This is a genomic window from bacterium (genome assembly GCA_016703265.1).
Taxonomy (GTDB): Bacteria; Krumholzibacteriota; Krumholzibacteriia; order LZORAL124-64-63; family LZORAL124-64-63; genus CAINDZ01.
In genome coordinates this window covers 403,700-461,370 of sequence record JADJCK010000007.1, presented here as the reverse complement: position 1 = coordinate 461,370, position 57,671 = coordinate 403,700, and the positions used below count along the sequence as shown (strand labels likewise).

The 57,671-nt window shown below is 69.7% G+C and carries 43 protein-coding genes and 4 pseudogenes (2 of these 47 running past the window's edge); 22 read left to right on the top strand and 25 right to left on the bottom strand.

Annotation, left to right across the window (positions count from 1 at the left end; translation table 11 throughout):
* Positions 1-839: the 3' portion of a polysaccharide deacetylase family protein gene (locus IPG61_15795; protein MBK6735508.1), read on the top strand. It extends 166 nt beyond the left edge of the window; only the last 839 of its 1,005 coding nucleotides appear in the window; the start codon falls outside the window, past its left edge; it ends in the stop codon at positions 837-839.
* Between the two features lie 149 nt (positions 840-988).
* Here IPG61_15795 and IPG61_15790 read toward each other — a convergent pair.
* A pseudogene (locus IPG61_15790) lies at positions 989-2,360 on the bottom strand (glutamine synthetase beta-grasp domain-containing protein).
* 10 nt (positions 2,361-2,370) lie between these two features.
* Positions 2,371-3,420, bottom strand: a complete 1,050-nt coding sequence (locus IPG61_15785; protein MBK6735507.1) for a TIGR01777 family protein — start codon at positions 3,418-3,420, stop codon at positions 2,371-2,373.
* A gap of 145 nt (positions 3,421-3,565) precedes the next feature.
* Here IPG61_15785 and IPG61_15780 point away from each other — a divergent pair, with 145 nt between their 5' ends.
* Positions 3,566-4,378 (top strand): enoyl-CoA hydratase/isomerase family protein, encoded by an 813-nt coding sequence (locus IPG61_15780; protein MBK6735506.1) that lies wholly within the window; start codon positions 3,566-3,568, stop codon positions 4,376-4,378.
* Between the two features lie 143 nt (positions 4,379-4,521).
* Here the strand turns inward: IPG61_15780 and IPG61_15775 are convergent, their stop codons facing one another.
* A complete protein-coding gene (locus tag IPG61_15775; GenBank protein MBK6735505.1) occupies positions 4,522-5,097 on the bottom strand; it encodes a hypothetical protein in 576 nt (191 codons plus the stop codon).
* 336 nt (positions 5,098-5,433) lie between these two features.
* Between IPG61_15775 and IPG61_15770 the strand changes: the two genes are divergently transcribed.
* Positions 5,434-7,479 carry a S9 family peptidase gene (locus IPG61_15770; GenBank protein MBK6735504.1) on the top strand — a complete coding sequence of 682 codons (2,046 nt, stop codon included), beginning with the start codon at positions 5,434-5,436 and terminating at the stop codon, positions 7,477-7,479.
* A gap of 26 nt (positions 7,480-7,505) precedes the next feature.
* Here IPG61_15770 and IPG61_15765 read toward each other — a convergent pair whose 3' ends face one another.
* From IPG61_15765 to dinB, 5 genes are all read right to left on the bottom strand, one after another.
* Positions 7,506-8,663: a putative C-S lyase gene (locus IPG61_15765; protein MBK6735503.1), complete on the bottom strand. Its 1,158-nt coding sequence runs from the start codon at positions 8,661-8,663 to the stop codon at positions 7,506-7,508.
* On the bottom strand, positions 8,660-9,160 hold the full coding sequence (locus tag IPG61_15760; GenBank protein MBK6735502.1) for a hypothetical protein: 501 nt from the start codon (positions 9,158-9,160) through the stop codon (positions 8,660-8,662). Before IPG61_15760 ends, IPG61_15765 begins: the two co-directional genes overlap by 4 nt.
* 114 nt (positions 9,161-9,274) lie before the next feature.
* Positions 9,275-10,417 (bottom strand): HDOD domain-containing protein, encoded by a 1,143-nt coding sequence (locus IPG61_15755; protein MBK6735501.1) that lies wholly within the window; start codon positions 10,415-10,417, stop codon positions 9,275-9,277.
* Positions 10,418-10,626: 209 nt separating this feature from the next.
* Complete coding sequence (locus IPG61_15750; GenBank protein ID MBK6735500.1) at positions 10,627-10,806, bottom strand: hypothetical protein; 180 nt, start codon at positions 10,804-10,806, stop codon at positions 10,627-10,629.
* Complete coding sequence (gene dinB, locus IPG61_15745) at positions 10,803-11,840, bottom strand: DNA polymerase IV (GenBank protein ID MBK6735499.1); 1,038 nt, start codon at positions 11,838-11,840, stop codon at positions 10,803-10,805. The genes IPG61_15750 and dinB overlap by 4 nt, the downstream gene beginning before the upstream one ends.
* Before the next feature lie 252 nt (positions 11,841-12,092).
* Here dinB and IPG61_15740 point away from each other — a divergent pair, with 252 nt between their 5' ends.
* From IPG61_15740 to IPG61_15730, 3 genes are all read left to right on the top strand, one after another.
* On the top strand, positions 12,093-12,791 hold the full coding sequence (locus IPG61_15740) for a pirin family protein (protein ID MBK6735498.1): 699 nt from the start codon (positions 12,093-12,095) through the stop codon (positions 12,789-12,791).
* A gap of 64 nt (positions 12,792-12,855) precedes the next feature.
* On the top strand, positions 12,856-13,560 hold the full coding sequence (locus IPG61_15735; protein ID MBK6735497.1) for an SOS response-associated peptidase: 705 nt from the start codon (positions 12,856-12,858) through the stop codon (positions 13,558-13,560).
* Between the two features lie 53 nt (positions 13,561-13,613).
* Positions 13,614-14,282, top strand: a complete 669-nt coding sequence (locus IPG61_15730; protein ID MBK6735496.1) for a transaldolase — start codon at positions 13,614-13,616, stop codon at positions 14,280-14,282.
* A gap of 5 nt (positions 14,283-14,287) precedes the next feature.
* On the opposite strand, the gene IPG61_15725 is transcribed toward IPG61_15730, so the two are convergent.
* From IPG61_15725 to IPG61_15715, 3 genes are all read right to left on the bottom strand, one after another.
* Entirely contained in the window at positions 14,288-15,592 is a 1,305-nt protein-coding gene (locus IPG61_15725) for an aminotransferase class I/II-fold pyridoxal phosphate-dependent enzyme (protein ID MBK6735495.1), read from the bottom strand.
* A 205-nt stretch (positions 15,593-15,797) separates the two neighbouring features.
* Positions 15,798-17,834 carry a sodium-translocating pyrophosphatase gene (locus tag IPG61_15720; GenBank protein MBK6735494.1) on the bottom strand — a complete coding sequence of 679 codons (2,037 nt, stop codon included), beginning with the start codon at positions 17,832-17,834 and terminating at the stop codon, positions 15,798-15,800.
* Positions 17,835-18,014: 180 nt separating this feature from the next.
* Positions 18,015-18,806, bottom strand: coding sequence for an FKBP-type peptidyl-prolyl cis-trans isomerase (locus tag IPG61_15715; GenBank protein MBK6735493.1), 792 nt, complete (start codon positions 18,804-18,806; stop codon positions 18,015-18,017).
* A 160-nt stretch (positions 18,807-18,966) separates the two neighbouring features.
* Here IPG61_15715 and IPG61_15710 point away from each other — a divergent pair, with 160 nt between their 5' ends.
* Positions 18,967-20,067: a hypothetical protein gene (locus IPG61_15710; protein MBK6735492.1), complete on the top strand. Its 1,101-nt coding sequence runs from the start codon at positions 18,967-18,969 to the stop codon at positions 20,065-20,067.
* Here IPG61_15710 and IPG61_15705 read toward each other — a convergent pair.
* Both IPG61_15705 and IPG61_15700 read right to left on the bottom strand, forming a co-directional pair.
* Positions 20,064-21,464 (bottom strand): hypothetical protein, encoded by a 1,401-nt coding sequence (locus IPG61_15705; GenBank protein ID MBK6735491.1) that lies wholly within the window; start codon positions 21,462-21,464, stop codon positions 20,064-20,066. The two genes, IPG61_15710 and IPG61_15705, sit on opposite strands and share 4 nt — an antisense overlap.
* Before the next feature lie 13 nt (positions 21,465-21,477).
* Positions 21,478-22,947: pseudogene (locus tag IPG61_15700) on the bottom strand (fumarate hydratase).
* Positions 22,948-23,162: 215 nt separating this feature from the next.
* On the opposite strand from IPG61_15700, the gene IPG61_15695 reads away from it, so the two are divergent.
* From IPG61_15695 to IPG61_15680, 4 genes are all read left to right on the top strand, one after another.
* A complete protein-coding gene (locus IPG61_15695; protein MBK6735490.1) occupies positions 23,163-24,341 on the top strand; it encodes a saccharopine dehydrogenase NADP-binding domain-containing protein in 1,179 nt (392 codons plus the stop codon).
* 132 nt (positions 24,342-24,473) lie between these two features.
* On the top strand, positions 24,474-26,561 hold the full coding sequence (locus tag IPG61_15690) for a S9 family peptidase (protein ID MBK6735489.1): 2,088 nt from the start codon (positions 24,474-24,476) through the stop codon (positions 26,559-26,561).
* An 84-nt stretch (positions 26,562-26,645) separates the two neighbouring features.
* A complete protein-coding gene (locus tag IPG61_15685; GenBank protein ID MBK6735488.1) occupies positions 26,646-27,566 on the top strand; it encodes an ATP-binding cassette domain-containing protein in 921 nt (306 codons plus the stop codon).
* Positions 27,560-28,963, top strand: a complete 1,404-nt coding sequence (locus IPG61_15680; GenBank protein MBK6735487.1) for an ABC transporter permease — start codon at positions 27,560-27,562, stop codon at positions 28,961-28,963. The genes IPG61_15685 and IPG61_15680 overlap by 7 nt, the downstream gene beginning before the upstream one ends.
* A gap of 3 nt (positions 28,964-28,966) precedes the next feature.
* Here the strand turns inward: IPG61_15680 and lepB are convergent, their stop codons facing one another.
* Positions 28,967-29,683 carry a signal peptidase I gene (gene lepB, locus IPG61_15675; protein ID MBK6735486.1) on the bottom strand — a complete coding sequence of 239 codons (717 nt, stop codon included), beginning with the start codon at positions 29,681-29,683 and terminating at the stop codon, positions 28,967-28,969.
* Positions 29,684-29,782: 99 nt separating this feature from the next.
* Entirely contained in the window at positions 29,783-30,670 is an 888-nt protein-coding gene (locus tag IPG61_15670) for a DMT family transporter (protein MBK6735485.1), read from the bottom strand.
* A gap of 165 nt (positions 30,671-30,835) precedes the next feature.
* On the opposite strand from IPG61_15670, the gene IPG61_15665 reads away from it, so the two are divergent.
* The 7 genes from IPG61_15665 (at position 30,836) to IPG61_15635 (ending at position 41,500) form a co-directional block, all read left to right on the top strand.
* Entirely contained in the window at positions 30,836-32,455 is a 1,620-nt protein-coding gene (locus tag IPG61_15665; protein MBK6735484.1) for a TolC family protein, read from the top strand.
* Positions 32,455-33,600 (top strand): efflux RND transporter periplasmic adaptor subunit, encoded by a 1,146-nt coding sequence (locus IPG61_15660; GenBank protein ID MBK6735483.1) that lies wholly within the window; start codon positions 32,455-32,457, stop codon positions 33,598-33,600. The genes IPG61_15665 and IPG61_15660 overlap by 1 nt, the downstream gene beginning before the upstream one ends.
* Positions 33,597-36,725: an efflux RND transporter permease subunit gene (locus tag IPG61_15655; GenBank protein ID MBK6735482.1), complete on the top strand. Its 3,129-nt coding sequence runs from the start codon at positions 33,597-33,599 to the stop codon at positions 36,723-36,725. Before IPG61_15660 ends, IPG61_15655 begins: the two co-directional genes overlap by 4 nt.
* A gap of 99 nt (positions 36,726-36,824) precedes the next feature.
* A complete protein-coding gene (locus IPG61_15650; protein ID MBK6735481.1) occupies positions 36,825-38,870 on the top strand; it encodes a urocanate hydratase in 2,046 nt (681 codons plus the stop codon).
* Positions 38,871-38,875: 5 nt separating this feature from the next.
* Complete coding sequence (gene thyX, locus IPG61_15645; protein MBK6735480.1) at positions 38,876-39,799, top strand: FAD-dependent thymidylate synthase; 924 nt, start codon at positions 38,876-38,878, stop codon at positions 39,797-39,799.
* A gap of 182 nt (positions 39,800-39,981) precedes the next feature.
* Positions 39,982-40,182: a hypothetical protein gene (locus IPG61_15640; GenBank protein MBK6735479.1), complete on the top strand. Its 201-nt coding sequence runs from the start codon at positions 39,982-39,984 to the stop codon at positions 40,180-40,182.
* A 139-nt stretch (positions 40,183-40,321) separates the two neighbouring features.
* Positions 40,322-41,500 (top strand): twin-arginine translocation signal domain-containing protein, encoded by a 1,179-nt coding sequence (locus IPG61_15635; GenBank protein ID MBK6735478.1) that lies wholly within the window; start codon positions 40,322-40,324, stop codon positions 41,498-41,500.
* Between the two features lie 74 nt (positions 41,501-41,574).
* Here IPG61_15635 and IPG61_15630 read toward each other — a convergent pair.
* From IPG61_15630 to IPG61_15590, 9 genes and pseudogenes are all read right to left on the bottom strand, one after another.
* Positions 41,575-42,773 (bottom strand): annotated as a pseudogene (locus IPG61_15630) (class I SAM-dependent methyltransferase).
* On the bottom strand, positions 42,770-43,675 hold the full coding sequence (locus IPG61_15625; GenBank protein MBK6735477.1) for an endonuclease/exonuclease/phosphatase family protein: 906 nt from the start codon (positions 43,673-43,675) through the stop codon (positions 42,770-42,772). Before IPG61_15625 ends, IPG61_15630 begins: the two are co-directional and overlap by 4 nt.
* A gap of 77 nt (positions 43,676-43,752) precedes the next feature.
* Entirely contained in the window at positions 43,753-44,979 is a 1,227-nt protein-coding gene (locus IPG61_15620) for an MFS transporter (GenBank protein ID MBK6735476.1), read from the bottom strand.
* Positions 44,976-46,527, bottom strand: a pseudogene (gene malQ, locus IPG61_15615) (4-alpha-glucanotransferase). Before malQ ends, IPG61_15620 begins: the two are co-directional and overlap by 4 nt.
* A gap of 67 nt (positions 46,528-46,594) precedes the next feature.
* Positions 46,595-48,382 (bottom strand): phosphotransferase, encoded by a 1,788-nt coding sequence (locus tag IPG61_15610; GenBank protein ID MBK6735475.1) that lies wholly within the window; start codon positions 48,380-48,382, stop codon positions 46,595-46,597.
* Entirely contained in the window at positions 48,375-49,541 is a 1,167-nt protein-coding gene (locus IPG61_15605; protein ID MBK6735474.1) for a DUF1343 domain-containing protein, read from the bottom strand. Before IPG61_15605 ends, IPG61_15610 begins: the two co-directional genes overlap by 8 nt.
* A 55-nt stretch (positions 49,542-49,596) precedes the next feature.
* A complete protein-coding gene (locus IPG61_15600; GenBank protein MBK6735473.1) occupies positions 49,597-50,748 on the bottom strand; it encodes a glycosyltransferase in 1,152 nt (383 codons plus the stop codon).
* Positions 50,745-51,839, bottom strand: coding sequence for a glycosyltransferase family 9 protein (locus IPG61_15595; protein ID MBK6735472.1), 1,095 nt, complete (start codon positions 51,837-51,839; stop codon positions 50,745-50,747). Before IPG61_15595 ends, IPG61_15600 begins: the two co-directional genes overlap by 4 nt.
* Before the next feature lie 21 nt (positions 51,840-51,860).
* Positions 51,861-52,931, bottom strand: a complete 1,071-nt coding sequence (locus IPG61_15590) for a hypothetical protein (GenBank protein MBK6735471.1) — start codon at positions 52,929-52,931, stop codon at positions 51,861-51,863.
* Between the two features lie 219 nt (positions 52,932-53,150).
* On the opposite strand from IPG61_15590, the gene IPG61_15585 reads away from it, so the two are divergent.
* Entirely contained in the window at positions 53,151-54,197 is a 1,047-nt protein-coding gene (locus tag IPG61_15585; protein MBK6735470.1) for a hypothetical protein, read from the top strand.
* A 56-nt stretch (positions 54,198-54,253) separates the two neighbouring features.
* The gene (locus tag IPG61_15580) at positions 54,254-55,102 is read left to right on the top strand and encodes an ABC transporter substrate-binding protein (GenBank protein MBK6735469.1); all 849 of its coding nucleotides are present in this window, start codon (positions 54,254-54,256) and stop codon (positions 55,100-55,102) included.
* Between the two features lie 12 nt (positions 55,103-55,114).
* Here the strand turns inward: IPG61_15580 and IPG61_15575 are convergent, their stop codons facing one another.
* Positions 55,115-55,477 (bottom strand): SET domain-containing protein-lysine N-methyltransferase, encoded by a 363-nt coding sequence (locus IPG61_15575; protein ID MBK6735468.1) that lies wholly within the window; start codon positions 55,475-55,477, stop codon positions 55,115-55,117.
* Positions 55,478-55,915: 438 nt separating this feature from the next.
* Between IPG61_15575 and IPG61_15570 the strand changes: the two genes are divergently transcribed.
* Positions 55,916-56,230, top strand: a complete 315-nt coding sequence (locus tag IPG61_15570; protein MBK6735467.1) for a hypothetical protein — start codon at positions 55,916-55,918, stop codon at positions 56,228-56,230.
* A 527-nt stretch (positions 56,231-56,757) separates the two neighbouring features.
* Positions 56,758-57,671, top strand: the 5' portion of a protein-coding gene (locus IPG61_15565; GenBank protein ID MBK6735466.1) for a deoxyhypusine synthase. 523 nt of this gene lie beyond the right edge of the window; the window shows 914 of its 1,437 coding nt (coding positions 1-914); it begins with the start codon at positions 56,758-56,760; the stop codon falls past the right edge of the window.

The window sequence follows — 57,671 nt, the reverse complement described above, 5'->3', positions numbered from 1 at the left end:
CGACCGCGATGGCGCGCAACAGCCACCTCGACCCGCCGGCGTTGGCCGACCTGCCGATCGTCGGCCACGCCGACGGCGTCCCGGTGCTTTGCTACCACTACTTCCGCGGTTCCTTTGCACCGGGCTACACGCTGCGAGTGCTCGGCTCGGTGCTCTTCGGCCTGCCGGCACTGGGCCCCCGCGAGTTCTGGACCACTCCTGCCGGCGAGTTCGAGCGGCACCTCCGCCTGTTTCGCGACGACGGGATTGCCGTAGTGACCCTGGATGACGTGGCTGACCTGATTGCCGCCGGCAAACCGCTGCCGCGCCGGGCCGTCGTCCTGACGATCGACGACGCCGACCACAGCGTCTACCGTCACGCCTTTCCCCTGCTGCGGAAGTACAACGCGCGCGCGCACCTCTTCGTGCCGACGGCGCAGGTCGGTCGTGACTGGAGCGGCCTGCGCATCAGCGACGCCGCCGAACTGAAGGAGATGGCCGACTCCGGCCTCGTCCTCCTCGATTCGCACACCCACGACCTGCACTACAAACTGGCGGCCGATGGAGGGATGCAGCCGGCTATCCTGGTCCCGGAGCTGATCCCGGTTATGCGGCGGCCGGCGATCTCGGTGGCCCATCCCGGTCGCCTGGCGACGGTCGCCCGCGACCTCGAGGCCAGCCGTGACGGCCTCGCGCGCCTGGTCGGCCGCCGCGAACCCTGGCTGGCCTGGCCTTATGGGTTCGCCTCCCCGCTCTCGACAGCCTGGCGAACCGCGTCGGGTTCCGCGGCACGGTCAGCCTTTCGCCGCGCCCGTTCGGGGCCACCGACCGGGATCTGCGCGTCGGGCGCTACACATTGACGGCGCATACGACTCTGGAGCAGGTGGCGGCGATCGTGCGGTGACTCGGGCGGGCGGGCAGCCGGCGTTCGCCGGTGCCTACCGGGTGGACAGAAGAAAGCGGCCGCGCCTTCTCCGTGCGCGGCCGCTCGCATTTCCGCCCTCTGCTCCTAGAAATCGAAGTACATGGTGTACTCGTAGGGATGCGGACGCCGGTTCATGTCCGCGATCTCGTCCCGGCTTGATGGCTAGCCAGCGCTCGATCCGCTCCTCGTCGAAGACCCCGCCGCGCAGCAGGAACTCGTGGTCGTGCTCGAGCGCGTCGAGGGCGTCGGCCAGCGAACGGGGCAGGTAGTCGATGGGCTTGCGCTCATGTACAGGCACAGCTTCCGGCGCGAAGCCGAGTGCCACCGGGTCGATGCCCTTCTCGATACCGTCCAGCCCGGCCATGAGGATCGCCGCGCAGCAGAGGTACGGATTGGCGGTCAGGTCGGGGGGCCGGTACTCGACGCGGCGAAGGCTGGCATCACGCACATAGCTCGGGATGCGGATGGCCGCGCCGCGGTTGCTCTTGCCCATCGTGCGCACGGTCGGCGCCTCGAACCCGGGCACCAGGCGCTTGTAGCTGTTGGTGCTCGGATTGGTCAGCGCGCACAGTGCGGCGGAGTGGGTCAGGATGCCGCCCACGTAACTCAGCGCCAGCTTCGAGAGGCTGGCGAAGCCACTTGGGTCGTCGAAGATGTTGCGGCCGTTCTTGGTCAGGAACTGGTGCAGGTGCCAGCCGCTGCCGGCATTGTCGAGCAGCGGCTTGGGCATGAACGTGACCTTCAGCCCGTGACGTTCGGCCTGGTTGAACAGGATGTACTTCGACAGCACGGCGTGGTCGCCGGTCGTCGCCAGGTCGGCGAACCAGCCCTCGATCTCCTGCTGGCCCTGCGCCCCCACTTCGTGGTGGTGGTAGCGCACGGGAATGCCGAAGTCGGCCATGCAGGCGCAGACCTCGTCGCGGAAGTCGTCGTAGCGGTCATGCGGATTGCACGCATGGTAGGCGTTCTGGTAGAACGCCTCGCCGCTGTGCAGGCGCACGCCCGTGTCGTTGGCGCCGGAGGCGTGATTCGCGTCGGCGAAGATGTGGAACTCGTACTCCGGCCCCCACTGCGAGAGGTCGGCGATGCCCGAGTCGCGCAGCGCCTTCTCGGCGCGCCGCGCCAGGTGCCGGCTGTCCTGGTTGAACGGCGTGCGCGCGTCGTCGGCCAGGTGCGCCTGCGCGAACATCGTCAGGGTCGGCCGCTTGCGGAACGGGTCGAGGCAAGCCGTGTCCAGGTCGGGGATCATCACCATGTCGCTGGCTTCCACCTTCAGGAAGCCGTAGCTGGATCCGTCGAAGCCGATCCCCTCGCTGCAGACATCCTCGGTGAAGCGCGAAAGCGGGAACGACAGGTGGTGCAGACGACTCGCCAGGTCGAGCATCTTCAGGTCGATGAACTCGATGCAGCGGGATTCGGCGTCGCGCCGCACCTCGGAGAACGTCTTCGGAGTCATGTCACGCCCCTCAGGCCTGGTGCCTCGGATCGGTGCCAGCGCCCAACGAGCTGGCCGCCATGGCCATGCCTGCATTTGCGCCGGCCATCAGAATATAGGCGCCAGGCGTCATCGCGCCAATTTCCGCCGTGAAGGGCGCGGCCGCGGCCCCAGAGCGGACCAGGTCGGCCAGGGCTGCATCCAGTTCCCCGTATTCGAAGCGGAAGCCCGCCGCCCGCAACGCATTGGGCACGGCGCGCTGGCTGGCCAGGACGATCTCCGCCTTGCGCCCTAGCAGTAGACGCAACGCGAACGCAGGCACCGGCAGTCGGGCCGGCTTGCCCAGCACGCGGGACAGGGCGGCAATGAACTGGGACTGGGTCGGGGGATCAGGGGCCACGGCGTTGACCGGGCCCTCGATGGCAGGCTGGTCCAGCACGAAGAGGATAGCGCGCGCCAGATCGGCGCCGTGGATCCAGGGCACGTACTGCCGGCCGCTGCCGAGGCGGCCGCCGAATCCGGCCCGCACCGGCGAGACCAGTCGCGGCAACATGCCGCCGGCCGAGTCCAGGACCGCGCCGATGCGCAGCAGCACGACGCGCACGCGCTCATTGCCGGCCTCGCGGGCGGCGTTCTCCCATTCCACGGCCAGGCGTGCCAGGAAGCCGTCGCCGGGCGGTGCGCTTTCGCCAAGGGCGCGATCGCCCTGGTCGCCGTAGAAGCCGGCCGCCGATGCGCTCACCAGCGTCACCGGATGATCGGCCGCCGAAATGGCCGCCACGAGGTTACGTGTGCCGGCCAGTCGTGAACGCCGGATGCGCCGCAGCTTGCCGCGCGTCCACAGGCCGTTGCCGACCGACTCGCCGGCCAGGTTGATGACGGCATCGGCGGCGCCCACCGCCTCCTGCCAGTCGCCGCCCACGGCCGGATCGCCTTCGCGGATCTCGACGCCGGCCGGAAGGCGCGCGGCTGCCGTCGCCGCATTGCGCGTCAGGCAGGTGACCTGGTCACCGCGCGCCGCGAGCAGGGCAACGACCCTGCTGCCCACCATTCCGGTTGCACCCGTCACGAAAATCCGCATCTGCGCCCACCTCCCGGGGCCTCGGCCACCACCGGCGACCGGCACGCACGATAAGTCAGCCCCCCCCCGGTGTCCACCCGGCGGTTGCCGGGCCCGGGCCCGGGCGCGATAATGGTCCGAACCGCCAACGTCCAGGGAGTAGACGATGCAGTACGACAATTTTGACTGTGAGGTCGCCGACGGCTGCGCGACCGTCCGCCTGGTCGGACCCGGCGCGCCGGACCTGGGCGCAATGTGCGACGAGTTCGTCGACCTGATGCTTCGCCTGCAGGAGGACCGCGCGGCGCGCGTGATCCTGCTGACCGATGGCGATCACGCATTCGACCTGCACCGCGATCTCGAAGGCCTGGCCGGCTCGCGTGGCCGCGGCCGCGGGTTCGAGTTGCTGGCCGCCGAAGACGAGATCGCCCGCCGCATCGTCACGCTGACCTCTGAGTGCCCCAAGCCGGTGCTGGCGGCAACGCGCGGCGAGATCCGCAGCGTGGGCCTGGGCCTGTTCCTGGCCGCGGACATCCGTGTCGCGAGCGAGTCGGCCACGTTCACGGCGCCCGACATGTCGGGCGGACTCGTGGCCGGCTGGGGCCTGAACCTGACCCTGCCGCGCCTGCTCGGGCCCGGCCGCGCCCTCGAGTTCCTGTGGTCGAGCCGCACGGTAGCCGCACCCGAGGCGCTGCAGATGGGACTGATCGACCGCCTGCTCCCGGACGACCAATGGGAACAGGAACTTTTCGCACTCACGCGGAGGCTCAGCCAGATCCCCCAGCCGGCCGTGCACCTGACCAAGCTCGCGGAGCAGCAGTCTACCGTGCTCGACCTCACCTCGATGCTGGCCCTGGAATGGGAGTCGCAGCAGCAGTGCTGGGATTCGGACGAAACGAGCGAGGGCCTGCGCGCCTGGCGGGAGGGCCGCGTGCCGCACCTGGAAGCGGCGACGGGCAGCGACGAGGACGACGACTAGTCGGCTGCATCCACGGGCATCATGGTCATGGACATTCCGTGGGCATCACCATCATGGCTGGGCATCAAGAACAGGGGCCCGGGCAGTCTGCCCGGGCCCCTGTTCATTCGTTCCAACTTGATCCGACCAGCGGATTCAAGCGACTAGCGGAACAGGCTCTTCACGTTGCCGAAGCTGCTGGTCTCGGTGGCGACGACGCAGTCGCCGTTGATCGTCAGGATCGGGCTGCCGGTCGGCGAGATCGGACGCAGCTCGCGGATGACCTCATCGGTGCCCTGGAAGGCGGGAACCTTGGCGTCCAGCGAGTGGAAGAACACGCCGTTGCAGCTGATCGAGGCCGGGTTCGTGTTCTGGACCATCAGGGTCATGTCGGCGATGACGACGGTCCCGTTCACGGGCACCAGCGCCGTGGCCAGGCCAACCAGGTGCTCGCCCGGGTTGATGCCCAGGTCGATGAAGTTGCCGCCGCGCGGCACGAAGTTGAGCGACAGCACATTCGAATACGTGAGGGCGATTTCCCAGGCATTGATGTTCGGCGTCGACAGGCGGGTCAGCACCATGTAGGCCGGAATCGGCGTGAACGGCGCAGCCGAGCTGCAGTTCGAGGTGGCCGCTTCGTCGAAGTAGATACCGACGTTGTCAGCGGACCAATCCGTGGCGAAAGCACTGCCGGCAAGGGCAGTCAGGGTCAGCGCGAGGACGAGAGCCAGCTTCTTCATGTTGTCGCTCCTTGGAGATGGAAACGGTGAACAGGGGCTTCACGCTGCAAGGGAGGTTCAGATCTGGGGTCGGGCCCGCTGAACGTGTCACCTTTGTCATGATTATAGCACGGCGGGATATCCAATGCACAAGAAATATATCGCGAATGCTGACGTATTCGCCTTGCAAGTGGTTAATGTTGATAAATCGGCATCGGTTTTTCACGACAGTCCCGCGGGAAGCGGTCCGGGGCCAGGTTACTGCTGCATCGGGGTCGCCGAAGCCGCTCGCGAAGTGCTATTCTCCAGTGGTCCCATCCCCCCAGACAAGGGTTAACCCAGGAGGAACATGCTGCCATGAAACGACTTGTGATCATTTTGACCGCCACCCTGGCGTTCCTGGCAGCTGTGGCGGCCGCAGCGGCCACCCGCACCTACGACCCGCAGCCGGAAGACAGCTTTTCCCTGACCGTGCTCGAGAACCTGGCCGTGGCTCCGGACGGCTCGGCGGCCGCCTATACCGAGAATCGCTGGGGCGAGGGCAAGAAGGGGCGCAGCAGCGACCTGTGGGTCGTGGCGACCGCGGGCGGCGCCGCGCAGCGACTGACCTTCGATGGCTTCGGCGGGGGCGGCGTCACCTGGTCGACCGACGCGAAGTGGCTGTACTTCCTCGGCCGCGACAAGGCCGGCCGTGAGGCACCGCCGCGCGACGGGACGACGCAGGTCTGGCGGCTGCCGGCAGCCGGAGGCGCGCCGGTGGCCATGACGCGGGCGGCCAAGGGTGTGGACGCTTTCGAATTGTCGCCCGACGGCAGGGCCCTCTACTACGCGGTGGGCAGCGAGAAGACCGACGAGGCCTGGGGCGAGTTGCTGAAGAAATACGACGACCTGCACTACGGGCACGGCGTGACCGAATTGACGGAGGTGCGCCGCCTGGACCTGGACACCTGGCGCGACGACGTCGCCTACGCCGCGACACGCGTCATCACCGAGATGTCGCTGTCGCCCGACGGCAAGCTCCTGGCGATGATCACGACGCCGGACAACGAACTCATCTTCAAGGAGGGCTGGTCGCGGGTCGACGTCCTGGACCTGGCGAGCGGCGCGGTGACCGAACTGACGGACCAGACCTGGCGCGACGGGCACAAGTCACCCTTCGGCTGGATCGACGACCTGGCCTGGGCTGCGGACGGACGCGCGCTCGCCTTCACCATCTCCTACGACGGTTTCGCCACGGACATCTGGGTGGCCGAGGAGCGCGGCGGCGGCTGGCCGCTGCAGAAGATCGTCCGTCCCGACCCCTGGCACTGCGACGGCGGGCTGGCCTGGCGCGGCGCCGGGCGCACGCTGTGCTACCGCGGCGAGGCGATGGCCCGCGTGCAGGTCCTGGCCGTCGAGAACGTCTCCGGCGGCGCGCAGGGACGCACCGTGGAACTGACGCAGGGCGACCAGGTGGCCATCGCCTTCGGCTTCGACCGCAAGGGCGCGACACTGGTGGCCAACTGGGAGACGCCGACCGATGCCAACGACATCTACGCGGTCACCTCTCCCGTCAAGCATCGCCGGCTGACGCGCGTCAATCCGCAGATGGATTCCTGGAAGCTGCCGCAGACCAGCCACGTCAGCTGGACGGGCGCCGACGGCAGGACGTGCTGGGGCATCCTCGAGCTGCCGGCCGACTACGTACCCGGCAGCGGGCCGCTGCCGGCGATCATCGAACTGCACGGCGGCCCCACCGCCTCCACGCGCATCGGATACCGGCTGTGGATGTACGGACGTGGACTGATGCCTGCGCGCGGCTACGCGCTGCTCAGCCCCAATTACCGCGGCTCGACCGGCTACGGCGATGCCTTCCTCGAGGAACTGGTCGGGCGCGAGAACGACATCGAAGTGAAGGACATCGTCGCGGGCGTGCACTGGCTCGTGGACCAGGGCTATGCCGACCCGAAGAAGCTGGGCGTGACGGGCTGGAGCAACGGCGGCTATCTCACCAACTGCCTGATCACGGCCGAGCCCGACATGTTCGCTGCAGCCAGCAGCGGCGCCGGCGTGCTCGACATGGTGATCCAGTGGGGCACCGAGGACACGCCCGGCCACGTCATCAACTTCGTGGGCGGCCTGCCCTGGCAGCAGCCCGAGGCGTACCGGCACGCGTCACCGCTGTATGCACTGGACCGTGTGAAGACGCCGACCATCATCCACGTCGGCGGCGCCGACCCGCGCGTGCCCGTGGCGCACAGTCGCGCGCTCTACCGCGCACTCAAGCACTACCTGCACGTGCCCGTGCAGCTGGTCGAGTATCCGGGCGAGCCGCACGGGCTGACCACGCGGCACAACCGGATGGCCAAGATGGAATGGGACCTGGCCTGGTTCGACAAGTACCTGCTCGGCAAGACCGAATGAGACGGTAGCACGGGCGCCGGCCCGACTCAGCGGACAGCGGCGCCGGCCGCGGCAGCGAGACGATCGCAGGCCGCGGCCAGCGTCGCGCGCGGGCACCCGAAATTCAGGCGCAGGTAGCCGGGCGCCCCGAAATCGCGGCCGTCGCTGAGGCCCAGCCCGTGTTCGAGCACGTGCGCGGCCGGGTCGGGCACGGGCCACTGGCGGGCGTCGAGCCAGGCCAGGTAGGTCGCCTCCACGGGGGCCATCGTCAGCGGTGGCAACTGGGCGACGCGCGCCGCCACGTAATCCCGGTTGGCGCGCAGGTACCCTCGCAACGCGTCCAGCCACGGCGCGCCGTCCGACCAGGCAGCTTCGGCGGCGACGAGACCGAGCACGTTGACGTGGGGCACGATGCCGGCCATGGCCTGACGGAACCGGGCGCGCAAACCGGGGTCGCCGATGACGGCAGCGGCACAGCCAAGCCCCGGCAGGTTGAAGGTCTTGCTCGGTGCCAGCAGCGTGATGGTGCGTGCCGCGACCTCCGGCGACATCGCGGCGAACGGGACGTGCGGCCGGCCCGGTTCCAGCATCAGTTCGCTGTGGATCTCATCGCTGCAGACAACCAGGTCATGGCGCATCGCGAAGTCGGCCAGCTCGTCCAGTTCGTCGCGACGCCACGCCCGCCCGACCGGATTGTGCGGATGACAGAGCAGCAGCAGGCGCGTGCGCGCATCGGTGGCCGCACTGAGCGCCGCGTGGTCGAGGTACCAGCCGTCGCGGTTGTCGCCGCCGAGGGGCGCTGCGCGCAATTCGCGATCCGCCAGCGCCGGCACGCGCAGGAAAGGCCCGTAGACCGGCGGCGTCACGAGCACGCCGTCGCCCGCCTGCCCCACGGCCCGACAGGCCACCGTCAGGCCGCAGACCAGCCCCGGCAGCCACACGATCCACTCGGGATCGACGCGCCATCCGCACGAACGCTCGAGGGCCGCAGCCAGGACGCGAGCCAGGCGCGGGTCCGGCATCGCGTAGCCGAAGACGCCGTGCTCGACGCGGCGGCGCAGGGCGTCGATGACCGGCGGCGGGGCCGCGAAATCCATGTCGGCCACCCACAGGGGCAGCACATCGCGCCCGGCCCAGCGCTGCCACTTCTCGCTGTCGGTGCCGCGACGCTCGCGCGGCGTGTCGAAATCGAAGTCGGCGGTCATGCGCGCCCCGCTTCACGAAGGAAGGCATCCACCCGCTCGATGGCCGCCTGCGCGCCGGCGACGATCGCCCAGCGGCAGCCCGCCGCGCACTGGTCCAGGAAGGCGGCGCCGGGGTCGAAGTCGACCAGCACCACCGGCCGGCCGAATCGCAGGGCGAGGGCGATCTCGCTGAGCGTGCCGCCCGTGCCGCGGCAGGCCACGACGACATCGGAGGCTAGGATGTTGACCACGTTGCGCGCGGCGCCGAGGCCGGTGGGGATCACCAGGTCGAGGCCCTCGGCCGCGTCGTCGCGATCATCGCCGTAGAGGACACCGACCGTGAGCCCGCCCCCGGCGCGCGCCCCCGACACCGACGCCTGCATCACCCCGCCGGGCCGGCCGCCTGAAAGCAGGACCCAGCCGCGGCCCGCGATGAGTCGCCCCACTTCAAAGGCCAGGGCGGCCGTGGCCTCGTCGGCCTCGGTGCCGCCCATCACGCCGATCACGGTTCTGCGCATGCGCTCTCCTTCGTCCTTCCTGGACGCCACCGGTGGCAGGGACGGCACAGGATCGCAGATGGCGCCGCGGGCGGCAAGTTGGTTGCCGCATCAGGTGGGCGCGACGAGGAGGGCCTAGGCCTTCTGCAGGGTGAGCAACGGCTCGAGGTCGGTGCGTGTGAAGATGATGGGCACCCTGGTCAGGTGCTCGGCGCCGCGGGGTACGTGTGCTCCGTGGTCGAGCATCAGCGCGGTCGAGGTGCCGAGGTCGGCGATGAATGGCAGCAACTGGTCCAGCTGCTGGCGTGACAGGCACTGCCCGTCCATCAGGACCAGGCTGACTTCCTGCGCGCCGGGATCCTGGTTGAAGAACGACTGCATGGGAAACACACGGTGGCCGAGCTGGCGCAGGACGAGTTCGGACCAGTCGCGGCGGTCATCCTCGGTGGTGATGACGACGCACACGGCGCCCTTGTCGGGTGTCTGGCCGGTGTTCAGGCCGAGGTCCGGCAGCGCGATCTGCATGAACTCGGCCGTCTCGGCGATCTTCTGCCGCATGCCGTCCAGCGATGCCCGCAACCGGTCCTGGTTCGGGCAGTGCGCGTTGATCAACGCGCGCAGGTCGGCTTCGCTCGGCGTCGGCTCGCCCGAATGTCCCCAGACCGTGGCCAGCACGTCGGCCAGGGCCACCAGGCCGGTCAGCGGCTGCGAGCCGTCGGTTGCGCGCGCGAAATCATGGTGGTAACGCGCCGCGTTGCTGAAGGCCTCGGGCAATTCCCAGAACTGCAGCAGCCCCTGCCCTACCTGCGCGTGGGTCATGCCGATCGCCTCGGCCTCCGCCTCCAGGCGGTCGCGCGTCGAATCCTTCAGGATGGGCCCGTAGATGTCGGGCACGGCGGCTGCCAGCACATAGGCGCCGATGTCGTGCATGAGGCCGACGAGAAAAGCCTCTTCCGGGTCGATGCGTCGCTGGCCGAGCAGCGCCATGTTCTGCGCGGCGGCTCCTGTCGCCAGCGAATGGGACCAGAACGACTTCATGTCGATCGTCGATTCCAGCGACTTCAACATCTCGATGGAGCCGAACCCGAGGGCCAGGTTGCGCACCCCGGTGAAACCGAGCACCACCACGGCGCGACTGATGGTCGTGACTTCGGTCGGCATGCCGTAGAACGATGAATTGACGAGTTTCAGGACCTTGCCGGCCAGCGCCTGGTCGCTCGAAAGGACACGCGCGACCTCGCCCGCCGTGGCGTTCTCGCTGCCGAGCACGGTCATCAACTTGCCGGGTCACCGCCGGCAACGGCGGCAGGTTCCGCATGACGGACATGATCCGGGCCTTGACGCGGTCGACAGTCACGCTGGCGCCCCTCTGCAGGCATGGCGGACAGGCCGGCCACAGTGGCCGGGCTGGTGGTTCAGGCAAGGGATCGGACCTGTGAGGGTTTCCTTGAGCGTTGATTGGCCGGGGCCTTACGCATTGCCGGGCCTCAGTCGTCTTCGGGGTCCTGCCCGGCCGCAGGCGGGGCGCCACGCCGCAGGAGGGGCCCGAAACGCCCCGAAACCTCGTCCAGGACCCGGTCCAGGCGACGGTTCCGCTCGCGGCCCGGCTCACCGAACAGGCTCCCCTGGCCCGTGGCGGGGCCGTGCTCGAGATTGGCGGCCGTCACGCCCACCAGCCGCAGCGGCCGCGCCCCCGTCCCAACCGCGACTCCAGAAGCTCCCGCGCGGCATCGCGGATCTCGACGCCGCCGTCCGTCGCCTCGGGCAGGGTCAGCGACCGCGTCACCGTGGTGAAATCGGGGTAGCGGGCCTTCAGCACGATGGTGCGCGCGCGCAGGCTGTCGGACCGCAGGCGCCGGGAAACCTTGTCGGCCAGGCCGTCACACACGGCGCGAAGCTGCTCCGCATCGCCGATGTCCTCGGCAAAGGTGAGCTCGTTGCCGACAGAGCGGGCTTCGTGGGCGGGGACGACAGGCCGGTCGTCGCGGCCGGCCGCCAACGCCACGAGGTGGTGCACGTGCGGCCCGAAGCGTGCCTCGAGGTCGCGCGGATCGCGCAGCAGCAGGTCGCCGATGCGTTCGATGCCGGCGGCACGGAACTGCCCGGACGCCACGCGACCGACGCCCCACAGCCGTTCGATCTCGAGCCCGGCGATGCGTTCGCGCCCCTGGTCGGGCTCGATGACGACCAGGCCGTCGGGCTTCTCTAGGTCCGAGGCCAGCTTGGCCAGGAACTTGTTCCCGGCCACGCCGACCGAGGCCGTCAGTCCCGTCTCCGCCTTCACGCGCGCCTTGATGTCGGCGGCAATGACCGGCGGCGGGCCCAGCAGGCGGCGGCACCCGCTGACGTCGAGGAAGGCCTCGTCGATGGACAGCGGCTCGACCAGCGGCGTGTAACCGCGCAGCAGCGCCATGATGACGCCGGAGACCTCGAAGTACCGGTCGGGCCGCGGCCGCAGGAAGACCCCATCGGGACAGAGCTGCCGGGCGCGCCCGGCGCTCATGGCGCTGCGCACGCCGAACCGCCGCGCTTCGTAGCTCGCCGCCGAGACGACGCCCCGCCCTTCGGGCGTGCCGCCGACGATGACCGGGCGCCCGCGCAGCGACGGGTCGTCGAGCACCTCGACCGAGGCATAGAAGGCGTCCATGTCGACGTGCAGGACCGCGCGTTCGTGGCCGCTGTCCCAGGGCGCAATGGGCAAGGCAGGGCTCCCGCAGGCTCGAGACGACGACCATGCCCGGCGGCCGGTCGCACCGGGAGAAAATAACGCGAAAATCGTCGCAAAACAAGCCCGGCCGTTCCGGGGACCACGCGCGGGAACCGCCGCCGGAATGCTCCTGTTTCACGGGGTTTGACTCGGCACCGCGCACCGCCTACCCTCGCTGGATGGCGGCCGTCACCTCGGCGCGGGATGTCCCCGCGGCCGGCAGGCCGGTTGCGGGGGAACAGGCGCATGGTCACCGTCCGGCCGGCCAGGGAACGCGGGCACTTCGACCACGGGTGGCTCGACACCCGCCACACCTTTTCGTTCGGCGACTACCACGACCCCGCCCACATGGGGTTCGGCCCCCTGCGCGCCATCAACGAGGATGTCGTCGCGCCGGGCGCGGGCTTCGCCCGCCACCTGCACCACGACATGGAGATCGTAACGTGGGTGCTGGAAGGCGAGCTCGAACACCAGGACAGCCTGGGCCACACCTCGGTGATCCGGCGGGGACTGCTCCAGCGCATGACCGCCGGCACGGGCATCGAGCACAGCGAAGTGAACGCATCGCAGAAGTTGCCGGTGCGCCTGATGCAGATCTGGATGCGTCCGGATCGGCCCGGTCATCGGCCCGAGTACGAGCAGCGCCACCTGCCCCTTCCCGAACGGCGCAACAAGCTGCGGCTGGCCGTCTCGGGAGACGGCGCCGACGGTTCGCTGCGCTGGCACCAGGACGCGCGCCTGTGGGTCGCCGAGATCAGCGCTGACGTGACGCTCGAGCATGTGCTGCCGCCGGGTCGGCGGGCCTGGATCCACGTCACGGGCGGGCGCGTCGCCGTCAATGCGGTCGGGCTGGTGGCCGGTGACGGTGCCGCGATCGAGGACGTGTCACGCATCGATCTGGCGGCCGACGGCGAGTGCGCCTTACTTCTGTTCGACCTGCCCTGAGCCGGGCCGCGGCCGGGCACCATCGTCGGGTTCGGCGTGCGCGGAAGGGATGGCGCCCGGAATCATGTGTGGCCGTATCGTCCTCAGTTCCGCCCCCCATGTCCTGGCCGAGACATTCTACCTGGATGTCGTGCCCGACCTCGCCCCGCGCTGGAACATCGCCCCCGGGACCGACATCGCGGCCGTGGTGCCCAACCCCGGCAGCCCCGGCAATCTCGTGCGCATGCTCCGCTGGGGACTGGTACCGCCGTGGGACCGGGGCGATGGCGGCGCGCCGCAGTTGATCAATGCGCGCGCCGAGACCGTGCTCGAGAAGCCCGCGTTCCGCGAGGCGTTCCGGCATCGGCGCTGCCTGGTGCCGGCCGACGGCTTCTACGAGTGGCAGAAGCGCGACGGCGGCAACCAGCCCTTCCACTTCCGCGCCCGCGACGGACGGCCGCTGGCGCTGGCCGGTCTCTGGGAGCCGCGCGAGCAGCCGGGCGGCCGGCAGTTCGCCACCGGCGCCATCGTGACGGCGGCCGCCAACGCGACCATGCGCCCGGTGCACCATCGCATGCCGGTCATCCTGCCGCCGTCGGCCTGGAAGATGTGGCTTGGCGCCCCGCCCGAAGAGGCGGAGAATCTGCTGGCGCTGCTTGAGCCCGCGCCCGCCGACCTGCTGCTGTCGCACCCGGTCACCCGTCAGGTGGGTAGTCCCTCGTTCGACCGCCCCGAATGCGTGGAACCGGTCGAGGACGAGCGTCGCGGCCAGCTGAACCTTTTCGGCTGAACATCACCCTGAAAGAGGCCATGAAGAACGAAGACACCCCGGTGCCCCATGCTGTGGGGCCGCGCCTGTTCCTCGACACCGCCGACACCGGAGCCTGGGAACGGCTGCTGCCCACGGGCATCTTCCACGGTGTCACGACGAATCCGCTGCTGCTCGAACGCGCCCACCTTGCGTGCGAGGTGGCCGTGCTCGCGGACCTCGCGCGCCGGGCCGCGGACCTCGGCGCGAGGGAGATCCACCTGCAGACCTGGGGCGACGATGCCGCAGCCCTGGAGCAGACGGGCCTGCGGATCGCCGAGGCGACGACCGGTGGGCTGACCGTGCTCGTGAAGGTGCCGGCGACCGCGGCGGGCTTCCGCGCGACGGCGCGATTGCGGGCGGCCGGGCTCGCAGTGACGCTGACGGCCGTGTACAACGCGGGTCAGGTGCTGGCGGCAGCGGCGGCGGGCGCGGCCTATGCGGCGCCCTACCTCGGTCGCCTCGACGACGCCGGCCGCGACGGGCGCAAGGTGGTGCTGGCCATGCAGGCGGTGTTGCGATCGACCGGCACGGAGACGCGCCTGCTGGTGGCGAGCCTGCGCGGGCCCGAGCGCGTGATCGAACTGGCGCGCCTGGGCCTGGACACGTTCACCTTCGGTCCCGAGGTGGCCGACGCGCTGCTGCACGATGAACTGACCGACGCGGCGGCTGCCGCGTTCGCCAAATCGGCCCAAAAGAAATAGCCGGCTCAGCGCAGGTAGTCGGACAGGAGCCCCGCGAGCAGGTCCGGTGCCAGGCGCATCTGGTCGGGCGGCAGCACGTAGGCCACGCGCAGCTGCGTGCGGCCGGGGTTGGGCCGGCCGGCCGGGACGCTGTAGAATCCCGCCATCGGAGCCGTCAACAGCGTCAACGGGCGACCGTCGACCTCGCGCCGGCCCGAACGTGCACACCAGCGCACGAACGCGACACCGTCGAATTCGGCCGGTACCACCGCGCGCAGGTCCACCACCGAGTAGATGCTGGCGTCGGGACTCGAGACCACGGCGCCGGGAATCAGCTCGCGCGTCCGCACGGTGAAGTCCTTCAGCATCGCGCCGTAGTAGGCGCGCTGCGCCGTGAACCATTGCTGCAGTTCCGCGTGCGGCACGTGCGCGATGGCGCCGAAGATATGCTGGCCGATGGCGTTGGCGCAGAGGCTGGCCGTGTTCTCGGCCACAGCGCGCTGGTGGAAGACGGCGCTGTCGGTGACCAGGGCCCCGATGCGCAGCCCGCAGGCGTTCCAGACCTTCGACGTGGTCTCGATGCTGATGCGACGGCCGACCAGGCCCGGCGCATCGGCCTCGCCCAGGCCCCACACGCTCACCGGCGGTCCCTCGACATAATACAACTCGCGGTAGGCCTCATCGGAGACGTACCAGGCGTCGTGCTTCACGCAGAGCCGCGCCAGCGCCGCCAGCGAGGCGCGGTCGTAGAGGTGGCCGGTCGGGTTGTCGTACGGGATGACCACCACGGCGCCGGGCTTCTCCGCCGCCATGACGCGATCGATCTCCGCTTCCGAAGGCAGCGAGAAGCGCCCGTCCGGGCCCATCGTCCGCGTGATGGAGACCGTGCGCCGGCCCAGCCGCTCGGCGAAGGCCTTGTAGTTCGTGTAGGCGGCGTCGATCAGCAGCAGCGGGCGCTCGTTCGAGCCCGCCGCACCACAGCACCCGACGATGACCAGTTCCATGGCCTGGCTGCCGCCGTCGGTGATCTGGCTGAACAGGTCCGTGGTGTCGAAGCCGCTGGCGGCGATCACGTTGCGGAAGGCGGCATTCGTCTCGGCCAGTCCCACGGTGGCCGTGTAGCCCACCACGCCCTGTGCGAAAGGCGATCCGGGCTCGCCGAGGGTGCGCAGCCGCTGCTGCATGGCCGGATGCATGGGCAGGGAGACGTTGCCGATGGCGGCGTTGTATGCCTGCGTGCCGTCGTGGCGGGCGGCGAACTCGATCTGCGCCATGCGGATGACCGATGGCGTGCGGGACGCGAAATGGGCGGACAGCGTCGGGCCGGACATGCTGCACCCTTCGTTGGGATGCGCGGCTGTGGACCCGCGGCGTGGCGCGACGAACAGCGGCGCCGACACGGGCGGTGGCCGCGGCGCCGCCGCCCCCGGCGGCGGCCCGACAATGTTGGGGTCCGCCGCAGGGGCGCGCAACGGGAAAAAAGAGGCGGCCCGCTCCCCCGGGGAGTGGGCCGCCATGTACGCGGTGATCGATCCGCTACTTCACCAGCATCGGCGCGATCACGACGCTGATGACGGCCATCAGCTTGATCAGGATGTTGAGGCTCGGGCCCGAGGTGTCCTTGAACGGGTCACCCACGGTGTCGCCGACCACGGCCGCCTTGTGCGCTTCCGAACCCTTGCCGCCGAAATGACCCGCCTCGATGTGCTTCTTGGCATTGTCCCAGGCGCCGCCGGCGTTGGACTGGAAGATCGCCAGCAGCACGCCCGAGGCCGTGACGCCGGCCAGCAGGCCGCCCAGCATCTCGGTGCCGCCCAGGAAACCGACCGCCACCGGCGTGGCGACGGCCAGCAGGCCGGGCAGGATCATCTCGCGGATCGCGGCCGTCGTGGAGATATCGACACAGCGCCGGAAGTCGGCCGTACCGGTGCCCTCCATCAGGCCGGGGATCTCACGGAACTGCCGGCGCACCTCCTCGATCATCGCGAAGGCCGCGCGGCCGACAGCCTCCATCGAGAAGGCCGAGAACAGGAACGGCAGCATGGCGCCGAAGAACAGTCCGACCAGCACCGCGGGCACGAGCAGGTCGATCGTCTTCAGCCCGACGATCTGCTGATATGCGCTGAACATGGCCAGGGCCGTCAGGGCCGCCGAGCCGATCGCGAAGCCCTTGCCGATGGCCGCCGTCGTGTTGCCCACAGCGTCGAGCTTGTCGGTGCGCGCGCGCACTTCCTTGCCCAGGCCGGCCATCTCGCTGATGCCGCCGGCATTGTCGGCGATCGGTCCGTAGGCGTCGACCGCCAGCTGGATGCCGGTGGTCGACAGCATGCCCAGGGCGGCGATCGCGATGCCGTAGAGCCCCGCGAACTTGTGCGCCACCAGGATGACGATGCCCAGCACGATGATCGGCAGCGCCGTGGACTTCATGCCCAGGCCCAGGCCGGCGATGATGTTGGTGGCCGCGCCGGTCTCGCTCTGGCGGGCGATGGCGCGCGCCGAGGGCTTGTCCTCGGCCGTGTAGAACTCGGTGATGATGCCGATGGCGATGCCGCCGGCCAGGCCGGCGATCGTCGCCAGGAATACGCCCGAGGCGTGCGCCGGGAGCAGGGCGTCGATGACGAACCAGCTGGCGATCGTCATGATGATACCCGCCCCGAAGGTGCCGATGTTCAGCGCCTGCTGCGGGTTGCCGCCTTCCTTCACGCGCACGAGGAACGTGCCCAGGATGCTCATGACGATGCCGACGCCCGCAAGCACCAGCGGCAGCATGACGGCATTCAGCACCGGCACCGAATTGGCAGCGGCGAAGCCGGTGCCGAGGATCATGGCGCCGACGATGGCGCCCACGTACGACTCGAAGAGGTCGGCGCCCATGCCGGCCACGTCGCCCACGTTGTCGCCCACGTTGTCGGCGATGACGGCGGGGTTGCGCGGGTCGTCCTCGGGAATGCCGGCCTCGACCTTGCCGACCAGGTCGGCGCCGACGTCGGCGGCCTTGGTGTAGATGCCGCCGCCCACGCGCGCGAACAGCGCGATGGAACTGGCGCCCAGCGAGAAGCCCGAGAGCACCTGCAGCATGCGGTCGGTGCCCCAGCTCGCGTGGAACATCTGGTCGAAGATGATATAGAGCAGGCTCAGGCCCAGGACGCCGAGCCCGACCACGACCATGCCCATCACCGTGCCGCCGGCAAAGGCGACCAGCAGGGCCGGGTTCAGGCCGATGCGCGCCGCGGCCGTGGTACGGACGTTGGCGCGGGTGGCGATGCGCATGCCGAAGTACCCGGCCAGCGCCGAACAGACGGCGCCGACGACGAACGACAGGCCGATCAGCGCGTGGCTGTTCGGCTGGTTCGCGTTGCCGAACGCGAGCAGCACGCCGACGACGGCCACGAAGACCGCCAGCACGCGGTACTCGCGGTTCAGGAAGGCCATCGCGCCTTCCTGGATGTGGCCGGCGATGATCTGCATCTTCTGGTCACCCGCATCCTGGCGCGTGACCCAGGCAGCCTTGTAGGCCGCAAAGGCAAGCGCCAGCAATCCGGCGACGGGGATGAGGTAGATGAGATTCACAATTCTCCTCCCACGGAGTCGGCAAGGACCGGGAATCGGCCTCGAGGTGGGCAAAAGAGCAGACGCCCCGCCGGGGCGTCTGCCCAGAAACAACGCGTAACTCTAGCAGATGCCGCCACTTCCTGCAAGCGCCGACCCAGGACGGGCCCCAGCCCTTGTCCCGCAAGCACTTGCAACGGCACCCTACTTTCCGGCGATCTCCACCAGTTCGACGTCGAACACCAGGTCGGCATCGGGCGGAATCGGCCCGCCGGGCGTGCCCCGCTTGCCGTACCCGAGCACCGACGGGATGATCAGGCGGGCCTTGGTGCCCACCTTCAGGCCGCGCAGGCCGGCGTCCCAGCCGGGAATGACCATGCCGGCGCCCAGCGTGAAGCGGAACGGCTCGCCGCGGTCGAGCGACGAATCGAACTTCTCGCCGACGGCGCCGTCCTTCCACAACGAACCGGTGTAGTGCACGGCGATCTGGTCGCCGGGCGCAGCGACCGCGCCGGTGCCTTCCTGCTGCACCTGCACGTCGACCTTGGGCAGGCCGACGAGGCTGATATCGAAGATCAGCGTCGAATTGGCGGGGATCACGGGCGGACGACCCTCGACGCCGTAAGCGAGCTCGGGCGCGATGATCAGCGTGCGCTTGCCGCCGATCTTCATGCCCATGATGCCCTTGTCCCAGCCCGGGATGACGAAGCCGCTGCCGACCGGGAAGGCGATCGGGTCGCCGCGGTCCAGCGAGCTGTCGAACTTGGTGCCCTTGACGGGCTTCTTCGTCTTCTCGTCCTCGACCTGCAGCCAGCCGGTGTAATGGGCCAGCACGTAGTCGCCCGACTTGACCTCGTCGCCGGTACCGACCAGCGAATCCACATAGCTCAAACCCGGTTCGATGACCACAGCAGGGACCTCCGCTGCCTTGCCGCCGCTCTTGCAGCCGGTCACGGCGACCAGCAGGATCGCGGCCAGGACCGCCGCCGTCTTCATGGCTCTCGACATGGTCTTCCTTTCCAGATGAGGAAGGCGCCCGCGAGCCGCTGGCGGCGGGGGCCGGTGGAACGGCCGGAATGTGGCACACCGGCCCCGGATTGGCAAAGGGTTGTGCCGCCGAGATTGTGCCCGGCCCGGCTGATGCCCCGGGCCGGACATGAACACCAACACCAACACCTTCGTCCCACCCCACTGCCCAAACTCCAACTGCCCATTCCACAGCGGGTTGCGCCAACGCTGGCGTTTCAAGCGCATTGGCTACCACTGGAGTCACTGCCAGAAAAAGCGTATCCCCAGGTTCCTCTGCCTGTGCTGCCGCCGCTCCTTCAGCTCCCAGACGTTTGCGACGACCTACTGGCTCAAGAAGCCGGAAGTCCTTGGCCAGCTCGTCATGAAAACCGTCGGCTGCATGGCCAATCGCCAGATCGCGCGCGACCTCCGCGTCGCACCCTCCACCATCGATCGCCAGCTGGCGCGGCTCGGCCGGCACTGTCTGCTGTACCACACGCAGCAGATGCAGGCCGCCAGGCCGGCTTCCGCCGTCGTCATCGACGGCTTCGTGACCTTCGAGCATTCGCAGTTCTGGCCGTTCCACCACCATCCGGCCATCGAGCCCGGATCCGATCTCATCGTCTACTTCACCGACAGCGAGGTGCGCCGTTCCGGCACCATGACCGATGCCCAGAAGCGCAAGCGCGAGCGCCTCGAGCAGCAGTACGGGCGGCCTGACCCCAAGGCGGTGTTGAAGGATGTGACGCACCTGCTTGAGGTTGTCGCCGGTGGTCAACGGCGGCTGACAGTGTTGAGCGACGAGCACCAGGCGTATCCCCGGGCAATCCGGCAGTTGCGTTGTGAAGTGACGCATCTGGTGACATCGAGCAAGGAGCGGCGGGATGCGCGTAACCGACTCTTCCCGGTGAATCTGGCGGACATGCTGTTGCGACACAGCAGTGCCAATCACAAGCGGGAGACGATCGCTTGGTCGAAGCGGCGGCAGGCGAGCGCTGAACGGTTGGCGGTGTTTCTGGTTTGGCGCAACTACATGAAGGGTCGGAAGGAGAAGGTCCGGGGAAGCCCGACGCCGGCCCAGGTGCGGGGGATGAGGCCGGATCGGCTGGAGATTGCGGAGCTGCTGGAGAGTCGGTTGTTCGCGAGTCGGATCACCCTGCCGGGGCGGTGGCTGGAGTACTACGGGCGGCGGGTGCGGACGCGTGTTTTGGAGCGGCAGCGGGCGCATGATTTGAAGTACGCGTTCTAGAAACCAAGAGAGCCAGCCGCGCCATTGCCTGACGCGGCCGGACACAATTTCTGCGGCACAACCATTCTGCGGCGCCAGGCGGTAGGTCGGCGCGGCGCCGTGATGACCGCGCGGTTGTTGTCCAGGTACTCCCACGCCAGCGCCAAGGCGACGCCGCCGCACAGCCCCATGAAGGCGAGGATGGCCGCGGCCCGCGCCTTGCGCGGTCGCACCGGCTTCTCGGTGACGGCGACCGACCCGACGCGCTGCAGCGGCGAGGCCAGGTCGAGCTTCGTCTTTTCCCCCTGCCAGTCCGCCTGCAGCAGGGCGAGGTCACGGGGAAGGTCGCGCTCAAGGACGATATTGAGGTCGCGGATCTTCTGTTCGACATCCGCCTGTTTTTTCGCCAGCTCGATCTCCAGGACCAGGCGCAGCCGGCGCATCTGCAGGTCGTTGGCCTTGATGACGGCCTCGAGGCTGTCGGCGCGGACCGCTGCGTTGATGGCCATGTGCGAGATGCGGTTGACCGTGGACAGCAGTTCGCCGGCCCGTCCTGCCTGCTCGCGGCTGGCGGTCTGCAACAGCACCTCGGAGACCGGACCGCCTCCCTCGCCGGAGGCCACCTTGACGCCGGTCGTCGCTTCGGTCTGCATGGTGATGGCGAGCAGCTTTTCGGCTTCGCCCACCCGCCCGCGGGCGGCGACGGACTCGGTGCGCAGCTCGGTCACCGCGCGCCCGCGCCAGGCGTTCTCTTCGGCCAGGCGCTGCAGGTCCAGCTCGATGCCGCGACGCTCCATGCCCACGAGCGTCAATTCCCGCTTCTGCTCCTCGATGCGCAGTTGCGTGCGTTCCTTCTCGGCATCGACCTTCACCATGTCCTGCGTGAGGCGCTCCATCTTCAGCCGCGCATTGCGTTGCGTCAGGTGCAGGCTGCTGCCCAGCGAATCGACGAGTGCCTGGCGGTTGAAGGCGTCGATGCCGCTGTCGAGTACCTCGCGGGCCTTCTCCGGGCTGTGCGAGAGGTTGGTCAGCGTGATGACGTCGCCACCCTGGACGAAGTTCAGGCTGGGCACGAACTCGGCGTCGATGACCGGCGCCACCTTCAGGTAGGAGAACCCGGGCTGGTCCTGGAATTCACGCCAGTACAGGCGCTTCTCGTACCACCCGACAATGTCCTCGAGCGCCGTCTCGCGGATGGGCCCGCCCTCGGCGTTGTAGGCCACGATGCCGGGCCGCACCTGCGCCGTGGCGCGGTACAGCGGCTTGACGATGAGCCCGTAGGCCACGCCGGCAACCAGGCCCAGGCCCAGGGCACCGAGCACAAGCCCCCGACGCCGATACAGGATATTGAGCACACCGCCGACCGACAGGATGCCGACGGCCTCCGAGGGCTCTACCAGATGCGGATCCAGGGACAAGTCGGTTCTCCCGTCAGCCCAGCAGCTGCTTGAACTTCGCGGTGGACTCCTCCAGTACCTGCGCGTGCAGGGACTGCCCGTGGGAGTCCATCGTCACCACGGCCGGGAAGCGCTCGACCTGGAACTCCCAGATCGCCTCCGGCGAACCGAACTTCTCGGCCAGGTGCACGCCCTTGACCGCCACGACCCGCTCGGCCAGCACCTGCGCAGCGCCGCCCACTGCGTGCAGGTAAACGCCACCCACCTTCTGGCAGTACTGCAGCGTCTTGGGCCCCATGCCGCCCTTGCCGATGACGGCGCGGATACCGTACTGCTCCATGAGCGGGCCCTGGTAGGGCTCCTCGCGGATGCTGGTGGTCGGACCGGCGGCCTTGACGACCCACTTGCCGCCTTCCTTCACCACGACGGGGCCGCAATGGTAGATGATACTGTCCTTCAGGTCGACCGGCGGCTTGCCGCCGTCGTGAAGGTATTTGTGCACCGCATCGCGCCCGGTGAAGATCAGCCCGGTGATCTCCACCATGTCGCCCACATGAAGGGCGCGGATCTTGGCTTCGGTGAACGGGGCTTCCAGCAGCATGATCCCAGCCTCCTAGGATTCGTAGAGCCAGCGCGAGATGCGCCCGCTCTCCGAGAGCACGAACCCGTTGCGCCGGAAGGCCCAGCACATGTACGCGATCGAGACGAAGAACGACGCGGGCACGCGATTGCGATGCGTGATCTTGACGCCCAGCAGCGTGGTGGCCCCGCCGAAGCCCATCGGCCCCACCCCAAGGCCATTGCCTTCCTTCATGATCTGTCGCTCGAGCTTCGCCAGCCGCGCGTCCTCGTTGACGTCGTCGAGTTCGCGGAAGAGGGTCTCCTTGGCCGCGATGTAGCCGGTGCCGCGGTCGCCGCCGATGCACACGCCGAGAATGCCCGGCCCGCAGCCCTTGCCCTGCGCCTGCAGCACGCCGTCGAGCACCACGCGACGTACACCTTCCAGGTCGCGACCGGCGCCCAGCTTCGTGTCGGGCAGGCTGTACTGCGTGCTCACGTTCTCGCAGCCGCCGCCCTTGAGCATCATGCGGACCGTGAGCGACTTCCCGCTGGCCTGGTGGAAGTGGAACGACGGGTTACCGGGGCCGAGGTTGTCGCCCGAGTTCGCGCCGGTGACGGAGTCGACCGAATTCTGCCGCAGGTAGCCCACGCGTGTCGCCTCAACGACGGCCTTCTCGTAGGCCTTGCGGAAGGTCTTCTCGTCGCACCACTTCGGCAGCTCGGCGTAGCAGATGATGGTGCCCGTGTCCTGGCACAGCGGCTGCGACTTGTCCTTGGCCATCACGATGTTGTCGCGGATCACCTCGAGCGCGTAGCGGGCGTTCGAGCCCGGCTTCTCGCGGCGGGCGCCCGCCTCGACGGCGCGCACCACGTCGGTCGGCAGTTCTGCCGAGGTGCGGCGTATCAGCTCGAGCAGGTTCTTCTGCAATACCCTGGCGTCCATGGAACGCTCCTTGGGGGTGATGGAACGGGTGGGAACAGGGGCCGGCGGCCCGCCCGGGGATAGTAGCCCCGCCCCCGCAGGCGGTCAACCGCGCGGGCGAAGCCGGGCGCAGCCCCGGATACCGCCCTTGCCGCGTGACCGGCGGCCGGACCGCGCTTATCATGGCGCCACGGGCCCGGCCTGCCGTCGGCCCGCTCCCAACCCCGGAGAGCGACATGAAGTACCTTCTGCTCGGTGCCGGCCTGCAGGGCACGGCCATCGCCCACGACCTGCTCCGCCACGCCGAGGGCACCACGGGCCTGGTGGCCGTGGACTCGGACGCCGACTCGCTGGAACGCCTTGCGGCCCGCTTCGGCGACGCCCGGTTCCGCGTGGCGCCCGGTTATGTGCAGGACCAGGCGTTCCTCGCCCCGCTGATGAAGGAAGCCGATGTCGTCATCAGCGCCGTCAACTACTGGTACAACGTGCCCCTGGCCAGCCAGGCCATCGGGCAGCGCGCGCACTTCCTGGACCTCGGGGGCAACAACGACGTCGTGGCCCGCGAATTCGCCCTGGATGCGGCGGCCCGCGATGCGGGCGTGGCCATCGTGCCGGACTGCGGCCTGGCACCGGGCCTGGCCGGCATCCTCGGCTACTGGCTGACGACGCGGCTCGCGAAAACGGCTTCGTTGCGCCTGCGCGTCGGAGGTTTGCCCCTGCAGCCGCGCCCACCGATGAACTACAAGATCGTGTTCTCGGTCGAGGGCCTGATCAATGAGTACATCGAGCCGGCAGTGGTCATTCGCGGCGGCAGGCTCGATACCGTGCCCTCGCTCACCGAGTTGGAGACCCTCACCTTCCCTGAGCCGTTCGGCGAACTCGAGGCGTTCCAGACCAGCGGCGGCACCTCCACGCTGCCGCAGACGCTGGCCGGCCGCGTGCCCGAACTGGACTACAAGACCATCCGCTACAAGGGCCACTGCGCCCAGTTCCGCCTGCTGCGCGAGCTGGGGCTGACCGACGACCGGCCGCTGGCCTTCCCGGGCGGCGAGGTGAGCCCGCGCCAGATGCTGGCCAACCGGCTGAAGAACGCGCTCGAGATGCCCGGCCCGGACGCGGTGCTCGTGCTGGTCGTGGCCGAGGGCTGGGATGCCGCGGGCGAACCGAAGCGGCTGGCGGTGCGCATCATCGACCGGCACGACGACGCCACCGGCCTGTCGGCGATGATGCGCATGACGGGCTTCCCGGCCGCGATCATCGCGCGTATGCTGGCCTCAGGAACGCTGGACGCCGTCGGGGCCTGCTGCCAGGAACTGATCGTGCCGGGGCAGGACATGGCCGCCGAACTGCGGCGCCGCGGCATCGATCTCGTCGAGACCGAAAGCCGGCCCGACGAACCGTTGCCGGTGGCCTGACCGGGCGGCCCGATTTTCCGGCGAACCTTTGGCCGCCCCGGCTCGTAGCAGGGGACGGTCCCGGCGCGGCGGCGTGGTCTTGCCGCCTGCCGCCCCGGCCACCTGTCACCGTCCCCGCCCTGGAGGAATTCCATGAAGAAGCTCCTGCCCTGCCTGGCCGCCGTATCCCTGGTCGCGGCGGTCCTGGCCATCGGCGGTTGCGGCAAGAAGTCGCCGCCGCCGGCCACGACCGTCGCCGAGGCGCCCGCACCCCTGATCGACCGCGAACTGTTCTTCGGCGACCCGGAAATCTCGGGCTCGCAGCTGTCTCCCGACGGCAAGTGGCTGAGCTTCCTCAAGCCGCACAACGGTGCGCGCAACATCTGGGTCAAGGGTGCCGACGAGCCGTTCACGGCCGCCCGCCCGGTAACCGCCGACAAGCGCCCGGTGCCCGGCTACTTCTGGAGCCGCGACGGGCGCTACGTCCTCTACGTCCAGGACCGGGACGGCGACGAGAACTTCCACGTCTGGGCCGTGGACCCGGCCGGCGCCCCGCAGGGCGAGGCCAACGTTCCCCAGGCCCGCGACCTGACATCGGCGCCCGGTGTGCGCGCGCAGATCCTGTCGATGCCGCGCAGCCTGCCGGACGTGATGATGGTCGGCCTGAACGAACGCGACCCGCGCTTCCACGACATCTACCGGGTGGAGATCTCGACCGGGCAGCGGAAGCTCGTGCGCGAGAACAAGGAGGAAGTCGGGGCCTGGGTCTTCGACAACGAGGGCCAGCTGCGCCTGGCCTGGAAGGAGAAGCCCGGCGGCGGCGGCGACCTGCTGCGCGTGGGCCTGCAGGGCCTCGAGCCCATCGCCTCGGCCACGTTCGAGGAGGACATCACGCCGTTGCAGTTCCATCCCGACGGCCGGCAGTGCTACATCTCGACCAACATCGGCGCCGACATCGACCTGGCGCGGCTGATGCTGCTGGACGTCGAGACGGGTACCTGGACCTTTGTCGAGCAGGATCCCGAGGGCGAGGTCGACTTCAGCGGCGGTGTCTTCCACCCGCAGACCGACGAACTGATCGCCACTTCGTACACCGGCGATCGCGACCGCGTGTACCCGAAGACCGCCGAGGCGCAGAAGCTCTGGGACGCGCTGCGCAAGGCGATGCCCGAGGGGGAACTGGCCGTCACCGGCATGACCGACGACATGAGCCGGCTGCTCGTGGCCGTGCACAGCGACGTCGACCCGGGCTCCGTCTACCTGTATGACGCGAAGTCGGCGGCGGCGACTCTCGTCTACAAGGCGCGTCCCGACCTGCCCTCCGGCGACCTCGCGCACATGCGCCCGGTCACCTACACGGCGCGGGACGGCATGAAGATCCACGGCTACCTGACCCTGCCCAAGGGCCTCGGCGAAAAGAACCTGCCGGTGGTCATGTACATCCACGGCGGCCCGTGGGCGCGCGACTTCTGGGGCTACGAGCCGTACGCGCAGTTCCTCGCCAACCGCGGCTATGCGGTCATGCAGGTGAACTACCGCGCCTCGACCGGCTACGGCAAGCGCTACCTGAATGCCGGCAACCGCGAGTGGGGCACGGGCGCCATGCAGCACGACGTCACCGACGCCGTGCAGTGGCTGATCGCGCAGGGCATTGCCGACCCGAAGCGCGTGGGCATCTTCGGCGGCAGCTACGGCGGCTACGCGACCCTGGCCGGCGTGACCTACACGCCCGACCTGTACGCGTGCGGCGTGCCGTACGTGGGACCCTCGAACCTGGTGACCCTCATCGAGAGCTTCCCCGAGTACTGGAAGCCGTTCCTCGAGGGCTCGTTCTACCTCCGCGTGGGCAACCCGTCCATCGAGGCCGAACGCCAGGACCTGATCGACCGTTCGCCGTTGTTCCAGTGCGAGAACATCAAGGCCCCGCTGCTGGTGGTGCACGGCGCCAACGACCCGCGCGTGAAGCAGCACGAGTCCGACCAGATCGTCGTCGCGCTGCGCCAGAAGCAGAAGCCGGTCGAGTACCTGGTGGCCGGTGACGAGGGCCACGGCTTCCGCGCGCCGGGCAATCGGCTGGCTCTGGCCGCCGCCATGGAGAAGTTCCTGGCCAGGCACCTCGGTGGCCGGGCGCAGGAGACCATGAGCGAGGAGACCACCGCCGCGCTGGCGGCCATCACCGTCGACGTCAGCCAGGTGACGCTCGACAAGGCGCCCGCCCCCGCGGCCGGCGCCACCAACTAGCGAGGGCGGACAGGCGGGCGGGGACGGCGATCACCGTCCCCGCCCCGCCCCACACGGATTCCCGGACCAAGGATGATTCCCGACGTGAACACTGCCGTGCGCCTGAGCGCGGTGACCAAGACCTTCGGGTCCACCGCGGCGGTCACCGACCTCGACCTCGACGTGCCCACCGGCTCGCTCTGCGGCTTCATCGGCCCGAACGGGGCCGGCAAGACGACGACGATCCGCATGATCATGGCCATCCAGTTCCCCGACAGCGGCGAACTGGAAGTGCTCGGCTGCCGGCGCGCGCTCGACGCGAAGGACCGCCTCGGTTACCTGCCCGAAGACCGCGGCCTGTACCGCAAGATGAAGGTCGGCGCTTTCCTCCGCTTCATGGGGCACCTCAAGAGCGTGCCCTCGGGCGACCTCGACCGTCGCGTGACGCACTGGCTGGAGCGCGTCGAGCTGGCCGGCGTGGCCGACAAGAAGTGCGAGGAACTCTCGAAGGGCATGCAGCAGAAGGTGCAGTTCATCGCCGCGGTCCTCAACGAACCGCAGTTGCTGATCCTCGACGAACCGTTCAGCGGACTGGACCCGGTCAGCACGCGCCTGCTGCGCGACCTCTTCCTTGAACAGCACGCGCGCGGCGCCACGATCCTGTTCTCGACCCACCAGATGGCGCAGGCCGAGCAGTTGTGCGACCGCATCGTGATGATCGATCGCGGCCGCAAGGTCCTCGACGATTCGCTGGCTGCGATCCGCGGCCAGGCCGAATCCCGCCAGGTCGAATGCGAGCCGCTTGCCGCCGAGCCCGACCTGGGGCCCGTGGCGGCGCTGGCATGCGTGGCCGCCGTTGCGCACGACGCGGCCGGAGTTCGCGTCACGCTGCGTCCCGAGGCCGATCCCGCTGCCGCCGTGGCGGCGGTGGCGGGCGCGCTGCCCAGCCGGCGCGTCGAACTGCTGCGACCGACACTGGAAGACGTGTTCGTCCGCATCGTCACGCGGGAGCGCACCTCATGCTGAAGAAGATCGGCTGGGTCGCCCGGCGCGAGTTCGCCGCCACGGTCATGACCCGCAGTTTCGTCATCGGCGTGCTGGTGCTGCCGGCGATCATCGCCCTGATGACGTTCGTGATGCCGCGCATGATGGACGAGCGAGCGCCGCGCGTCGTCGGTATCGTCGCCGTCAGTGACCCCACGGGCACCATCGCACCGCTCCTGGAACGCGAATTGTCGCCGACCTCGATGGCCCGTCGACGGCTCGATGCGGGTACGCGCATGCGCGAGGAGATCGCGACCCGACTGCCTGAAGGTGCGCAGGCCGTGGGCGGCGCGGCGGCCTCTGCCGCCATGGAGCAGGCGCTCGCGACGGCCATGGGCGAGGCCCCGCGGCTGAGGCTGGTCGTCGCCGGCGAGGATTCGCTCGAGGCCTGGAAGACGCGCCTGGCCGGGCGCACACGCGCCTCCGCCGCCGACACCGGCGCTGCGGTCGCCCTGGTCGTGATCCACGCCACGGCCGTCACGGCAGCGGGCGGGACCTACGGCGCCTACGACCTGTACGTGCCGCCGAAGCTGGACGACCGCCTGCAGGACGAACTGCGCGGCGCACTGGCCCGCACGCTGGTCGAGGCGCGCATCGCGGCCGCCGGCCTGGAACCGGGACTGGTGTCGGCGATGACGGAGGTGTCCGGTGCCAACACCCGCGTGGTGACGCCCGAGGGCGAGCGGAAATCGCACGAGGCGCTGAACCTGCTGGTGCCGGCGGGATTCATGGCGTTGCTGCTGATGTCGGTCATGTCGACGGGCTCGCAGCTGATGACCAACACCGTCGAGGACAAGTCGAGCCGCGTGGTCGAGGTGCTGCTCGCCGCGGCTTCGCCCCTGGAACTGATGACCGGCAAGATCCTCGCCCAGATGGGCGTGGGCCTGGTGATGCTCGGGATCTACGCGGCGATGGGACTGGCCACTCTGGCTTCGTTCGCCGTACTGGACCTCGTCGACCCCCTGCTCCTGGTCTGGCTCGTGGTGTTCTACATCCTCTCCTACGCGATGATGGCCGGCCTGATGGGCGCCATCGGCGCCGCCGTGAACGACGTGAGCGAGGCCGGCACGCTGATGAGCCCGGTGATGATGATGAACATGCTGCCGTGGCTGCTCTGGCTGCCCATCACCCGCCACCCGGACGGCGCGCTGGCGGTGGCGATGAGCTTCCTGCCGCCGGTCAACCTCTACGCGATGCTGCTGCGCATGAGCTCGAGTTCGCCGCCGCCGACCTGGCAGGTGTGGCTGAGCGTGCTTGTCGCCGCCGCCGGCGCCGCCGGTGCGCTGTGGTTCGCGGCCAAGGTGTTCCGCATCGGCCTGCTCATGACGGGCAAGCCGCCCAGCTTCCGCACCCTGGTGCGCTGGGTGCGCATGTCGTAGCGCCTAGCTGACGGCGCTGAAGAACCGCGACCAGCGCGGACGGTACCGGTGCTTGATGTCCAGGGAGCTGGCCAGGCCGACCACGCGGCCACCGATATCCTCGCGCGCGACGAACCCGAACCAGCGCGAGTCGGCGCTCTGGTCGCGGTTGTCGCCGAGCAGGAAATAGTGGCCGGTCGGGACACGGAACTCGCGCACGTCGGGTCGCTGGCCGCCGCCGCTGAACGCCACCACGTGCGGATGGCCCGGCAATCCCTCGAGCGCGAAATACCAGCCGGCCGCTTCCGGCCCCACCATCCCGCGCAACGCTGCCTCGTCGGCGGCCGCGTACTCCACGTCGTTGCCGTTGACGGTCAGCCGGTTGCCGTTCATGGCGATCACGTCGCCGGGCACGCCCGCCACGCGTTTGACCAGTCGCGTGCCGTCGGCCGGGGAACTGCAGGTGACGATGTCCCCCCGCGCCGGGTCGCCGCGCTCGACCAGCCGCGTGCCGGTGAACGGCAGCTTCACGTCGTACGCCAGCTTGTCCACGACGATGCGGTCGCCCACCAGCAGCGTCGGGATCATCGAGCCCGTGGGCACGTCGTACCAGTCGGCAACGGCCGAGCGGAACGCGAGCAGGCTGGTCAGCATGAGCAGCAGGGACAGAGTGCCGCTGCGGCGGGACCAGGCCAGGAATCGACGGAGCGGTCGACGGGACGATTGACGGGACGCCGGCATGGGCTGCTTCCTTCCGGGTGGCGGAGGCTCGTGGATCGCGCCGGATCTCAGGTAGCGCGAAAGGTATTCAACCCCGGATCAGGCCCGCGGGTTCCCGTTTCAGGCAGTCGTGCGCTCGGACTGCTGCCACCACAGCCCGCCGATGATCAGGGCCAGTCCGGCAATGGTCGCCGGACGCACGGCTTCATGCAGCACGAAGTGGATGAGCACCAGCGAAAGCAGGGGCGACAGGAAAATGAGGTTGGCTACACGGGCCGCGCTCGTCGACAGGCGCAGGGCGCTCAGCCAGAGGATGAACGTGAAGCCCATCTCGAAGGCGCCCACGTAGGAGCCGGCCAGCAGCCCCGGTGCCGAGAGGTCGAATCCCGAGCGCAGCGCAACGGTCGCCAGGCACAGTGGCGCCGCTCCGGCGAAGTTCCACCACAGGCCGACCACCGGGTCCAGACGCGACCGCGCGTTCGCCAGCCAGTAGAGCGCCCACAGCACCGTACTGCCGAGGGCCAGTCCCACGCCAAGGGGGTCGGCCATGGCGAATCCCGCCGCGCTGCCGCCGGTGGCGATCAGGAAGACGCCCGCGTAGCAGACGAGGCCGGCCAGCAGCACGCGCCGGCGGGGCTTCTGGCGCAGCAGGGGAATCGCCAGCCACGACAGCGTCAGCGCCCAGGTGTAGTTGATCGGCTGCGCCACCTGCGCCGGGAGTCGGTCGTAGGCCGCGAACAGGACCAGGTAGTAGGCGAAGGGGTTGAGCGCCCCCAGCAACAGGGCCCGCGTCCGGTCGCCGTCGGCGACCCGCGCCAGGTCCCCGAGCCGTCGCTGCACGACCAGCACCGCCGTGAGGCAGAGCAGTGAGACCGCCACCGCCACGAAGAGCAGCTGGTAGGTATCCAGGTGCCGCAGGGCCAGCTTGAAGGCGGTGGCGACCGTCGACCACACGGCGACGGCCCCAAGGGCGCACCAGGTGGCCCGGCGCTGGTTCGCGGCGGACATGCGGGGCAGGCTCCCGGCTTGTTGAAAAGGGGACGACAGGACCACCATGATGGGACTTCGTGAGTTTTTCGTCCAGCGGAGGCGAATCAGAAGGATCGGGGCTAGATTGGTCCGCCGAGGCATATTCGGCGGTCACCCCTGGCCTGGTTGAGAGGATCCCGACGCATGCAAGGTTTTCCGAAGCGGCGCGGTCACGCCGCCATTCCCGTGTGGCTCGTGTTGTCGGCGGCGCTGCTGCTGGTCAAGCCGGCAATGTCGGCGACGCGAGCAGAGACGATGGCGCCCGTCGGTCCCGACAGTTCCCTGGCGGCCGTCCTCGATGCCCTGCCGGGCGAGAGGATCGACCTGGCGACCCTGCTGGCCGCTGCCGACGAGCAGGCCGTAGCTGCACGCCTGGCCGACGCCGACCTGGCCGCGGCCGAGGCGGCATTGCGCAGCGAGCGTGGCGCCTTTGACCCGGAGTTGTTCGGCAGCGCCACCTGGACCGGCAGCGACCAGCCGGCGGCCTCCCTGTTCTCCGGCGCGCCGGTGGTCAGCAACGAGACCGCCGAACTCGAGGCAGGTGCCCGCATGACGCTGCCCATCGGCACCGAGCTGTCGGCGTCGCTGTCGACGGTGCGCACCGTCACGAACTCGGCGTATGCGTCGCTCTCGCCGCAGTACGGGACCTTCGGTTCGCTGACCGTCCGGCAGCCCTTGTTGAAAGGCTTCGGGCCTGCGTCGCGCGCCGAACTGAGGGCGGCCGAGCGCATCGCCGCCGCGGCCGGTTCGCGGCGCCAATCGGCACGGCAGGCCGTGGCCGCCGAGGTCGAGGCCGAGTACTGGGAGCTCTACGCCGCCGAACGCGACCTGGCCGTCGCCACACTCATTCGCGACCGCACCCGGCTCTTCCTGGACGAGACGAAGCTTCGCGCGCGCGCCGGCCTGGTCGGCCCCAGCCAGGTGGCCAGCGCCGAGGTGTTCCTGGCCGAGCAGGAACAGCGCGTGCTCGACGCCGACGAACAGCTCGACCGCCGCTCGGACCGGCTGGCCAGCCTGGTCGGCCGTCGCCCTTCCGGTGGCCAGCCCCGGTTCCGCCCCGCCGACGAGCCGCCGGCGCGCCTGCGCGAGGTCACGCTCGACGCGCTGCTCGTGGCCGCGGCCGGGAACAACCCCGACCTGCAGGCCCTGGCTGAACAGCGCGGCGCAGCGCGGGCCCGCGCCGACGGTGCGCGCTGGGATGCCCGCCCGCGCCTGGACGTGTTCGGCGGCCTCGGCGGCTACGGCCTGTCCGGCTCGGCCCGCGACGTGGTCTTCCCCGGCTCGAACGACACGATCCGCTACGACATCGCCGACGGTTTCGGGCCCGGCTGGGCCCAGGTGCGCGACCGCGACTACCCGTGGTGGAACGCGGGCGTTGTCGTGAGCGTGCCCATCGGCGGCCGGGCCGGCAGCGGCGAGGCCGCACGCCAGCGCGCCGAAGTCGCGCGCGCCGACCACCAGATCGAAGGCGCGCGCCGGCAGCTCGACGAGCAGGTCCGCGCCCAGTATCGCGAACTGGACCGCGGGGCCCGCCGGCTCGAACTGGCCCGCGCCGGCGTCGAGGCGTCGATCCGCCAGGTCGAGATCGGCATGATCGAATACCGCAACGGGCGCAGCACGGCTTTCGAGGTGGTCCGCCTCTCGGCAGACCTCGCCGGCGCGCAGCAACGCTACTCGCAAGCCCTGGTGCGCACGGCGCGCGCCGCGGCCGCCTTGACCCAGCTGACCGGCGGTTGGTACCGCGCGGCGGCGGAACGGGAGTGATGATGACGGCACGGGACACCCGTAAGTATGTCGCCGCGCGCGCCACGGCGCGCACGACGAAAGCGACTCTGCTGGCGGCGGGCGCCGTCATCCTCGGGCTGGCGACAGCCGGCTGCGAGGAAAAGAAGGCGGCCGGCGGCTTTGCTCCTCCCCCGACGCCGGTCGAGACCGCGATCGTCGCCACCGGCGCGGTGGCCGACCGCTTCGCCACCGTAGGCACGCTCGAAGCCGACCAGCACGTCGAGGTCACCTCCGAGATCGACGGCGTGGTCAAGGCGCTGCCGTTCCCCGAGGGCGGCCACGTGGCCGCCGGGGCGCTGCTGGCCCGGCTCGACGATGTACAACTGGCCGCCGAGGCGCAGCGCGCCGAGGCCCTGCGCGACCAGGGCAAGGCCACGTTCGAGCGTGTGCGCTCGGTCGTGGACCAGGGCGCAGGCGCGCCGCAGGACCTGGACGACGCCACGGCGGCGCTCAAGGTGGCCGAGGCCAACCTGGACCTCGCGCAGGCGCGTCTCGCCAAGACGCGCGTGACGGCTCCTTTCGCCGGCAGCGTCGGCATCCGCCGCGTGAGCCCGGGCGCCTTCGTCCGCGCCGGCTCGCCGCTGACCGACCTGACCCGGCTGGATCGCCTGCGGCTCACGTTCTCGGTGCCTGAGCGGCTGCTGGGTGTCCTCGCCGTGGGTGCGCCCGTAAAGGTCGAGACGACGGCCCACCCGGGCGAAGCCCGTGACGGCGTCATCTCGGTGATCGAGCCCCAGCTTGACGAAGAGACCCGCAGCACGCGCGTTGTCGCCGTGCTGGACAACCCCGACCTGCGCCTGCGCCCCGGCATGTCGGCCACGGTCACGCTGGTGCTGGCCGAGCGCGCCCAGGCGCTGACCGTGCCCAGCCAGGCCGTGTTCGTCACCGGCGGGCAGTCGTTCGTCTACGTGGTCAAGGCCGACAGCACCGTGGCCCGTGCCGCCGTGCAGCTGGGTACGCGACTGACCGATGTTGTCGAGGTGACCGGCGGCCTGGAGAACGGACAGCAGGTCGTCACCGCCGGACACCAGAAACTCTACGACGGGGCCCGCGTGATGCCGGTTGGCGGCGGCGCACCGGGCGAGCCCGGCGCGGCCGGCGCCCAGGGCGGGAGCAGCCGATGAAGTTGAGCGAAGTTTCCATCCGGCGGCCGGTCTTCACCGTGGTGATGAGCCTGGCGGTGGTGCTGCTGGGCTACATCTCGTTCACGCGGCTGCCGGTGCGCGAGTACCCGGAGACCGACCCGCCGATCGTCTCGGTGACGACGATCTACCGCGGGGCCAGCCCCAACGTCGTCGAGACCGAAATCACGGACGTGCTCGAGGAGCAGTTCTCGACCATCGAGTCCGTGAAGACGATCACCTCGAGCAGCCGCGAGCAGGGCTCGGTCATCACGATCGAGTTCGAACTGAGCCGCGAAGTGGACGAGGCGGCCAACGACGTGCGCGACCGCGTGTCGCGCGTGCGCGGCTCGCTGCCGCGCGAAGCCGACGATCCCATCGTCGCCAAGGTCGACATCAACGCCCAGCCCATCATGTGGATCGCGCTGGGCAGCGACCGGCACTCGACGCTGGAACTCTCGGACGTGGCGGACCGCCTGCTGAAGGAGCGCATCCAGAGGCTGCCCGGCGTCGGCCAGGTCATCATCGGCGGCGAGCGGCGCTACGCCATGCGCGTGTGGCTGGACCCGATGCGGCTCGCCTCGCGCGGCCTGTCGGTGCAGGACGTCGAACGGGCCATCCGCGTCGAGAACGCGGAGATCCCCAGCGGTCGCGTCGAGGGCACGGGGCGCGAGTTCGCCGTACGTACACGCGGCGAACTGGACACTCCCGAGGGATTCGGGGCGATCATCGTGGCGCGCCGTGGCGACGACATCGTGCGCCTGGACGAGGTGGCCACGATCGAGATCGGCGCCGAGGACGAACGCACGCTGACGCGCTACAACGGCCAGCCGGCCGTCGGCCTTGGCGTCGTGAAGCAGAAGCAGGCCAGCACGCTGGACGCGGCTGACGCCGTGCGCGCCGCGCTGCCGGAACTGACGTCGCTGCTGCCCGAGGGCATGCGCCTGGACATGGCGTACGACTCCTCCACGTTCATCGCCGAGTCGGTGCACGAGGTGCGCGACACCATCCTGATCGCCATCGCGCTGGTGGTGCTGGTGGTGCTGGTGTTCCTGAAGAGCGTGCGCGCGACGATCGTGCCGGTCGTGGCCATCCCCATCTCGATCGTCGGCGCCTTCACGCTGGCGTTCGCGCTCGGGTTCACCATCAACATCCTGACGCTGCTGGCGCTGGTGCTGGCCATCGGGTTGGTGGTCGACGACGCCATCGTGGTGCTCGAGAACATCTACCGGCACCTGGAGATGGGCAAGTCGCGCCGCCAGGCGGCGATCGACGGCGTGCGCGAGATCGGCTTCGCCGTCATCGCCACCACCATCGCGCTGGTGGCCGTGTTCATCCCGGTCGCCTTCCTGACCGGCAGCGTGGGCCGGCTGTTCCGCGAGTTCGGACTGACCCTCGCCTTCGCCGTGGCGCTGTCCGCGTTCGTGGCCCTGACCCTGACTCCGATGATGTGCTCGCGCATGCTGCGCCCGCTCCATACCGACACCGGCAGCTGGGCGAGCCGCTCGTTCGACTCCTTCTTCGACGGGCTGGCCAGGCTCTACGCCCGCACGCTGGATCTGGCGTTGCGGTGGCGCGTGGCCGTCGTCCTGGCCAGTGTCGGCCTGCTCGTGGCCAGCGTGTTCCTGCTGCGGGCCCTGCCGGAGGAACTGGTGCCGGTCGAGGATCGCGGCACCGCGTTCGGCATCGTGCTGGCGCCCGAGGGCTCGACGCTGGAATACACGGACCGCTACATGCGCATGGTCGAGGCGCAGCTGCTGCCGCTGCCCGAGCGCAACGGGCTGTTCTCGGCCACGGGCCTGGGCTTCGGCGGCCCCGGCCGCGTGACCGACGGCTTCGTGTTCCTGAACTTCAAGCCGCGCGACGAGCGTGAGCGGTCGCAGCAGGAAGTGGTCGGGCAGATGTTCCCGCGCCTGCTGGGCATCCCCGGCGTGCTGGCCTTCCTGGTCAATCCGCCCAGCCTGGGCGGCGGCTTCTCCTCGTCGGACATCTCCTACGTGCTGCAGGCCGACACCTACGAGGAACTGAGCGGCGCCGTGGGCACGATGATGGCGGCGGCCTCCAAGCTGGGCTACCTGGTCAACCTGGACACCGACCTGAAGCTGAACAAGCCGGAGCTGCAGATCGCGATCGATCGCGAGCGGGCGGCCGGGCTGGGCGTTTCGGTCACCGACATCGGCTCCACGCTGGAGGCCTACCTGGGCGGACGCGTGGCCGGCGACTTCAAGCGCGGCGCCAAGCAGTACGACGTGATCCTGCAGTTGCAGGCCGCCGGGCGCGCCACGCCCGACGTGATCGAGCAGATCTACCTGCGCGGCAGCGGCGGGCAACTGGTGCAGCTGGCCAACGTCGTCAACATCAAGGAAACGGTGGCGCCCAAGGAACTGAACCATTTCAACCGCGTGCGCTCGGCCACCATCACGGCCAACCTGGCCCCGGGCACCGGCCTCGGCCAGGCCCTGACCGACCTGGACGCCATCTGGCAGGACCAGCTGCCGCGCACGATCAAGCGCGACCTGTCGGGCGGCTCACGCGAGTTCCGCGAGTCGAAGAACACGCTCTATATCATGTTCGCGCTGGCGCTCGCGTTCATCTTCCTGGTGCTGGCGGCGCAGTTCGAGAGCTTCGTCGACCCGCTGACGATCCTGCTGTCGGTGCCGCTGGCCGTGTTCGGCGCGCTGCTCTCGCTGTGGCTGTTCGACCAGTCGCTGAACATCTTCTCGCGCATCGGGCTCATCATGCTGATCGGCCTGGTGACCAAGAACGCCATCCTGATCGTCGAGTTCGCCAACCAGTTGCGGGCCCAGGGCCGCTCGGTCGTCCAGGCCGTGACAGAGGCCTCGGTCATCCGTCTGCGCCCGATCCTGATGACCTCGTTCGCGACCGTGTTCGGCATCCTGCCGATCGCGATCGGGCTGGGCGCGGGCGCCGAGTCGCGCCGGCCGCTGGGCATCGCGGTCGTCGGCGGCGTGCTCCTGTCCACATTCCTGACGCTGCTGGTGGTGCCGGTGGTCTACTCGATGCTGGCGCGGTTCACGAGCGCCGTGCGGGGCGGCGACGAGATCCATGCGGACGGCCAGGCCGGGTCCGGGGAGCCCGCGGGCGCGGAGGTCGCTACGGGCCATTGAGTTGGGTCCGGCGAACGGTGCTGTTGCCGGGGGCGGGCATGTGCTAGGTTTCCCTCAAACGGGACCTGCCCACACCGGAGGTGCGTCGTGAGCCTGGAGATGAGCGAAGCCCGCCTGGCCGATTTCCAGAGCCAGGTCAGGGCCGGAATCGGCGATCAGCTGCCCCCGCACCCGGTCGAGGACCCGGCTGTCAGCCGTGCCCCGCGGCGTCCGCTGTCCCTGGACGACCGCCAGAAGCGGTTGGCTCTCCAGAACGCCCTGCGCTACTTCCCCGAGCGGCTGCACGCCGAACTGGCGCCCGAGTTCGCGGCCGAGCTGGCCACCTGGGGCCACATCTACATGCACCGCTTCCGGCCGGCCTACGCCATGCACGCCCGGCCGCTGGACCACTACCCTGCCGTCTGCCCGCAGGCCGCGGCCATCATGCTGATGATCCAGAACAACCTGGACCCGGCGGTGGCGCAGCACCCCTACGAACTGGTGACCTACGGCGGCAACGGCGCGGTCTTCCAGAACTGGGCGCAGTACCTGCTCACGATGAAGTACCTGTCGCGGATGTCCGACGAGCAGACCCTGCCTGTCTATTCCGGACACCCGCTGGGATTGTTCCCCAGCCACCAGGACGCACCGCGTGTCGTCGTGACCAACGGCATGGTCGTGCCCAACTACTCGAGCGTCGAGGACTACCAGTCGCTGAACGCCCTGGGCGTCACGAACTACGGGCAGATGACCGCCGGCAGCTACATGTACATCGGGCCGCAGGGCATCGTCCACGGCACCACCATCGCCATCCTGGGCGCCGGCCGGCGCTACCTGCAGCTGCCTGCCGATACGCAGTCGCTGGCCGGGAAGATCTACCTCAGCAGCGGCCTGGGCGGCATGAGCGGCGCGCAGGGCAAGGCGGCGGTCATCGCCGGCTGCGTGGGCGTCATCGCCGAGATCAACCCCGCCGCCGTCGCCAAGCGCAGGGAGCAGGGTTGGGTCGACGAGGTGTTCACCGAGCTGCCCGGGCTCCTGGCCCGCGTGCGCCGTGCGCGCGACGCCGGCGAGGCCGTGGCCATCGCCTACCAGGGCAACATCGTGGACCTGTGGGAAGCGCTGGCCGACACCGACCACCTGGTCGACCTCGCCAGCGACCAGACCAGCCTGCACATCCCCTTCACCGGCGGCTACTATCCCGCCGGGCTCACGTTCGAGGAGAGCAACGCGCTGATGGCGAGCGACCCGGCCGCCTTCCGCAAGCACGTGCAGGAGTCGCTGCGGCGACAGCTGGCAGCGATCGACCGCTGCGCGGCGCGCGGCACGCGATTCTGGGACTACGGCAACGCCTTCCTGCTCGAATGCGGGCGTGCCGGGTGTGCCGTCGCGCGCGGTGACGGCGGCTTCCGCTATCCGAGCTACGTCGAGGACGTGATGGGCCCGGTCTGCTTCGACTACGGATTCGGCCCGTTCCGCTGGGTCTGCACCAGCGGCGATCCGTCCGATCTCGCGATGAGCGACCGCATCGCCGAGGAGGTCATGGAGATCATGACCGCCAAGGCGCCGCCGCAGACCAGCCAGCAGTACCGCGACAACCTGCGCTGGATCAGCCAGGCCGGTTCCAACAACCTGGTCGTGGGCTCGCAGGCGCGCATCCTCTACAGCGATGCCGAGGGCCGGCGCGCCATCGCCGCGGCATTCAACCGGGCGATCATGCGCGGCCAGATCTCCGCCCCCATCGTCATCGGGCGCGACCATCACGATGTCTCGGGCACCGACAGCCCCTATCGCGAGACAGCGAATATCCGTGACGGCTCCATGTTCTGCGCCGACATGGCCGTGCAGAACTTCCTGGGCGACGGCTGCCGCGGCGCCACCTGGGTTTCGCTGCACAACGGCGGTGGCGTCGGTTGGGGCGAAGTGATCAACGGCGGGTTCGGCCTGGTGCTCGACGGCACCGAAGCGGCCGAGCGGCGCCTGCACCAGATGCTGCACTGGGACGTGAACAACGGCGTGGCACGGCGCGCCTGGGCACGCAACGAGGGCGCCGAGTTCGCCATCCGGCGCGCCATGGACCTGGAACCGGGCCTGGCCGTGACCATGCCCGTGCACGCGGACGAGGCGCTGGTCGACCGTTCGATCAACGACGCCTTCAGGAACGGATAGCGACGATGGAGATGCAGCCCGAACAGCTGGTGCGGCCGCGGGTGGCCGCCCTCGACGAGATCCTGGGCGTCCCGTTCAGGGTGCTCGACGACGGCATGGTGCGCGTGGTCGACTACATGGGCGACGACGCCGCCATCGTGCAGGCCGCCCGCGTGAGCTACGGCGCCGGCACCAAGGCAGTCTCGGACGACCGCGGCCTGATCCGCTACCTGCTGCGGCACCGCCACACCACGCCGTTCGAGATGTGCGAGCTGAAGCTGCACGTACGCGTGCCCATGGATGCGTGGCGGCAGTGGATCCGGCACCGGATGGCTTCGGTGAACGAAACCAGTTCACGCTATTCCGTCGTGACCGATTCGGCCCAACGCACCGCCCCGGATGCGTGGCGCCTGCAGAGCGCCGACAATCGACAGGGCAGCGCCGGGTTTGCGGACACGTCGGTCGGCGAGCAGTTCTCGGCCGCCGAGCGCGAGTTCCAGGGACATGCCCGCCGCGTCTACGAGGAGCGCCTGGCGGCCGGGCTGGCCCGCGAACAGTCGCGCAAGGACCTGCCGCTGTGCACCTACACCGAAGCCTACTGGAAGATCGACCTGCACAACCTGCTGCACTTCCTGGCCCTGCGCATGGACGCGCATGCCCAGAAGGAGATCCGCGACTATGCGACGCTGATCGGGCAGCAGATCGTCGCGCGCTGGGTGCCGCTGACCTGGGAGGCGTTCGGGGACTTCCGCCTGGGCGCCACCTCGTCGTCGCGGCTCGAGCAGGCGGTGCTGGCCGCGGTCGGCGCCGGCGACCTGGAGGCCGCGCGGGCCGTGGCCCGCGAAGCCGGCTGGCTGAAGCCGGCCGGTGGCGGCGGCCTGGTCCGTAATCGCGAACGCCTGGAATGTGAACAGAAGCTGCAGGCGCTGAGCCTGTCCGTCCCCTGGTAGTGACCCCGCAATCCCCTTCGAGGAGGACCGCGATGGCCAGGAAGAAGATCGACTGGTATTACCACCGCAACGGCTGAACGAGCTGCACACGATCGCAGGGGTTCCTTGCGGATCATGGCTTCGACGTCTCCGAACAGGTCAGCGCCGGGCAGAAGCTGGGCGCCGACGATGCCCGTACCCTCGTGAAGAACGCGAAGCGATTGCTGGTCATGAAGGGCCAGAAGGTCGCCGTGTTCGACCTGACGAAGAACAAGCCCGCCGACGCCGCATTGATGGAGCTGATGCTGGGCTCGACCGGCAACCTGCGCGCGCCCGTGGTGGTCCGCGGCGGGACCGTGCTGGTCGGGTTCAACGCCGGCGTCTACGGCGACGAGCTGGACTGACGCTACCGGCGGCGGCGGATCTCCACCCGGCGCAACCCGGGACCCGTCCCGGCCGTAGAACGCCGGTCATCGTCTACGGACGGCGACAGTCCCGCGCGGGACTGTCGCCGTCGGTTTCCCCCCAGCCGAAAGGCCCGCCATGCGCCAGGGAACCTCTCGTCGCGATTTCATCCGCCAGGCTGCCCTGGCCGGCGCCGCCGTCGGGCTGGCCGGATTGACCCCGCCGTTCGCCCGCCGCGCCTGGTCCCTGGACGGCGACGCCCCCACGGACAAGCTGAAGGTGCTCATCCTCGGCGGCACGGGCCAGACCGGCCCCCACCTGATCGAGGAGCTGGTCCGGCGCGGCCACACGGTCACCATGTTCAACCGCGGCACCCGCTCGGAGGAACTGTTCCCGGCGGTCGAGTGCCTGATCGGCGACCGCCAGCCCGAGCCCGGCGACGGCCTGAAGGCGCTGGAAGCGGAGATAGCCGGCGGCCGCTCGTGGGACATCTGCATCGATATCTGGCCGCAGATCCCGAGGATCGTGGAAAACACGGCCGTGCTGCTCAAGGGACATGTCGGACACTACATGTTCGTGTCGTCGATCTCGGTCTACGTGGATTTCGCGACGCCCGGCGCCGACGAGACGGCCCCCGTGGGCCAGGCGCCCGACGCCGACACGACCGCCTACACCGATGAACTCTTTGGCCCGTTCAAGGCCGAATGCGAGAACCGCGTTCGCAGGCACTACCCGGAGAACCACACCATCTTCAGGCCGGGCCTGATCGTGGGCCCGCGCGACGCCAGCTTCCGCGGCGGCTACTGGCCGGTGCGCGTGCGGCGCGGCGGCGAGGTGCTGGCCCCCGGCGACGGCACGACGGCTGTCCAGGTCATCGACGGGCGCGACCTGACGGCGTTCGAGGTCCTCTGCATGGAGCGGCGGACGGGCGGCACCTTCGACGTGACCGGCCCCAATCCGGCGACGCCGTTGACCATGCTGGGGATGCTGGAGACCTGCCGCCAGGTGGGCGGCGCCGAGGCCTCGTTCGTCTGGGCCGACCTGGCGTTCCTCGAGGAGAACGGCGTGGGCGCCTGGCGCGACATGCCGTGCTGGCTGCCCAGCGAGGGCGAAACCGCCGGCTTCGGCAAGCGCAGCCTGGCCCGGGCCGTCGGCGCCGGCCTGGTGCATCGCCCCCTGGCCGACACGGTGCGCGACACGCTGTCCTGGTACGACGCGCTGCCCGCCGACCGGCGCGAGGCCGTCACGAAGCGCGCGGGCCTGACGGCCGAGCGCGAGGCCGAGGTCCTCAAGGCCTGGCACGCGAAGCACGGGTAGGTGGCGGCGATCCGGCAGGCCCAGTCGGCCCGGCAGGCCCAGTCGGCCCGGCAGGCTCAGTCGGCCCGGCAGGCTCAGTCAGCCCGGCAGACCAGGCCCTTGAGGTAGGCACCCTCGGGGAAGCTCATCAATACGGGGTGGTCGTCGGCCTGGTCCAGGCGCTCGATCAGCTGCAGGTTGCGCCCGGCGTCGAGCGCCGCATCGGCGACGATCTTCTGGAAGAGGTCGGCCTCGAGCAGGCCCGAGCAGGAGAACGTCACGAGCAGGCCGCCGGGCCGCAGCAGCTTGAGCGCCTGCAGGTTGATGTCCTTGTAGCCGCGGCAGCCGCGCGGCAGGTGCTGGCGACTCTCGACGAACTTGGGCGGATCGAGCACGACAAGGTCGAAGCCTCGCCCCTCCTGTTGCCACTGGCGCAGGCGGGCGAAGGCGTCGGCCTCGACGCATTCCCAGCGCGAACGGTCGAAGCCGTTCAGTTCGCCGTGCCGGTCGGCCAGCGCCAGCGCGCCCGCCGACGACTCCAGGTGCGTGACGCGCGCGGCGCCGCCCTTGAGCGCCGCCAGGCCGAAGCCGCCGGTGTAGGCGAAGCAGTTGAGCACCTCGCGGTCGCCGGCCAGGGCCGCCACCCGGGCCCGCGCGGCGCGCTGGTCCAGGTAGAACCCGGTCTTGTGGCCCAGGCGCACGTCGACGAGCAGGCGGACGCCGTTCTCGACGATCTCCACCACCTCGGGCGCCTCGCGCCCGCGCCAGTGCCCGGCGCGCACCGACAGGCCTTCCTTGATGCGCACGTCGGCGTCCGAGCGCTCGTGCAGCCCGGCGCAACCGGTCGCCGCGAGCAGTGCGTCGGCCAGCGCCTCCTTCCAGCGCTCGGGCCCGGCGGCCAGGATCTGCACGACCAGGTGGTCGCCGTAGCGGTCGACGATCAGTCCCGGCAGGCCGTCGTTCTCGGCGTGGATGATGCGTCGCGCCCAGGGCCCGTCCTCGGCAGGGTGCCGCGCCGCGCCACCGCGCGCGCCACCTGCTCCGCCAGGAAGGCGGCGTCGATCTCCTGGTGCGGGTCGAACGTCCACAGCCGGACGCGGATCTGCGAGTGCGGCGAGTAGGCACCAAGGCCCAGCGGCACGCCGTTGGCTCCCATGACCATCACGGTATCGCCGGAATTGGGCGAGCCTGTCACGCGCGCGATGGCGCCCGAGAAGACCCACGGATGCCACCGGCGCAGCGACTTGTCGCGGCCCGGCTTCAGGTGGACGACGGCTGCGGCTTCGGCGGTCACGGTACCAACCGGACGACGACGGGCAGGTGGTCGCTCACTTCGCTGTCGTACTTCGACCAGCCGAGAACGGCGGCCAGGGGCACGACGGCGGTCAGGGACCCGGCGGCGTCGATCGCCGGGAACAGCTCGCTCGTGACCAGGATGTGGTCCAGGTGGCTCGGCCAGCCCGGGTACGACCAGCCTTCGCTCGGCCCCAGCGCAATGGCCATGTCGGCGAAGCGCCAGCTGGCCGGCGCGTCGAGGAAGTTCTGGAAGACGTTGTGAGGCGCGGTGTCGGTCAGCTCGTCGTTCATGTCGCCGACGATGAAGACGCGGTGGTCGGGCAGCTGCGTCTCGACGAACTCGGCCAGCAGCAGGCAGGCGTCGCGCCGGCGCGTCTCCTCGTCCCACGGATCGGCCGCATCGAGCAGGCCGTTGCCCGATGCCTTGAGGTGGTTCGCGACCACCGCAATGGGAACACCGTTCCAGGTGGCCTCGAGCACGAACGGCGCCCGCGGGAACTCCCGCGAGTAGCTCGTCATGATCTCGTAGGTCGAGGTGACCTGCAGGGCGCCGCCCTCGCTGTACAGGAAGCCGAGGTTCTGGTAGGCGTCACTGCGCGCCCGCGCACCGCCCCAGCCGTCGATCTGCGCCACGAGCGCATCGAACGAGGTCCCGTTGGAGATTTCCTCCACCGCCACGATGTCCGGCCGCAGGCCCACGATGATCTGGTCGACCCAGTTCACCGTCGCACCGCCCGCCTTCGGGAAGTTCTCGATGTTCCAGGTCATCACTTCGAGCGTGGTGTCGGCGCCGACCCGGGCCGCCTCGAAGGGATTGCCCGGCGGCGGCACGACGGACTTGTCCGTCTCGCCGCAGCCTGCCAGCAGCAGAACGGCCGCCAGCAGCAGAGCAGCCGTCAAGCCGCCCACGATTCCTGTCCAAAGCCGCATTGCCATGTCCCGGGACACCTTTCAGACCGCGAGGTGTGAGCCCTCAATTATGCACGTCCCGTGCCCCCGGCGCCAGCCACGACCGGGACAGCCCGGTCCGGCACCCGGATGCGGATACAGACGAAGAAACCGCCCAGGGCCAGCGCCGCCGCCAGCAGAAAGACCCATTGGTGGCCGTAGTGCTCCCAGAGCCAGCCCGAGAGGATGGGCAACGTCATCGCCACGGAGTGGTCGATGGTGACGCCCAGCGAGATCGTCGGCGTGATGTCGGTCGGGTCGACCGCGATCTTCTTCAGGTAGGTGGTGCGCGCCACCCGGAGCGCGAACAGGACGTTGTCCGCCACATAGGCGCCGTAGAGCAGGCGCAGGTCCCAGGGTGCGGGCAGCAGGTCCGAGGCGAAGGCGTAGACCAGGCAGATGAGCATCAGCAGCAGCGTGTCGGCCGACAGCACGGTGCGCTCGCCCAGCCAGTCGATGACATCGCCCAGGAGCGGCCTGAGCAGGACACCCAGCGCCGCGCCGATGAAGTAGAGTAGGGCGATGGTCGAGACCGGCACGTGGTGAAGTGACACGAGCACCCAGGTGCCGAAGACCAGGAAGATCTGCTTGCGGATGCCGAACAGCGCGCTGATCGCGTAGAAGATCCCGTACTCACGGCGCCAGACCAGGCGACGCGACGGCGGGTCCTGCCGGCCCATCCCCAGGCGCAGGTAGAACCAGCCCGCCACGACCGCGCAGAGCGCGCCCGCCAGGTAGAACAGGTCGTAGCGGTCGCCCACCAGCTTCGCCGTGAGCCAGACGCCCGAGACGCCGAAGATGACCCCGAGGTTGCGCGCGCCGCCCAACTGGCCCAGGCGGCGGCCCTCGGCGCCGTCGCGCGCCAGCTTCAGGCCGATCGGCCCCTCGACGGCGAAGATGATGTGATCACCCAGCGACCAGACGATGGTCCACACCACGAGCAGCGCGGGGCCGGGAGCCAGCCAGCCGAGGCCGAGCGATCCGATCCCCGTCGCGATCATCGCCAGCGCGGCGATGCGGCTCTCCCGGAAGCGGATCAGCAACAGCCCGACAACGCCAAAGATGATGAAACCGGGCAACTCGCGCGGGAGTTCCAGCCAGCCGCGCGCGCTGGCATCGAGCCCGTGCACGTCGGCCAGGTAGTTGTTGAACGTCGAGGCGATGATGCCGGAGACCGCGCCGAAGAACAGCGTGGCCAGCAGCACGCGCCGGAAGTCACCCTGGACCCTGCCGGCCAGTTCGCGAAGGTTCGTCACGCGAAACTCCCGCCGGCCGGCGACTCGGGATCCTGCCGCGCGGGCGCCTTCTGTCCCGGTGCGCGGCGATAGAGCCAGGTCAGGCGCGCCAGCCGCGCGCCTTCGGGGCCGTCGAGCGCCGCCGGCGCGATGCGCCAGCTCCAGTTCCCCTGGTCGGCACCGGGCAGGTTCAGTCGCGCCTCGCGCCCCAGGCCGAGCACGTCGGGCATGGTCGTGATGAAGGTGTGCGCGCACGACTGCAGGCCCAGGCGGATCAGCGTCCAGTGCGGCTCTTCGACGGGTGCGCCGACGTACTCGGCGACCAGCGCCTGTTCCTCCGCGCCGGCCAGGTGACGCCACCAGCCCAGCACCGGGTCGTTGTCATGCGTGCCGGTGTAGACCACCGAGTGTGGCGTGTGCTCGTGCGGCAGGAAGGCATTGTCGGGACCGCTCCAGGCGAATTGAAGCACCTTCATCCCCGGCAGCCCGAATTGCTCGCGCAGCGCATCGACCGCCGGCGTGATCAGGCCCAGGTCCTCGGCGATGAGCGGCAACGTGCCGCCCAGGCCCTCGCGCAGCGCCGTGAACATCGCGGCCCCCGGGCCGGGGATCCAGCTGCCTTCCCTGGCCGTCTTTGCACCGGCCGGGACGCTCCAATAGGCCTCGAAGCCGCGGAAATGATCCAGGCGCACGACGTCGACCTGCTCCAGGCAGGCGCGCACGCGCGCGATCCACCATCGATAGCCGTCGGCGGCCACCGCCTTCCAGTCGTAGAGCGGGTTGCCCCAGAGCTGGCCGTCGGTGCTGAAGTAGTCGGGCGGCACGCCGGCCACCGCCAGGGGCTTGCCTGCGGCGTCGATCTGGAACAGCTCCGGACGCATCCAGACGTCGCTGCTGTCGTGGGCGACGAAGATGGGGATGTCACCCACCAGCCTGACGCCGCGGCGCCGTGCGTGCTCGCGCAGCGCGTCCCACTGGGTGGCGAACAGCCATTGGCGGAAGCGGTGCGCGTCGATGCGCTTGGCAAGGCGCACACGGGCCTGCGCCAGAGCGGCTTCGTCGCGCCGCACCAACGACGGCTCCCACTGCGGCCAGGGCTGCCCTCCGTTCTCCTCCTTCAGCGCCAGGAACATCGCCAGCGTGTCGAGCCAGTCCGCGTGCCGGCCGCTCCAGGCCTCGAACTCGCGCCACTGCGGCTGTGCCGCCCGCGCGCAGAAGCCCGCCCAGGCGCGGTCGAGGACCATCATCTTCCAGTTGATCACCGGCCCGAAGTCGACGTGGTCGGCAGGGCAGGTCGGGCCGGTCGGCCAGGTCGGCAGCGGTCAGCCAGCCGTCGGCGTGCAGCCGCTCGAAGCTGACCAGCAGCGGGTTGCCGCCGAAGGCCGACAGCGTCTGGTACGGCGAGTCGCCGTAGCTGGTCGGGCCCAGGGGCAGCACCTGCCAGATGGACTGCGCGTGGTCGGCCAGCCAGTCGACGAAGCGGTGCGCGGCGGGGCCCAGGTCACCGATGCCGTCGGGGCCCGGCAGGCACGTGGGATGAAGCAGGATGCCGCTCGCGCGCGGGAACAGTGTCGGTTCTGGCATCGGTGGACCTCGGGTACGGGAAAATTGCAGGTGGAAATCCGCTGTCGTTGTCTCAGTGCTCGGCACCGGCTCCCGGCGCCGCGCGCGCCGCAGCGATCCGCGCGGCCACAAGATCGTCGTCGAGTTGCGCCAGGCACGCTTCGAGGACAGGCAACGCGGGCGGAAGCCACGGCGCCGCGGCGTTCGCCTCCGCGCGCGCAGCGATCACTGCACGCAGGACATCGCGCAGGTGGGCCAGCCCGCGGGGCACGTGCGCCAGGAAGCCGCGCCTACCCTTCACCAGGCCCAGGAAACCGTAGGCGCCCAGCGCCTGCATCAGGCGCTGCAGTCCGGCGCCGAGCACCATTGCGCGAACATCGCCTTCCGAGAGGCCCGGCTCCAGTTGCCGGCGCACCTGCGCCGCAAAGCGCAACATGAGCGCTTCGCGCCGCGCCGGAGGCACGGCAACGTACGGATCCCAGAGCAGCGAAGCCAGGTCGTAGCCGAGCGGCCCCGGTCGCAGGCCCTGAAAGTCGACCAGCCGCAGGCGACCGTCCTTGACGAGCAGGTTCTGCGACTGGTAGTCGCGATGGATCAGGTACACCGGCTGGGCAGCCACCGCCGCGGCGAGCGCCTCGAACCCGGGTGTCAGCGCTGCCAGCGCCGCCGGCTCCAGTCCCATGAGGCCGCCCAGGAAGCGCTCGCGGAAGTAGTCGGTCTCCCAGCGCAGGACGCCCTCGTCCAGCGCCAGGTCGAAGGCGACGGGGCACTCGAGGCGGGCGGCGCCCGTGGCCGCCTGCAGGCGCGCCACGTGGTCGGTCGCCAGTTCCCACGCGTGCACGGCTGACGGTTCGTCACGGGAGATGTCGCCCGCCATCGCGAACAGGCTGCCGCAGCCGAGGTCCTCCATCAGGACGGTCTTCTCGTCGTCATCGACGCGCAGCAGGGCAGCCGGGGCCAGGTCGTGCGCGCGCAGGAAGGCCGCCAGCGCCACGAAGCGCGCGTGCTCGGCGTCGCCCGGCGGACTGACCATCGCCACGGCCGACCAATCGCCCGCGCCCAGTCGCCAGAAGCGGCGGTCCGAGCCGTGGCCGCGGATGCGCTCGATCGTGACCGACGGCGGCGGGGACGAGGCCACGTCGTCGTCCGGCTGTGCGTCCAGCCAGCGCGCGAAGGTGCCCACGTCGCTCCACGCGGCACCGGCCGGCGTCCAGGCGCGGACGGCGCCGGGTTCACGCGCGATCACGGTCGCCAGCACGTCGACCAGCGACGAGACGCCGGGCGGGACATCGTCGAGGATGCGGCGGGAAAAGACGCCGACACCGGAATAGGTGAGCCGCCGTGCTGCCGTCGGGGCGCCTGCGGCCGGCGCCGGTCGCCCGGCCAGGCGCAGTACCGAACCGTCGTCCGCCACCTCGACAGTGTTGACCGCCGGGCAGTCGACCAGCATCAGGGTGGCGACAGCATCGCCGGCGTCGTGCGCAGCCACGAGCGCCGACAGGTCCGCGTTGGTGAGCACGTCGCCGTTGTGCAGCAGGAACCCGGGCGCGCCGGCCAGGAACGCGCGTGCGCCGTGCAGCGCGCCGCCGGTGCCGAGGATCTCCGGTTCGGGACTGATCGTGAAGCGCGCGGCATCGGCGCGCGCGGCCAGGTGCGCGGCCACCTGTTCCCCCAGGTGATGCGTGTTGACCACGACGGGGCCGACCCCGGCGCGATCGAGGTTGGCGAGCGCCAGGTCGAGCAGGGACACGCCGGCGACCGGCAGCAGGGGCTTGGGCACGATATCCGTCAGCGGGGACAGGCGCGTCCCGTAGCCCGCGGCCAGCACCATGCCGCGCAGGTTGCCGGTCGCCTCACGCATAGTGGCGATGTGCGGCGGCGATGTCGGCGAACGCCCGCAATTCCTCGAGCCAGCCCGCCTTCATCTGCCAGGGTGTGCTGCCGGATTCCACCTGTTCGCGCCAACGGGTGCCGCCGGCGAGGATATCGATGGGCAGCTTGTGCGCCTCGTACTCGTACGGCGGCTGCTTCCAGGCGAAGCCTTCCGGCCACAGTCCGGCAATGGCGGCAATCGCGGCCGTGTACGTGACCACGGGCTCGAAGAGCGCGCGATCGATCACGTGAACCTGCACGCCGCCGCAGACCTGGCCGCCGAACTTGTGGAACGTGGGCTCGAAGCTGACCGGGCGGAACCGGCAGCCCGGCAGGTTCCAGGCCTGCAGCACGGCGGCCAGCCGGCGACCATCGACGAACGGCGCACCGAAGATCTCGAACGGACGCGTGGTGCCGCGACCTTCCGAGAGATTCGTGCCCTCGAGCAGGCAGGCCCCCGGGTAGACGTACGCCGTGTCGGTCGTGGGCATGTTCGGCGAGGGCAGCACCCAGGGCAGGCCCGTGGCCTCGAAGTCCTGCGCGCGGCTCCAGCCCTCCATCCAGACGACCTCCAACTCGACGTCGAGCCCGCGCCAGGCGACGAAGAAGCCGGCCAGCTCGCCGATGGTCAGGCCGTGCCGCATGGGGATCGGCGCCAGGCCGACGAACGAACGGTACTCCGGGTCCAGCACGTTGCCCTCGACGAGCTCGCCGCCCAGCGGATTGGGCCGGTCCAGCACGATCACGCGCTTGCCCGTTTCCGCACAGGCCTCGAGGCACAGGAGCAGCGTCCAGATGAACGTGTAGTAGCGGGCGCCCACGTCCTGCAGGTCGATCACCAGGGTGTCGAGGCCGTCGAGCATCTCCGCGGTGGGCTTGCGATGCTCGCCGTACAGCGAGTGCACGGGAATGCCCAGCTCAGGGTCCCTGAACCCGCGCCACTCGATCATGTTGTCCTGCGTCTGGCCGAGGATGCCGTGCTGCGGGCCGAACAGCGCCCGCAGGTCGACGGCCGCGCCGGCATTGGCTGCCTGGTCGCGGGTATGCCTCAGGTTGCCGTCCACCGAAGCCGGGTGCACGACCAGTCCCACGCGCTGCCCACGCAGCGCACGCCAATGACCGGCCTGCAGCCGATCCAGTCCCGTCATCACAGTTGCCAAAACCGACTCCCGGTCAGTTGTAGTAGTCAGGCTTGCAGCCGCCTCACCGGGCAGCCAGCTCCTCGATCGCGGCCGCCATCCGTTCCCACGAGTACTTCCGCTTTTCGACGGCGACGGCCGCCCCGAACGCCTCGGCGCGACCCTCGTCGAAGAAACGTGCGATGGCACCGGCCAGGGCGGCGGTATCGCCCGGTTCCACCAGGAATCCGGTGACGCCGTCGGCCACCACTTCCGGCAGGCCGCCCACGTTCGTGGTGACGACAGGCCGGTCGTAGTTGTAGGCGATCTGTACGATTCCGCTCTGGGTCGCCGAGACGTACGGTAGCACGACCAGGTCGGCCGCCACGAAATAGCTCTCCACCAATTCGTCGGGGACGAAGCCGTCGACCAGACGCACGATGTCGGCGGCCCCACCCTGCGCGATGCGGTCGAGATACGGCTGCTTGTCGCCGTAGACGTCGCCGACCACCAGCACGCGCACCCCGTCGCCGTAGCGTTGCTTCAGCAGCGGCGCGGCGTCCAGCAGGTGCAGCACGCCCTTGTAGGGCTTGATGAACCCGAAGAAGAGCACCAGTCGCGCGTCCGGCGGCAGGTCGAGCCGGGCGCGGGCCTCGGCCCGCGTGGGCCGCGGTCGCCCCGGCACGCCGAAATCGTACACCGGGTGCGGCGCCTCCACCACGCGCCGCGGGTCGACGCCGGGCAGGACCGTCTCCAGGTCGCGCCTGACCTGGGCACTCTGCGCGATGAAGCCGTGCCCCTGGCGCAGGGCGCCACGCGTGAGGAAGTCGGCAAGCGGGTACTTCTCGTGCGCGATCACGTTGTCCAGGAGATAGATGACGCGCACGCGCGTGCGCCGCCGCAGCAGCCAGGTCACGGCCCAGAAGCCGGGCGCGAAGAACGGCAGCCAGTACTTGATGACCACCGCCTGCGGCGCCGCCTGCTCCAGGTCGCGGCACGTGCGCCACCAGCTTAGCGGCGACCACGGCACGAAACGCGGCAGGTTCGGGTGGTCGAGCCAGGCCGCCGTCTCGCCCTCCTGGGCACTGCCGGGAAACAGGAAGCCGGGATACTGGCGCCTGAACGAGGCCCAGAAGACTTCGTGCCCCCGCGCGGCCAGTGCACGCGCGAGCAACCCGTAGTAGGTGACGATGCCCCCGCGCAGCGGCGGCGCCGGGCCCAGGAAGGCCAGCTTCACGGGCGTCCCAGCAGGTCGAGCGTCGCCGCCTGCACCGTCGCGGGTTCCAGCGACTCGAGGCAGAACGAGGGCGCGGTGCAGCGCGGCTGGAAGAAGCACGAGCAGGCCTGGGGCGGCTGCACGATGACGCCGCGGCCGTACAACTCGAATTCGCGCGGATTGAAGATGTTGTTGAGCAGCACGAGCCGCTTGCCGAGGCCGAGGGCGATGTGCATGGCCATGGTCACGGCCGAGACCACCAGATCGCAGCGATCGACAAGGCCGATGAACGTGCGCAGGTCGAAATGCCCCGGGTAGGTTGCGCCCGTCGCCAGCGCCAGCCTCGCGTTCTTGTCGTGCTCCTCGGGTCCACCCAGCAGCACCACGTTCAGGCCCTGGCCGCGAAGGCCGCGCGCGAGTTCCGCCCAGCTCGACTCGGGCCACAGGCGACTGGTCCAGCGGCCGCCGCAGCCCGTGTTCAGGCCCACCAGCGGCCCGCCCGTGGGCAGGTCGAAGGCCGGGGCCGGCTCCGGGCGATCCAGCACGTAGGGCTCGCCGGCGAAATCGTAGCCGCAGATCGCGAAGATCTCCTGCAGGTAGCTGAGGCGGCAGGCGCGATTGACGTCGTCGAACAGGCCGGTCAGGAACTTCGCCTTGACGGCCTCGGCCATGGTCGGCGTGACGCCCTCGGTCACCGGCCGACACAGGCCGTCATCGCCCAGCGTGAAGCCGACCTTGCGGGCGGCGCGCACCTCGCGCAGCAGCGCGCAGGCCTGGCGATCCTTGTCGAGGTTGATCGCCAGGTCGAAGTCGACGTGGCGCAACCACAGCAGCGTCGCCGTATCGAACGGGCGCACGTCGCCGGCGCGGCGCGGAACCAGCGCCGGGAATTCGGTGACCCAGGTCAGCGCGTGATCCGGGTAGTCGCGCTGCAACGGGAACAGCAGCGGCGTCGTGCGGATGACGTCGCCGGCGGCGCCGAGCTTGACCAGGAGGATGCGGCCGGCGCGCGGGCGGAACTCCGGGCAATCGGCGCAGTGGACGCCGCGCTGCTTGTGCGGCGCACAGGGCACATCGCCGCGGAAGTGGAAGCAGTCGGCGCGGTAGATCACCGGTTCCATCCTCGCGTGCGATCAGCGCTCGACCGGGACCTGGCGGTCGCGCAGGCCCTTGAGGGCCTCGCGCGCCTGCAGGGCCAGGCCGCTGGGCAGTCCGTTCTGCAGGGCCATGGCGAACGCGCTCTCGGCCTGCGCGACGTTCTCCATGGCTGCATACAGCCGCCCCATGTGGAAGTAGACAACGGCGGCATCGCCGCGGTCGCGTGAAAGCGCCAGGGCCTGGGTGAAGGCGTCGATGGCCTCGAAGTTCCGGCCCAGACCGGACAACGCGCGGCCCTTCATGGTCATCAGGGCAGACTTGGCGACCCCGTCGAACTCGAGATTGCTGTCCAGCAGCTGCGTGCTGGTGAGCAGGGCGGCGGCGGGCTTGCCGGCCGACAATTCGCCCTCGGCCTGGTCCATGCCCTGCCGTACCGGCAACGGCAGCGGCGCCCTCAGGCGGCGCAGGTCCGCGCGCAGGTCCAGGGCGAGCGTGTGCATGTCGCCGGGAAGTTCGTCGGCGAGCGCTTCCTCGACCAGCGCAGCGGCCTGGTCCAGGTACTGGCCGTCGCGCATGAATCCGGCAAGCAGCACCTTGGCCACGCCGTCGCGCGGGTCGTCAAGCAGCGCCGAACGGCAGGCGGCCTCGGCCTCGAGTCGGCGGCCGGCGGCGAAGGCCTCCAGCGCGCGGTTCACGTGGTAGCCGTACGCGGCGTGGACCTGGTCACGCGGCGGCCCCTCCAGCGAGATGGTGAACGCCGCTTCAACATCGCGATTCGTCACGACGACGATGATCTCCTCGCCACGACCCCACGGAACAAGTACCTCGTGGTGCGATTCGTCGGTCCTGAAGTAGAGCAGGGACTCGTCCTTCAGGCGGAGCACGTTCAGGTCGCAGCGGTTCTGGCCGCCGTCGACGACGAGTTTCCAGGACCGGACCTGGATCTGGTCGAAGTCCACGCGGAACTGGAACGACTCCCGCGAGCGCAGGGTCATGCTCTCGGACTTGTAGGTTTCCCAGTTGCGCTGCGCTGCGGCCGGGCGCGGAGCCAGGGCCAGCGCGGGCAGCAGCAGCAGGAACAGGGCCAAAGGATGCAGACGGGGCATGTCCCAACCCTCGGGTTGAACCGTGGAGCAAGTTGTCTGATACTCGCCGGGAATGTACCGGATGCGCACGGGGAACTCAAGATGACAGGCGGTTTTCCGCCGGTCGCGCCCCTGCGACGGGAAAGGAACCCGGGCTGCCCCGCGCGGCCCGCCGGAAAGGACCCGCCATGACCACCCAGATGCCCGCCGGCCGGCGTCCCGGGCTTCGGGCTTCGGCCGTTGCCGCTGCCATTGCCGCTGCTCCTGGCCCTGTCCGCCCTGCTGCTGGCCGCCCTCGCCCAACCCGGCGGCGCGCGCGCGCAGGGCGTGGTCGGCGATCCCACCGACCTGCGGTTCACCGTCCGCAACGCCACCTCGGGACAGCCGGCGGTTGCCGAGCGTATCGTCATCGATTACGTGGCGGGGCGCCTGAACACCATCCTTGACACGAAGCCCGGGGGCGCCGAGTTCACGGCCTCTGCGGTGCCGGTCAAGGACATCGGGCAGTACATCATCACGCTGTGGTACGAGGGCGTTCCCTACTGGTGGCAGAAACGCGGCACCGACCTGACCGCCGGACCGGTCGCGCTGGACGTCTTCGGCGTGACCACGAGCCTGGAATCGGCAACCATCTCGGGCCTGAACCTGGTGGTGCGCTACCGCGAGACGACGGCAGAACTGGAACTGATGGTCGAGATCGCGAACGAGGCCCGACCGCAGGTCACGATCCACCAGGCGTCGGGCACCTTCGATCTGATGCTGCCGGCAGGCGCCACCGACATCGAGGCGAGCTACCAGCGGGGCCCGGAACCGACGCCGGTTGCGGTCACGCTGAGCGGTACACGGGCCACGGTGGCGATGCCGTTGACACCCGGCACCAACCGCCTGCGCCTGACCGCGCGGGCGCCGTGGGACGGCGCCCTGGAAATGCCCGTGGGCAGCAACCTGCCCGTGGCCGCCTGGAGCCTGCTGACCTCCCCGCCCTCGGTGGCCGTCGAGACGACGGAACTGCAGGCCCCGGACGAGACGACGGTGCCCGGATTCGTGCGCCGCGCCGGGCCCGCCCTGGCGGCCGGCCAGGTCGCCAACCTGCGCCTGCTGGCCGGCGCGCCGGCCGGCAAGCCCGAACCGCTGTTCAAGACGGCGCCCGACAGCGCGGCCCCCGCAGGCGAGTTGCCGGCCACCACCGGTGCGGCGAAGAAGCGCGGCCTGCCCCTGCCCTTGGCCGGGCTGGCCGTGTTGATTATCATCGGCGGGCTGATCTTCGCGCGCCGCCGCCGTTCCTAGGCGGCGCGGCCCTTCCCGAACGCAAGCGACCGGCCCGGCGGCCGGCAGGAGAATCCATGTCCGGCCTCATCGAACTGACGCTCGGCCACAGCCCCGATCCCGACGACGCCTTCATGTTCTACGGGCTGGCCAAGGACAAGCTGGAGACCGGCCCCTACCGTTTCCGGCACGTGCTGCAGGACATCCAGACCCTGAACGAGCGGGCCACGCGCGGCGAGCTGGACATCACGGCCATCAGCATCCACGCCTACGCGTACGTGCTGGACAAGTACGCGCTGCTGCCGGCGGGAGCGAGCATGGGCTTCGGGTACGGGCCGATGGTGGTGGCGAAGCAGGCCATCGCCCCGGCCGACCTGGCCGGCATGACCATCGCCATCCCGGGGAAGATGACCTCGGCCTGGCTGGAACTGCAGCTCGCCATCGGCAAGTGCGAACCGGTGGTCGTGCCGTTCGACGAGATCATCGAGCGCGTGGCATCAGGCGAGTTTCCCGCCGGCCTGATCATCCACGAGGGCCAGCTCACCTACCGTGAGGCGGGGCTGGTCGAGTGCCTGAACCTGGGCCGGTGGTGGTGGGAGACGACCGGGCGCCGGGACTGGCCGCTGCCGCTGGGCGGCAACGCCATCCACAAGCGGCACGGCGCGGCAATGAAGGATATCAGCGACATCCTCACGGCCTCGATCCGCTACAGCCTGGACAACCGGGCGGCCGCGCTGGACTACGCGCTGGGCTGGGCACGCGACATGGGCGTGGAGCTGGCCGACGAGTTCGTGGGCATGTACGTGAACGACTGGACGCTCGACTACGGCGAGCGCGGGCGGGCAGCCATCACCGAACTGCTGGGGCGCGGACACGCCGCCGGGCTGATCCCGAAGGTGGACCAGTTGGAATTCGTGGGCGGCTGAGCGGACGGTCGCTCAGGCGATGGCCCGATCGGCGAACGACTCCTGCGCATCCGGACGCTGCCGATAGCGCCGCGCGATGAACCCCTGGACGACGCCCAACTCCAGGTAGTGCTGCTGGAGGCGGCGCGGCAGGTGCCGGAAGTCTTCGATGAGCCCGCGGCATTCGCGATGGCCGCAGCGGCATTCCATGGACCACAGCCCGTCGTCCATGCTCGTGGAATAGTCGAACGTCACCTGTTCGCCCGGCAGGATGTCGGTCAGGGCGACGAGCCTGCGGTTGCCCACCAGCCCGGCGTTCGGAACACACGAATGATTGACGTAGACCGACGGGCTTTCCGGCAGGATGTAGGTGCGGGACCCCGTCTGGAGCAGCATCGAGGCCCGCTCGGTGTGGTGGATCGGGTCGTCGAGGTCGAAGCGCGGCCCGCGGAAGCTGGTGATGATCTCGCCCTTGCGGATGGCCCGGGCCGCGAAGATGCCGCGCCCGAGTTCGCACTCCTCGATGTAGATACTTTCCGGCACCCGCCAAACCTCCGTAACCGCCTGTCCCGCACGGGCCACGCCCCGGAAAGGCCGCCCTGGCGCGGCATCCGGGGATTTGGCGCGAGAACATAGATCAAGCCCGAGGGCGCTGGCAATACCCGACTTGGCCCGGGCGCAAAAAAACAGCCGATAGGCTCTTGACACCGGGTTTCCGCTACCTCTACCTTTTGCCGGCTCATCCCCCGGGCGGGCCGTTTTGACGTATCGCCCCCGAAATTCAGTGAGACCGGATGTCCTGTCCGACCAGCCCGGCCTTAGGAGGTCCGAGCGATGTTGGTGACGCAGAGCTTGCGCGGTGACGGCAAGGGCGAATCCAAAAAGGGTGAATCCAAGCCACGCAACAAGCGGAAGTACGACGAGGCCTCCCGCGAGAAGTTCAAGCGGGACGGCACGAGCCGCCCGGGCCAGAAACTGCCCAAGCGTGCCCGCAGCGACGACGACGACGACGTCGACGACGCCGAGCTGGAGGACGACGACGATCTGGACGACGACGACGACTTCGATATCGACGAGGACGACTTCGACATCGACGAAGACGACGACTTCGAGGTCGAAGGCGATGACTGGGAAAAGGACGACGACTAGTCCCTCCCCGCAGATCCGGTATCCACGCCGAAAGTTGGTTTGCCCATGACCCGGGATCTTAACGAAGATCCCGGGGCTTTCGGCGGTCTGCCGGAAGCCCCGGTGTATGCTGGTGCGCGGTTCGCCGTGCTGCCCATCCCCTACGACGGCACCTCGACCTGGCAGAAGGGCGCCGACAAGGGCCCCGAGGCCCTGCTGGCCGCCTCGGCCAACATGGAACTGTACGACATCGAGACCGACTCGGAACCCTGGCTCGCGGGCATCGTGACCATGGCGCCGCAGGTGGGCTTCGAGACGCCGGAGGCGATGGTCGAGTCGGTCCGCGCCGAGGCGACGGCGCTGCTGGCTGACGGCCGCACGGTCGTGGGCCTGGGCGGGGAACATTCGGTGTCGATCGGCCTGATCCAGGCCCACGCCGCCAAGTGGCCGGGACTGACCGTGTTGCAGTTCGACGCCCACGGCGACAGCCGCGACCAGTACGAGGGCTCGAAGTGCAACCACGCCTGCGTCATGGCGCGGGCGGCCGAATGCGCCGAATATGTGGCTGTCGGCATCCGCAGCATGGACGTCGCCGAGCGCGCGAAGCTTGTGCCCGGGCGGACGATCTTCGCCCACGAGATCGACGATGTGGACACGACGGCACGCCGGATCCTCGAGCGGATCAAGGGGCCGGTCTACATCACGATAGACCTGGACGTGCTGGACCCGTCGGAAATGCCGTCGACCGGCACGCCCGAGCCCGGCGGCCTCAGCTACCGCCAGTTGAAGGGCCTGCTCAAGGCGGTGTGCCGCGAACGGCAGGTGGTCGGGTTCGACGTCGTGGAGCTGATGCCGCGGCCCGAGAACCGGGCCCCCGATTTCCTGGCCGCCCGGCTGGTGTACCAGCTGATGGCCTTCGTCCTGCAGTCCGGAAAAGGAGAGCCCCGTTGAACAAGAAAGAAATCCTGTCCGATGTCCTGCGCCACGTTGACGTCAAGGCCTTCGACGCGCGTCCGCTGATCCAGGCCTATGGCGACATGGCCTTCCAGGCCCGCAACCTGTCGCGCGCGACCGGCATCCTCAACCAGATGCTGGCCGACCGCGAGTGCAGCGTCATCCTGACCCTTGCCGGCTCGCTGTGCAGCGCCGGCCTCAAGGACGCGCTCGCGTTGATGGTCGAGAACAACATGGTCGATGCCATTGTCTCGACCGGCGCCAACATCGTCGACCAGGACTTCTTCGAGGGCATGGGCTTCCGCCACTACAAGGGCGCGCCGCACGCCGTCGACGACCAGAAGCTGCGCGAGATGGGCATCGACCGCATCTACGACACGTACATCGACGAGGACGAGCTGCGCGAATGCGACATGGCGATCGCCGAAATCGCCGGCACGCTGGAGCCACGCGCCTATTCCTCGCGCGAGTTCATCCAGGCCATGGGCGCCTGGCTCGACAAGCGCGG

Bases quoted from the DNA above. Each gene is read 5' to 3' on its own strand.
- IPG61_15670 (MBK6735485.1), bottom strand. From the start codon at position 30,670: ATGTCCGCCGCGAACCAGCGCCGGGCCACCTGGTGCGCCCTTGGGGCC.
- IPG61_15780 (MBK6735506.1), top strand. From the start codon at position 3,566: ATGCAGTACGACAATTTTGACTGTGAGGTCGCCGACGGCTGCGCGACC.
- IPG61_15775 (MBK6735505.1), bottom strand. From the start codon at position 5,097: ATGAAGAAGCTGGCTCTCGTCCTCGCGCTGACCCTGACTGCCCTTGCC.
- IPG61_15710 (MBK6735492.1), top strand. From the start codon at position 18,967: ATGAACACCAACACCAACACCTTCGTCCCACCCCACTGCCCAAACTCC.
- thyX (MBK6735480.1), top strand. From the start codon at position 38,876: ATGGAGATGCAGCCCGAACAGCTGGTGCGGCCGCGGGTGGCCGCCCTC.
- IPG61_15580 (MBK6735469.1), top strand. From the start codon at position 54,254: ATGTCCGGCCTCATCGAACTGACGCTCGGCCACAGCCCCGATCCCGAC.
- IPG61_15740 (MBK6735498.1), top strand. From the start codon at position 12,093: ATGGTCACCGTCCGGCCGGCCAGGGAACGCGGGCACTTCGACCACGGG.
- IPG61_15715 (MBK6735493.1), bottom strand. From the start codon at position 18,806: ATGAAGACGGCGGCGGTCCTGGCCGCGATCCTGCTGGTCGCCGTGACC.
- IPG61_15570 (MBK6735467.1), top strand. From the start codon at position 55,916: ATGTTGGTGACGCAGAGCTTGCGCGGTGACGGCAAGGGCGAATCCAAA.
- IPG61_15760 (MBK6735502.1), bottom strand. From the start codon at position 9,160: ATGCGCAGAACCGTGATCGGCGTGATGGGCGGCACCGAGGCCGACGAG.
- IPG61_15765 (MBK6735503.1), bottom strand. From the start codon at position 8,663: ATGACCGCCGACTTCGATTTCGACACGCCGCGCGAGCGTCGCGGCACC.
- IPG61_15725 (MBK6735495.1), bottom strand. From the start codon at position 15,592: ATGTCCGGCCCGACGCTGTCCGCCCATTTCGCGTCCCGCACGCCATCG.
- IPG61_15770 (MBK6735504.1), top strand. From the start codon at position 5,434: ATGAAACGACTTGTGATCATTTTGACCGCCACCCTGGCGTTCCTGGCA.
- lepB (MBK6735486.1), bottom strand. From the start codon at position 29,683: ATGCCGGCGTCCCGTCAATCGTCCCGTCGACCGCTCCGTCGATTCCTG.
- IPG61_15610 (MBK6735475.1), bottom strand. From the start codon at position 48,382: ATGCGTGAGGCGACCGGCAACCTGCGCGGCATGGTGCTGGCCGCGGGC.
- IPG61_15655 (MBK6735482.1), top strand. From the start codon at position 33,597: ATGAAGTTGAGCGAAGTTTCCATCCGGCGGCCGGTCTTCACCGTGGTG.
- IPG61_15785 (MBK6735507.1), bottom strand. From the start codon at position 3,420: ATGCGGATTTTCGTGACGGGTGCAACCGGAATGGTGGGCAGCAGGGTC.
- IPG61_15660 (MBK6735483.1), top strand. From the start codon at position 32,455: ATGATGACGGCACGGGACACCCGTAAGTATGTCGCCGCGCGCGCCACG.
- IPG61_15735 (MBK6735497.1), top strand. From the start codon at position 12,856: ATGTGTGGCCGTATCGTCCTCAGTTCCGCCCCCCATGTCCTGGCCGAG.
- IPG61_15665 (MBK6735484.1), top strand. From the start codon at position 30,836: ATGCAAGGTTTTCCGAAGCGGCGCGGTCACGCCGCCATTCCCGTGTGG.
- IPG61_15635 (MBK6735478.1), top strand. From the start codon at position 40,322: ATGCGCCAGGGAACCTCTCGTCGCGATTTCATCCGCCAGGCTGCCCTG.
- IPG61_15590 (MBK6735471.1), bottom strand. From the start codon at position 52,931: ATGCCCCGTCTGCATCCTTTGGCCCTGTTCCTGCTGCTGCTGCCCGCG.
- IPG61_15605 (MBK6735474.1), bottom strand. From the start codon at position 49,541: ATGACGGGACTGGATCGGCTGCAGGCCGGTCATTGGCGTGCGCTGCGT.
- IPG61_15680 (MBK6735487.1), top strand. From the start codon at position 27,560: ATGCTGAAGAAGATCGGCTGGGTCGCCCGGCGCGAGTTCGCCGCCACG.
- IPG61_15650 (MBK6735481.1), top strand. From the start codon at position 36,825: ATGAGCGAAGCCCGCCTGGCCGATTTCCAGAGCCAGGTCAGGGCCGGA.
- IPG61_15690 (MBK6735489.1), top strand. From the start codon at position 24,474: ATGAAGAAGCTCCTGCCCTGCCTGGCCGCCGTATCCCTGGTCGCGGCG.
- IPG61_15695 (MBK6735490.1), top strand. From the start codon at position 23,163: ATGAAGTACCTTCTGCTCGGTGCCGGCCTGCAGGGCACGGCCATCGCC.
- IPG61_15575 (MBK6735468.1), bottom strand. From the start codon at position 55,477: ATGCTGCTCCAGACGGGGTCCCGCACCTACATCCTGCCGGAAAGCCCG.